This is a genomic window from Bacillus sp. C1 (genome assembly GCF_054570475.1).
Window position 1 is genome coordinate 1 of record NZ_JBTMZT010000006.1, and the last position, 57,671, is coordinate 57,671.

39 protein-coding genes, 2 pseudogenes and 1 other annotated feature (1 of these 42 running past the window's edge) are annotated in these 57,671 nt (G+C 37.7%); of the genes and pseudogenes, 29 read left to right on the forward strand and 12 right to left on the reverse strand.

Translation table 11 applies throughout. From position 1 onward, the window contains the following. Positions 1–1,390, reverse strand: a 1,390-nt coding sequence (locus ACX5JI_RS17130; protein ID WP_459502241.1) for an IS4 family transposase, incomplete at its 3' end; no start/stop codon positions are given. Positions 1,391–1,696: 306 nt separating this feature from the next. Here ACX5JI_RS17130 and ACX5JI_RS17135 point away from each other — a divergent pair. Together ACX5JI_RS17135 and ACX5JI_RS17140 are read left to right on the forward strand one after the other, a co-directional pair. Further along, entirely contained in the window at positions 1,697–2,206 is a 510-nt protein-coding gene (locus ACX5JI_RS17135; protein ID WP_459502242.1) for an RNA polymerase sigma factor, read from the forward strand. Continuing rightward, positions 2,187–3,203, forward strand: coding sequence for an anti-sigma factor (locus ACX5JI_RS17140; protein ID WP_459502243.1), 1,017 nt, complete (start codon positions 2,187–2,189; stop codon positions 3,201–3,203). Before ACX5JI_RS17135 ends, ACX5JI_RS17140 begins: the two co-directional genes overlap by 20 nt. A gap of 699 nt (positions 3,204–3,902) precedes the next feature. Here ACX5JI_RS17140 and ACX5JI_RS17145 read toward each other — a convergent pair. Together ACX5JI_RS17145 and ACX5JI_RS17150 are read right to left on the reverse strand one after the other, a co-directional pair. Next, positions 3,903–4,181: pseudogene (locus tag ACX5JI_RS17145) on the reverse strand (tyrosine-type recombinase/integrase); the annotation flags it as partial. 263 nt (positions 4,182–4,444) lie between these two features. Next, positions 4,445–5,410 (reverse strand): quinone oxidoreductase family protein, encoded by a 966-nt coding sequence (locus ACX5JI_RS17150; protein WP_459502244.1) that lies wholly within the window; start codon positions 5,408–5,410, stop codon positions 4,445–4,447. A 265-nt stretch (positions 5,411–5,675) separates the two neighbouring features. Between ACX5JI_RS17150 and ACX5JI_RS17155 the strand changes: the two genes are divergently transcribed. Beyond that, complete coding sequence (locus ACX5JI_RS17155) at positions 5,676–6,224, forward strand: GNAT family N-acetyltransferase (RefSeq protein WP_459502245.1); 549 nt, start codon at positions 5,676–5,678, stop codon at positions 6,222–6,224. 269 nt (positions 6,225–6,493) lie between these two features. Beyond that, positions 6,494–6,724: a hypothetical protein gene (locus ACX5JI_RS17160; RefSeq protein ID WP_459502246.1), complete on the forward strand. Its 231-nt coding sequence runs from the start codon at positions 6,494–6,496 to the stop codon at positions 6,722–6,724. A gap of 33 nt (positions 6,725–6,757) precedes the next feature. On the opposite strand, the gene ACX5JI_RS17165 is transcribed toward ACX5JI_RS17160, so the two are convergent. Beyond that, a complete protein-coding gene (locus ACX5JI_RS17165; protein WP_459502247.1) occupies positions 6,758–8,083 on the reverse strand; it encodes an ArsB/NhaD family transporter in 1,326 nt (441 codons plus the stop codon). A 236-nt stretch (positions 8,084–8,319) separates the two neighbouring features. Between ACX5JI_RS17165 and ACX5JI_RS17170 the strand changes: the two genes are divergently transcribed. The 3 genes from ACX5JI_RS17170 to ACX5JI_RS17180 all read left to right on the forward strand — a co-directional run bounded on the left by ACX5JI_RS17170 (position 8,320) and on the right by ACX5JI_RS17180 (position 9,741). Continuing rightward, positions 8,320–8,670, forward strand: a complete 351-nt coding sequence (locus ACX5JI_RS17170) for a YojF family protein (RefSeq protein WP_459502248.1) — start codon at positions 8,320–8,322, stop codon at positions 8,668–8,670. Between the two features lie 15 nt (positions 8,671–8,685). After that, positions 8,686–9,348 (forward strand): bacillithiol biosynthesis deacetylase BshB2, encoded by a 663-nt coding sequence (bshB2, locus tag ACX5JI_RS17175; RefSeq protein ID WP_459502249.1) that lies wholly within the window; start codon positions 8,686–8,688, stop codon positions 9,346–9,348. Between the two features lie 135 nt (positions 9,349–9,483). After that, positions 9,484–9,741, forward strand: a complete 258-nt coding sequence (locus ACX5JI_RS17180) for a YuzF family protein (RefSeq protein ID WP_459502250.1) — start codon at positions 9,484–9,486, stop codon at positions 9,739–9,741. A gap of 258 nt (positions 9,742–9,999) precedes the next feature. On the opposite strand, the gene ACX5JI_RS17185 is transcribed toward ACX5JI_RS17180, so the two are convergent. Then, positions 10,000–10,794, reverse strand: coding sequence for a MerR family transcriptional regulator (locus ACX5JI_RS17185; RefSeq protein WP_459502251.1), 795 nt, complete (start codon positions 10,792–10,794; stop codon positions 10,000–10,002). Positions 10,795–11,247: 453 nt separating this feature from the next. Here ACX5JI_RS17185 and ACX5JI_RS17190 point away from each other — a divergent pair, with 453 nt between their 5' ends. From ACX5JI_RS17190 to arsC, 5 genes are all read left to right on the forward strand, one after another. Beyond that, complete coding sequence (locus ACX5JI_RS17190; protein ID WP_459502252.1) at positions 11,248–12,447, forward strand: multidrug effflux MFS transporter; 1,200 nt, start codon at positions 11,248–11,250, stop codon at positions 12,445–12,447. A 166-nt stretch (positions 12,448–12,613) separates the two neighbouring features. After that, positions 12,614–12,919 carry an arsenical resistance operon transcriptional regulator ArsR gene (arsR, locus tag ACX5JI_RS17195; RefSeq protein ID WP_000662011.1) on the forward strand — a complete coding sequence of 102 codons (306 nt, stop codon included), beginning with the start codon at positions 12,614–12,616 and terminating at the stop codon, positions 12,917–12,919. Positions 12,920–12,980: 61 nt separating this feature from the next. Beyond that, complete coding sequence (locus tag ACX5JI_RS17200; RefSeq protein WP_459502253.1) at positions 12,981–13,403, forward strand: ArsI/CadI family heavy metal resistance metalloenzyme; 423 nt, start codon at positions 12,981–12,983, stop codon at positions 13,401–13,403. 17 nt (positions 13,404–13,420) lie between these two features. Next, positions 13,421–14,458, forward strand: coding sequence for an ACR3 family arsenite efflux transporter (gene arsB, locus ACX5JI_RS17205; RefSeq protein ID WP_459502254.1), 1,038 nt, complete (start codon positions 13,421–13,423; stop codon positions 14,456–14,458). Between the two features lie 17 nt (positions 14,459–14,475). Further along, positions 14,476–14,880 (forward strand): arsenate reductase (thioredoxin), encoded by a 405-nt coding sequence (gene arsC / locus ACX5JI_RS17210; protein ID WP_459502255.1) that lies wholly within the window; start codon positions 14,476–14,478, stop codon positions 14,878–14,880. A gap of 88 nt (positions 14,881–14,968) precedes the next feature. Here arsC and ACX5JI_RS17215 read toward each other — a convergent pair whose 3' ends face one another. From ACX5JI_RS17215 to ACX5JI_RS17225, 3 genes are all read right to left on the reverse strand, one after another. Next, positions 14,969–15,367: a DUF2871 family protein gene (locus ACX5JI_RS17215; RefSeq protein WP_459502256.1), complete on the reverse strand. Its 399-nt coding sequence runs from the start codon at positions 15,365–15,367 to the stop codon at positions 14,969–14,971. Between the two features lie 496 nt (positions 15,368–15,863). Beyond that, on the reverse strand, positions 15,864–17,096 hold the full coding sequence (locus ACX5JI_RS17220) for a cytochrome P450 family protein (RefSeq protein WP_459502257.1): 1,233 nt from the start codon (positions 17,094–17,096) through the stop codon (positions 15,864–15,866). Positions 17,097–17,306: 210 nt separating this feature from the next. Beyond that, complete coding sequence (locus ACX5JI_RS17225) at positions 17,307–17,519, reverse strand: hypothetical protein (protein WP_459502258.1); 213 nt, start codon at positions 17,517–17,519, stop codon at positions 17,307–17,309. 441 nt (positions 17,520–17,960) lie between these two features. Here ACX5JI_RS17225 and ACX5JI_RS17230 point away from each other — a divergent pair, with 441 nt between their 5' ends. The 10 genes from ACX5JI_RS17230 to ACX5JI_RS17275 all read left to right on the forward strand — a co-directional run bounded on the left by ACX5JI_RS17230 (position 17,961) and on the right by ACX5JI_RS17275 (position 27,987). Next, entirely contained in the window at positions 17,961–18,890 is a 930-nt protein-coding gene (locus tag ACX5JI_RS17230) for an AAA family ATPase (protein WP_459502259.1), read from the forward strand. Further along, positions 18,887–19,984, forward strand: coding sequence for a DUF58 domain-containing protein (locus ACX5JI_RS17235; protein WP_459502260.1), 1,098 nt, complete (start codon positions 18,887–18,889; stop codon positions 19,982–19,984). The genes ACX5JI_RS17230 and ACX5JI_RS17235 overlap by 4 nt, the downstream gene beginning before the upstream one ends. Before the next feature lie 10 nt (positions 19,985–19,994). Beyond that, a complete protein-coding gene (locus tag ACX5JI_RS17240; RefSeq protein WP_459502261.1) occupies positions 19,995–20,750 on the forward strand; it encodes a hypothetical protein in 756 nt (251 codons plus the stop codon). Positions 20,751–20,842: 92 nt separating this feature from the next. Further along, the gene (gene aiiA, locus ACX5JI_RS17245) at positions 20,843–21,595 is read left to right on the forward strand and encodes a quorum-quenching N-acyl homoserine lactonase AiiA (RefSeq protein ID WP_459502262.1); all 753 of its coding nucleotides are present in this window, start codon (positions 20,843–20,845) and stop codon (positions 21,593–21,595) included. A gap of 117 nt (positions 21,596–21,712) precedes the next feature. Further along, positions 21,713–22,435 carry an SDR family NAD(P)-dependent oxidoreductase gene (locus tag ACX5JI_RS17250; RefSeq protein ID WP_459502263.1) on the forward strand — a complete coding sequence of 241 codons (723 nt, stop codon included), beginning with the start codon at positions 21,713–21,715 and terminating at the stop codon, positions 22,433–22,435. Positions 22,436–22,570: 135 nt separating this feature from the next. Beyond that, positions 22,571–22,801, forward strand: a binding site (T-box leader). A gap of 107 nt (positions 22,802–22,908) precedes the next feature. Then, positions 22,909–24,183, forward strand: coding sequence for a serine--tRNA ligase (gene serS / locus ACX5JI_RS17255; RefSeq protein ID WP_459502264.1), 1,275 nt, complete (start codon positions 22,909–22,911; stop codon positions 24,181–24,183). A 28-nt stretch (positions 24,184–24,211) separates the two neighbouring features. Then, positions 24,212–24,841 carry a DUF1349 domain-containing protein gene (locus tag ACX5JI_RS17260; RefSeq protein ID WP_459502419.1) on the forward strand — a complete coding sequence of 210 codons (630 nt, stop codon included), beginning with the start codon at positions 24,212–24,214 and terminating at the stop codon, positions 24,839–24,841. A 180-nt stretch (positions 24,842–25,021) separates the two neighbouring features. Beyond that, a complete protein-coding gene (locus tag ACX5JI_RS17265; RefSeq protein WP_459502265.1) occupies positions 25,022–25,750 on the forward strand; it encodes a helix-turn-helix domain-containing protein in 729 nt (242 codons plus the stop codon). Between the two features lie 55 nt (positions 25,751–25,805). Next, positions 25,806–26,891, forward strand: coding sequence for a DUF418 domain-containing protein (locus ACX5JI_RS17270; protein ID WP_459502266.1), 1,086 nt, complete (start codon positions 25,806–25,808; stop codon positions 26,889–26,891). A 40-nt stretch (positions 26,892–26,931) separates the two neighbouring features. After that, positions 26,932–27,987: a serine hydrolase domain-containing protein gene (locus ACX5JI_RS17275; RefSeq protein WP_459502267.1), complete on the forward strand. Its 1,056-nt coding sequence runs from the start codon at positions 26,932–26,934 to the stop codon at positions 27,985–27,987. 374 nt (positions 27,988–28,361) lie between these two features. On the opposite strand, the gene ACX5JI_RS17280 is transcribed toward ACX5JI_RS17275, so the two are convergent. Beyond that, positions 28,362–29,222 carry an alpha/beta fold hydrolase gene (locus ACX5JI_RS17280; RefSeq protein ID WP_459502269.1) on the reverse strand — a complete coding sequence of 287 codons (861 nt, stop codon included), beginning with the start codon at positions 29,220–29,222 and terminating at the stop codon, positions 28,362–28,364. 280 nt (positions 29,223–29,502) lie between these two features. Further along, on the reverse strand, positions 29,503–29,697 hold the full coding sequence (locus ACX5JI_RS17285) for a methyltransferase domain-containing protein (RefSeq protein ID WP_459502420.1): 195 nt from the start codon (positions 29,695–29,697) through the stop codon (positions 29,503–29,505). Between ACX5JI_RS17285 and ACX5JI_RS17290 the strand changes: the two genes are divergently transcribed. Next, positions 29,652–30,884, forward strand: coding sequence for an MFS transporter (locus ACX5JI_RS17290; RefSeq protein WP_459502270.1), 1,233 nt, complete (start codon positions 29,652–29,654; stop codon positions 30,882–30,884). The two genes, ACX5JI_RS17285 and ACX5JI_RS17290, sit on opposite strands and share 46 nt — an antisense overlap. Positions 30,885–30,960: 76 nt before the next feature. Here the strand turns inward: ACX5JI_RS17290 and ACX5JI_RS17295 are convergent, their stop codons facing one another. Continuing rightward, the gene (locus tag ACX5JI_RS17295; protein WP_459502271.1) at positions 30,961–31,425 is read right to left on the reverse strand and encodes a DMT family transporter; all 465 of its coding nucleotides are present in this window, start codon (positions 31,423–31,425) and stop codon (positions 30,961–30,963) included. 14 nt (positions 31,426–31,439) lie between these two features. Further along, positions 31,440–31,862 carry a DMT family transporter gene (locus tag ACX5JI_RS17300; protein WP_459502272.1) on the reverse strand — a complete coding sequence of 141 codons (423 nt, stop codon included), beginning with the start codon at positions 31,860–31,862 and terminating at the stop codon, positions 31,440–31,442. Positions 31,863–31,991: 129 nt separating this feature from the next. Here ACX5JI_RS17300 and yeiL point away from each other — a divergent pair, with 129 nt between their 5' ends. From yeiL to ACX5JI_RS17330, 6 genes and pseudogenes are all read left to right on the forward strand, one after another. Continuing rightward, positions 31,992–32,684 carry a transcriptional regulator YeiL gene (yeiL, locus tag ACX5JI_RS17305; RefSeq protein ID WP_459502273.1) on the forward strand — a complete coding sequence of 231 codons (693 nt, stop codon included), beginning with the start codon at positions 31,992–31,994 and terminating at the stop codon, positions 32,682–32,684. Between the two features lie 565 nt (positions 32,685–33,249). After that, positions 33,250–33,696 (forward strand): annotated as a pseudogene (locus ACX5JI_RS17310) (serine hydrolase); the annotation flags it as partial. Between the two features lie 473 nt (positions 33,697–34,169). Next, positions 34,170–35,426, forward strand: coding sequence for an MFS transporter (locus ACX5JI_RS17315; RefSeq protein ID WP_459502274.1), 1,257 nt, complete (start codon positions 34,170–34,172; stop codon positions 35,424–35,426). Between the two features lie 14 nt (positions 35,427–35,440). Continuing rightward, positions 35,441–40,000, forward strand: coding sequence for a non-ribosomal peptide synthetase (locus ACX5JI_RS17320; RefSeq protein ID WP_459502276.1), 4,560 nt, complete (start codon positions 35,441–35,443; stop codon positions 39,998–40,000). Between the two features lie 2 nt (positions 40,001–40,002). Next, positions 40,003–46,473 (forward strand): non-ribosomal peptide synthetase, encoded by a 6,471-nt coding sequence (locus ACX5JI_RS17325; RefSeq protein WP_459502277.1) that lies wholly within the window; start codon positions 40,003–40,005, stop codon positions 46,471–46,473. Next, positions 46,470–57,671 carry the 5' portion of a non-ribosomal peptide synthetase gene (locus ACX5JI_RS17330; RefSeq protein ID WP_459502279.1) on the forward strand. It continues 3,684 nt past the right edge of the window, so the window shows 11,202 of its 14,886 coding nt (coding positions 1–11,202); it begins with the start codon at positions 46,470–46,472; the stop codon falls past the right edge of the window. The genes ACX5JI_RS17325 and ACX5JI_RS17330 overlap by 4 nt, the downstream gene beginning before the upstream one ends.

Consider the following 57,671-nt stretch of genomic DNA (forward strand, 5'->3'; position numbering starts at 1 on the left):
TGTATACGGATTCAGAATCCCAAGACACCCACGACCTTCTCTTCACTTCTACTATATAAAAAATAGTAGTGCGAACCAATGCCTTGGTCTGCACTACTAATCTTAGTATGTTTTGTAAAGCTTGATAAAGAAGTGGAAAATAATCTTTGATGATATAAATTGCTTTATATTCACTCAACTCTCGTTTCTTCTTGGTGAGGAGTAATTGGCGCGTTTGAAACATGGTGGAGGAACAAAGAAGGATACTAATTAACTGTCCGTATAAATGACACTCTAATCGTTCTAATTTTACAGAATTACAGTGATGAATATAAAAAAATGATTTCCATGTTTTAAATAAAAGTTCAATTTGCCACCGTAAAGAGTAAAAATCGTATACTTGTTCTTTTGGTAAGTATTCCGAAGGGATATTTGTAATGTAAAAGTTAATCGCACTAAGCCGTTTACTACGCTCTTTATAGGTAATTTGCTTCTTATGTTCTTTAGATGCTAAATCCTTTTGTCTACGTTTCATTTGCGTTTCAGTTAATTTATACAGAATTAGTCTTGCAGGAAGCTTTTGATACATTCCGATATAAATCTCAGGAATTTCATATGTTTCACCGGACTGTAATTGGTCAATGAATTGCTCCATATCTAATTGGATGTACTCAGAGTGCTTTTTTATTGTTCCATTTTGAAAGTATTCAGACTCTTCATTCTTTTGATATATACGTGTATTGAGCTTTAATCTTGAAATAAAATAAGCATTACACTCTTCTATGGTATGTAAGTCTTTTAAGTCGAAGTATCCTAAGTCACGTATACATACATCATTCGGTTGAAGAGACGTTAAACAAGTAGAGCCATAAGTTTTATCATTGTTCTTTCCTGATCTTACATGAACATGTAGAAACTGACCACTTAGTAAATCATACTCTAGTTGAATTTTTACGCCAGCGTTTTGACCGCTACCACCTGAACCTTGATATGTAGAAGTGAATTTATCCGGAATCTGAAAGTGTGTAGAATCCAATATACGGATACGTCGAAAATAGTTTGTATACAAAGTTGGAATCTTGCTAGAAGACCAAAATTGTTGGTGAAGTAAATGTGCTAAGAGTTGTTGTAAAAGCTGTACAGCTCGAGAATTAAAACGTTGGTTGAGTCCTTCTGGACTCATGGAAATGCCTGTGTTAGCTTCTAATCGACTACATAATTGTGCCAATGAAGTATGAGCTATATTTTGACTTAACCAAATACATAGAGCCACTAAATCTTGTGCGCGGTATTTACTTTTTCGTTTCACAAATCCTACATTTCTAGCTAATTGCTCCAAAGCATGTGGTGACATATATCGTTGCAACTCTTTAGAAAACAATTCTAGTTCATCAGAAATTGATAAATTCATAGCAAAAACGTCATCCTTTCTATATATTTTTACAAAAAGAATAACGTTTTTTTCGTTTTATGGATACAATTTCTCTTTAGCTCGATGGTGATATAGTGCGCTCCCTTTCTTTATTTGATATCAATAATGATAAAAAGCTAGCATAGAGATAACTTTTTCACTTCGACTAAGTGGTGTTATATTAACTGTAATTATATAGAAAATACGCATTGTACATTATACATAGATGTACTTTTTTATTTTTTTTTACAAAGTTTGTATACATTTTACGTTTTCAAACGTTAATTATATAGAAGGGAGAGTTAGATGAATCATGATACATTTGAATCGTTATTAGTAGAAAAATCCCAAGTTATTTATAAGTATTTATTAAAGCTTGGTGTAGGGGTAAAAGAAGCTGAAGATATTGTACAAGATACATTATACAAAGCAATGTTTTTAATGGATGATATTTCGTTAGAAAAACTGACTCCGTGGTTATTACGGGTAGCAATTAATCAATATCGGGACTTATATAGAAAATCAAAACGTTTTAATCCGGTACCTATTGAGTCAGTTATACTTATTGGTCAAAAATCGTTAGATGAAATTATTCTAACGAAAGAATTCCAAGTGGAAATACAAGAAGTGCTGGAAACAATGAATCCAGATTATAAGAATATTTTATTATTGAAATATGATTATGAATTATCTTATAAGGAAATTTCTTCTTTATTAGACATGAAAGAAGAAACCGTTAAAACAAATTTATACAGGGCACGTAATCAATTTAAAGCATTGTATAGGGGGAAGCAACATGAGTCGGAAAGATTTTGAACTAGATATGGATGATAAACAGATGAAGGGGTTACTAAAGAAAGCAAAGAGGAAGCATCTTCTGCGAAATTGGATTATCTCTATGTGTGCATCGATTGTCGTGATTATTGGAATTTATATTTCATCTATTTATTTTTCTCAAAAGACCTTTATTAAAATGGAAATACAAAGGAATGTATTGCATACTGTAAAAGGCCCTAATATTTTATTTAATGGACATACCAAATTAAGTATGGGTGTAACTGGTGGTACAATTACATATAGTTCTTATAAAAATATTGCTGGACAACCAGTTAAATGGATTGATGAAATATATGAGTATTCATCAATTTTGGGATATAGTCAATTGAATTTTAATGGAAATACAATATTAGACGAAGAATCTGGTAATAAGAAGGATGAATTTGAGACATTACCAGATTATAATAGTCAAACGATGCAGAGAGAAATGCGATTTTATTTACCATTTGTTACATATAGAAATTATGTAAATGACCTTAAAAATATTGGAGAGCTTCAAAATAAAGTTGGAGAAATAGCTATATCTTTTGATAAAGCATATACAGTTGAGCAAATTGAAAAAATGTTACCAAAAGATGTACAACCAGTTTGGTATTGGGTAGACACATACAATGAAAATAGCCCAGATACTTATGTAGGTTTAAAAGATCCTAAAACTGGTGCTGTTTTGAATGCTGAGATGTCTACGCATGTATATGGATTTCAAGGAAGTTACACAAAAAAAGAAGAATATTTAAAAGAAGATTTAAAGAGAAATTCAAAAGACTTTATGGATGCAATGAAAAAATTAAATGAGAATAATCAACTTAATAATGATGATGTTCAAAATCATTATAAAAATATTAAAGGTATTTCTCCAAAAGATTTACCTATATATGGTGTAGTAATTACAGGCACAACAGAGTCTTTGCAACAGTTACAAGACGCTCCTTATATAAAGGCAGCGGTCAGAGGAGTAATTGTTGATAAACAGTAATAATTAGTCATTCAATTCATGATAAATATAGGGTCCGTAGTACTTATGAATAAAAATTCCCTTTAAAAAATTTAAAGGGAATTTTTATTTACATAATCAGTGTTATCCGTAGTCAACCATGTGTGGAATTTTTGTTTTGGAGTTAATCTGATTTTTTAAATTAATGGGCACGGGGTAGTACCCATGCTCATCAAGTGAATATTTCGAAGTATCTCCAAACGGAAATTTTACCTTTTCATGGTTGTCCATAGGAATTTAATTTTTTTTCGTTATGGGGAGAAATATATTTCTTAGCTTGATGGGTATGGGGCGGAACCCCATCACCATCAACTTAAGGTTTTGAAATATCCCCAAAGCAAAAAATTTATCCTTCCACAGCTGTCTATAAGAGTTTAGCTCATTTTTTCGTTTTGCGGAACAACAGATTTTTTAACTTGATAACAATGTGGTGGTACCCCTTCATGCATTAGTGAAAAAACAACCCTTTAATAAGAAACAGGTACTTTTCTTTCATTCTTTTCACTAACCATAGAGTCTAGCGTTTTTGTTATTATATAGTACAAAAATGTACCAGTTAATCCTAGAATAAGAAGCAATCCCCACATATATAGGGGACGAATCCACTCTCCAACGATGATCAACAACGAAGATACAATCATTGCTCCATAGAAAGTCAGGCTATTAAAAGCCTTTTAATAGCTTCATTAACTTTTCCATCATGTCATTTTTTACTTTTTTATTTCGGTAGAGGTAGTCATAGAAGTTTGCTATAACGGTAATTGTAAGGTTAATTGTTTCTTCTAAGTAGATATAAAAATGTTTTAAGGAATAACAATATGTTTTTTGAGTATTAGGTCTTTTTCCTGTCTTATCTAAATAATTTATATATTTCATAACTGGTATTACAGGGAATCCTTCTTGATCCAGTAATATGTATCTTTTGTTGTTATTCTCTATGAGAACCTTTTGTACTCTCATAGCACTTCACCCCTAAAAAATATTAACGCTCGGTCTAAAGACCTCACTACGCCTCCTGCTATGGGCTACGCCCTCCACCTGGAGTATGTGTACTTTTTTGAATGTTGTATGCATATTTAACTATATTTTCAATATCTGTATAACTAATCTAATATGTATAAGAAAAGAGGATATATGCTCATATATTGAACATAATATCCTCTTCTTAGTTTAGTCTATTTAAGAAATCTTCTAGCTACCTTTTTGTTTTTGAGTTGAAATGATTAAGGTATCAATAAAATTTTCCCTGTACTTTTTCGACTTTCCAATAACCGATGTGCTTCAGCGCCATTTTCTAAAGCAAAAGTAGTTGGATTTTCGATGTTTAATTTTCCAGTGGTAATCCAATCAAATAGTTGCTGTGAACGTTTTTTACGTTCTTCATACGTTGTGAGTACATTCCAAAGATCTCCGCCAGTCAATGTTTTCGAAGTATCCATCAGCATTCGCGGATCAACAGGGGCAGGATCACCACCGGCCATTCCGTAAAATACGACAGTACCACCGATTTTTGTAGCTTTAAAACTTTCTTCTAATGTAGAACCTACCGATTCATATACAACATCTACACCATGACCTTGTGTAGTTTGTAATACTTTCTTACGCCATGGTTCTGAATATAAAAATACATGGTCTGCCCCAGCGGAATAAGCAGATTCTGCTTTTTCTTTAGATGAAGTAAGGCCAATGACTTGTGCGCCTTCCATGTTAATCATCTGAATGAGAAGTTGACCAACTCCTCCGGCAGCTGCATGAATTAAAATGACATCACCAGTTTTTACGTCATAGCTATCTTTTGTCAAATAATGAGCCGTTAAGCCTTGTAATAAAACAGAAGAAGCTGTCTCGAAGGAAATCGAGTCTGGGAGTGGAATTGCTTTTTCTATTGGAACAGCTACTAACTCCGCATTTGCGAATGGTACATCAGCAAATGCAATACGATCTCCAATCGTAGCATCGGTAACTTCAGCGCCAATTTTCTCTACTACCCCTGAGCCTTCATAACCTAATATGTAAGGTGGTTTACCAACAAGATGATAGTTACCTTTCCGTCTATATATATCAGCAAAATTTAAGCCAATTGCCTTTGTACGAACAAGAATCTCATTTGGTTTTATAGTTGGATCTGAAACTTCTCGATATTGTAATACATCAGCATTTCCGAATTCATCGAAACAAAGTGCTTTCATTTGAAGTACCTCCAATTTGTAACATGCGTCAATATTGTTTGTTATTGGTTTCTATCATACAGTACATATATTAATCGGCAAAGGAGATTAGTTGAATGAATAATCTGAAATATGTATAATGAAGGTAATGATATGAAAAGGAGATGTGCCAATGTTATCGCTTATTGTAAGTATCCCATCATCACTGAAGGTTATGGAGCAAGGGGATAGGTAGGCCTAATACATCACAGAACTATCCCCACAATTGCAAAGGGGGATTTTTGAAATGAATCATCTTTTTTTAGGTGAAAATATTAAATTATCAGCAATTAGAGCTGAAGATGTTGAACAAATGGCTATTTGGCAAGAGGATAGTGAGTATTTACGGAATGTGGATACAGATATAGCAGTTCCGCTATCTTTACATGAAATAAAGGAATATGAGTTATTAAAAGGAAGAAAGTCAAATAGCGTTTCTTTTATGTTAAGAACCATTCAAGATGATCGTTTAATTGGTTTTGTAGCACTTCATAGCATAGAATGGAATAATAGAGCTGGCTTACTGGCGATTGGTATAGGTGATAAAAAGTATCGAGGTAAGGGGTATGGTACGGAAGGGCTACGCCTGATTTTGAAATATGCTTTCCACGAATTAAATTTACATCGTGTAGGACTCGATGTTATTTCTTATAATAAATCTGCTATTGAAGTATATAAAAAGGTTGGATTTATGGTGGAGGGAAGTATGAGAGAAGCGGTTTGCCGGGACGGGAAGAGTTTTGATCGCATTATAATGGGGATATTGCGAAGGGAATGGGTCACACTGCAAAAATAATTTAAATAGGATAATAAAGTGAACAGTTCATTCAAAAGAAAATAAAAAGGGGATCTAGTGGTTTTATAGCTTGTTAGGTCCTTCTTTTGCTTTGTAATTACTTTAGTTATCGTCATAAGGTTGTTTATAAAATTAACATATAGAGGTTGGTTAGAAGTACAAACTTTTCCTGCAAAATACATTCACTAATATGAATGTATTTTGCAGGAAAAAGAATGATGGTTGGCGAATTTTTACAACATATGGATTGAGATAAGGAGTCATGTCATATGAATTTAGAAAAAACACAGCCAGTAAATGAAGAATTAGTAGAGTTAAAAGAACTTGTCAAAGAATTGCATGGTAGTGTACACCAACTACAAAGTGAAGTGCAGCAGCTTAGGCATGAAAAGCCGGTTGTTGAAGTTAGAAAAGGGATACAATTCTCACCGGGAATTGTTGGACAAATTGGTGGTATTCTTCTAGGAGCACTAGTGATTATTGGGATATTTTTTCAGTAAAAAAGGATTGCAGCACATTGCTGCAATCCTTTTTTACATTAAATAACGTAAATATATATAAGCATGTGATAATAATAATGCAATGACTGTTAACGGGAAGCCAATTTTTAAAAAATCAAGGTAAGAAAATCCATGCCCCTCGCGGCTAGCAATGCCGGCAACAACTACGTTTGCTGATGCACCAATTAATGTTCCGTTTCCTCCTAAGCAAGCGCCAAGTGATAAGGCCCACCATAGCACTTCAATTTGCGGAGAATCAACAGAAAGTCCAAGTCCTGATGCTAAATCTTGAATAAGTGGAATCATCGTTGCGACAAATGGAATATTATCAATCGTAGCTGATGCCACGCCTGATACCCATAAAATAAGAATCGCTGCAAAACCGATATCACCATTCGTTACATCAATCACTTCTTTTGCTAAAGATGAAATAAGTCCGATATCAATTAACCCGCCAACAAGAATGAAAAGGCCGGCGAAGAAGAAAATCGTTACCCATTCTACATGAGCAAATACATCTTCTAATTCATGTTGTTTTACGCCAATTAGCATAAGAAGTGTTGCACCAGTCATTGCGATAACTGCTGCATCTACATGAATAATTGAGTGAAGAACAAACCCGAGAATTGTTAAACCTAAAATGGAAAGAGATTTTAGGAGTAAGCTCCGGTCACGAATATAGTCTTTTTCATTTAGTGCCATAAGCTTGGCGATTTGTTCAGGTGTTGTTTTTAGCTTCTTACGATACATAAGATAAATAATGCCTAATGTAACAATGGAAATAATAAGTACAATTGGTGTTAAATTAAGTAAAAAGGCATTAAAATCTAAATGTTTATTAGCGGATCCAATCATTATGTTTGGAGGATCACCAATTAGTGTCGCGGTACCACCAATATTTGAAAATAATACTTCAGAAATTAAATAAGGAACAGGTTGTACTTTTAAAATACGTGTAATCGATAGTGTAACAGGAACGATTAATAATACCGTTGTTACATTATCTAAAAATGCAGAGCCGATTGCGGTTAATAGGGATAAAAATAATAAAATCCGAATGGGTTTCCCGCCGGCTGCTTTTGCTGCTTTAATGGCTACATACTCAAATACACCAGATTGACTTGTAATATGTACGAGAATCATCATTCCAATTAAAAGGGTAATGGTTTCCCATTGGATATGAGATGTAAAGGCAGTATGTAAGTCTACTATGCCGAAAATAACCATTATGGCAGCGCCAAACAGTGCAATGACAGCGCGATTTATTTTTTCAGAAATAATAAATCCGTACGTCACTAAAAATACGGCGATTGCAAAGTAATATTGCCAATTTGCTACTTCGTGTGCTGAATGTTCCAATATGTCACCTTCTTTAAAATATGTATTTAATTGTCGAAATATATCCCATTGCATAACCTCTATTGTAGCAAATTCAAAAAAGAAAGAAAACTATTTACGGATAGTGAAATTTCATATACCATATAAAAAAATAAAAACAAAATGCAAATCATTAGGCAAAGTACGCATTGTCCTCTATTATAAAGATAGCAATTTACATTGTTTTTGCGTAAAATGGTTTAAAGAGGTGAAATCCGATGGAAATAGTAAAAAATAGTGCTGTTATTCAACATGAAATCGAGCGTTTTGTAAATAAAGATGTATATATTCATTTAGAAACGACAAACGGAGCATATGCTTCACACTTTAATGAAAAGATGATGACAGTTGGAGCATTTATTCGTAATGCAATTATTCGTTTTGAACGCGGAAAAATTACTGGAACAAATCCATACCGAGTTGGTCTTAAGATGGATCATGGATGGGTGTATGCAGAAGGTATTACACATTGGGAAGTAGATGGGCAAGAACGCTTATTATTAGCGGGCCATGATAATAAAGGTCGTTTAGCTGTAGCACTTGAGTTAAGCTTAACACCATTTAAGTAAGAAGGAGGGGAAAGTATGGAAAGACACGTGCTTGTTGTATTTCCGCATCCAGATGATGAGTCATTTGCAGCGGGAGGAACAATTAGTTTATTAAGAAAGCAAGGAGTACCTGTAACATATGCGTGCGGAACGCTTGGACAAATGGGACGCAATATGGGTAAAGGTGTATTTGCAAATCGTGAAACGATTCCAAGTATCCGTGAAAAAGAATTAAAAGATGCATGTGAAGCAATGGGAATTGAAGATTTAAGAATGCTCGGTTTCCATGATAAAACGTTAGAGTTTGAAGATATAGACTTTGTAGCAGATAAAATTGAAGCGGTAATTCGCGATGTGCAGCCATCACGTATTATTACATTCTATCCAGAACATGGTGTTCATCCAGACCACGATGCATTCGGCCGTGCTACTGTTCATGCCGTATCACGTATGCCAAAAGAAACGCGTCCAGTCATTCATGCAGTTGCGATTACAAAAAATCGCGAAGAAGTATTAGGAGAACCAGATGTTGTCAACAACATTAGTGAAGCGTTTGAACAAAAATTAGCGGCTTTACGTGCGCATCGTTCACAAACAGAAGCGATGCTCGAAGAAACAGAAGTAAAACTGCAAAATAAAGATGCCGCAACGTTAAAATGGTTACAAATTGAACAATTTTGGACTTATAAATGGGAGTAGGTTAGAAGAGTTTCTTCTAGTCTCCCTTACATACAAAAGCGATGTCACATTGTGGCGTCGCTTTTTCTGTTAGATAGGCACTTCCGGATTGCACGCCACATACACTACAGCAAATCTTGAAAAGAGGTGGCCTATATGTACTATTCCTATGAAGATGTGTTCGGTTATTTTCGAGATGGTTATGAGATAAGTGGTGAAGTGGTTGCACTTGTTGATCCATATGTTGTACAAACATTGCAGTCTATTGTAGGGAGAAGAGTTGTGGTGGAAACAATTCGAGGGAGTGTAAGTGGAACTTTGCGAAGTGTGAAGCCAGATCATATTGTATTAGAGGAAAAAGAAGTGCCTACGTTTGTTCGTTTGCAGCAAATTGTGTGGTTTAAGCTAGAATAATAATTAAATATGTAATTATAGCTTTAAAATACAGTTTGATTAACTGTTTACTAATACATTTAGCTTAAACCTAGGGGTTACTCACAGGTCAATACATGTTTGCATTATTTTATCCCGCTATTTGCGGGCAGTAAGACTCCCACCTCAAAATTCAGTGAAAACAAAGAAGTTAGGTGGGAGTCGGGCTGCCCGTAAAGGCCCGAGTCGTGAGGGCTAATAATCAGTGGGGGAGGAAGAAAACCCCCACTGATTAAACTTTCACTTTATAGGTGCATAAATTTCTAAAAATATACGTTCGATGCCATCTTCATAAGTGGTAAGTAATAAATTTATATAAACTAGCCCCAAAAGTTCATATCCTTTCTCTATTGCTACTTTTCTTAAACTAGCTTCTACGTTATGATCAATATTTTTTCCGCCAGTTGTCCATCTTCCATCTTCAATAACTGTATACATACATTTTGGATGAGATAGAATGTCACCTTTTATTTCTTTATCAAAGTCTTCTACTTTTCTTACAATGATAAACTTATCTTCTATAATACCTTCTTCATTGAAATGTATGACTCTTCTTAAAGAGGTTAGAGTAACTGCTTTTTTTAAGCTGTCTGTGTTCTTTTTTAAAGTTTCATACTCATCATACGCAGTAAAGTGTTCTATTTCTCCTTTTATTTCTAAAGGCTCCATTTCTTTTACTGTGTATTTTCCTAAGAATTGCTTGATTTTTTTGCAATCTTCTTTTACTAGCTGAAGTTTTTTTAAAAGAAGCTTTTTATATTCTATTTCCTCTAAAACAGCTTGTTCTTTCTTTTCTAATAATGATTGTATTCCCTCTATATTTTTACTTTTTCTTAATTCCTGGATTTTTTTTATTTCAATATCCATTTCTCTATAGAAATTTACTGTTGTTATATCATGTATATCAAAATGATTATATTTTCGATACCCATTCTCGATACTTTGTTTCGGTTTTACTAATTCCTTTTCTTCATAAAATTTTAAGGTATCTCTAGATACACCTAAAAAGTTAGCTACTTGTCCAATTGTGTACATGATACTCCCCTTTATCATTGCTACATATTCTTTATGGTATTTCATGTGAAAGAAAGTTTAAAAACTATTCTTTCATGATGAGATGTAATCAAGTATTTCTATATCTATTCTTGTTTCTTGGAGTATCAGAGGAAATCCTTTATTTTACTTCGTCTATTATTTGGTTAAAGTGTGGAAATTGATAATTGCTCAATCTATGTACTTAGGCTGAATACACTGTTCTATAACCTTGTAATATAAGAGAAAGAAATATATAATATATGTTAATCTTTGTAAAATAATGCAATGAAAAATGAATGTTAATATATACCCTCCTATAGGTATTAACATGAAACAATCGAGGTGTTTATATTGTTGTTTTATGATCGTATTTCTATCATGGCCCCTCCTGTTCCGTAGCAAAGGAAAGCTCTAAACGTCTGAGATTTTCTAAGTTATAGGAGGGTATTAGAAATGAAAAAAGTCTCAGTACCATCGTTATGGTTAATGATTATTCTTGTGGCATTCCCGCAAATTAGTGAAACAATTTACACACCATCTTTACCGGATATTTCGAAAGCGTTACATGTCAGTAATAACGCTATGCAGTTAACGCTTAGCGTCTACTTTGCTGGATTTGCGTTAGGAGTATTTTGCTGGGGATGGTTGTCTGATATAATTGGGCGTCGTCCTGCAATGCTGTGGGGAATTGTAACTTACGGTATCGGTAGTTTATTATGCTACTTGGCTCATTCAATTGAATTATTGCTGTTCAGTCGTTTTATACAAGCATTTGGAGCAAGTACAGGATCAGTTGTTACACAAACGATTCTTCGTGAAAGTGTAGATGGACATAAACGACATGTCATGTTTGCGCAAATTTCAGCAGTCATTGCATTCACGCCAGCTATAGGTCCTTTCATTGGTGGCTTTATGGATCAAATATTTGGATTTAGAAGTGTGTTTCTTACTTTAGTTGTTATGAGCATTGGGATATTAGTATGTACATTTATAATGCTATCAGAAACTCGAACAAATGTAACAACAAATAAAATCAACATTTGTTCTGTAATCAAACGAATGATTCGAGATCCTAAAGTATTAACATTTGGCGTGCTGATTGGGGGAACGAACGGTATATTATTTAGCTATTATGCTGAAGCGCCGTTTATTTTCATTGAATATTTTAAACTATCACCTGGTATATTCGGTTTCCTAGGTATAGTGGTGGCTTTCGCTTCTGTTATTGGAGCGCAAATTTCAAAGCGGTTACTTTTAGTTTATAAACCAGAAAAAATTATTTATATAGGTTGCATAGTAATGACAGGGGGAGCAATCATGTTATCCAGCGTTGCTTTTACTGGTACAAGTGCGAATATAATATATATGATTCTCCTTCTTGTAGCTGTATTTGTATTGCTATTAGGGATAGGGATTGCTTTACCGAATTGTTTAAGCCTAGCGTTAGTCGAGTTCCAGGACGTGATTGGAACGGCGGGTGCTATATTTAGTTTAGGGTATTATATGATCGTCACACTTATGATCTGGGGAATGAGTCAGTTGCATACAGGTTCGCTTATTGTTATGCCTCTATATTTTCTAGTACTTGCAATAGTGATGACGGTGCTGTGTCGAATGTTTATTTACAGCTCTAAGGTTATTAAATCTATTTGATTTGTAAAGAAGAGTTTCATACATATTATGAGACTCTTTTTTTTCTAGATTAATAAATTACAATGCAACCAATACATCAATTTTTTTTGATTTATTGGTTGCATATATAAGAAAGCGGTGTATATAATATGAATATCAAAAAAAATTGATGAAGAGAGTGAAGGGTATGAAAGAAAACTTCGGACAGTTTGAAAAGAAGTTTAAAGCTCTTGCAGATAAAAAAAGATTAGAGATTATGTACGAGTTATGTCAACGTGGACAGACATGTGTGTGTGATTTAACTGAAGTTTTTGGAATTTCCCAATCTAAACTGTCATATCATTTAAAAATATTGCTTGATGCAAATTTAATTGTGAAAGAAACAAAGGGAACATGGAGCTATTACGATTTAAATGATGAAGAAGTAAATAATTTGTTGTCGGAAGAGCTTTGTTGTGTGTTCCGAAAAACTGGCAGAGGGAGTTGCTGCTAAGTTTTTTTGTGTTATATAAATCAAAAAAAATTGATTAATGAAATTGAAAGGGGAATAAGATATGCAATATGTACATATTGGGATCAATGTGACGAGTTTGGAGAAATCAATCGAGTTTTACAGTAAGGTATTTGGAGTACAACCAGTGAAAGTAAAAGAAGATTATGCGAAGTTTTTATTGGAGAATCCGGGATTAAACTTTACTTTAAATGTAAGGGATGAAGTAAAGGGAAATCAGGTAAATCATTTCGGTTTCCAAGTGGAAAATCAAGAAGAAATCACCTTGCATAAAGAGCGTTTAGAAAAAGAAGGGTTCTTTGCTCGTGAAGAAATGGATACGACTTGTTGCTATGCTGTGCAAGATAAGTTTTGGGTGACGGACCCTGACGGAAATGAATGGGAGTTCTTCTATACGAAGGCTCATAGTGAAATTAATAAAGTAGAAATGTCTAGTTGCAGTATAAATTCAACTTCATGTTGTTAAAACAAAAAGGAGAAAAAATGAAACGATTATCGTTTTTAGACCGATATTTAACCCTTTGGATTTTTCTGGCGATGGCAGTGGGGATCGGAATTGGGTATCTATCACCTAGATTTGTTGATGGAATGAATCGTTTACAGGTAGGAACAACTTCTATTCCGCTTGCAATTGGGTTAATTTTAATGATGTATCCGCCGCTTGCAAAAGTTCGTTATGAAGAGATGGGGCGCGTTTTTACAGATGTAAAAGTGTTAATTGTATCACTCGTACAAAATTGGATTATTGGACCTGTTCTCATGTTTGCTTTAGCTATTATATTTTTACAAGATAAGCCAGAATATATGGTAGGACTCATCATGATCGGTTTGGCACGTTGTATTGCAATGGTTATCGTCTGGAATGACTTAGCAAAAGGTGATACAGAGTATGCGGCAGGATTAGTTGCTTTTAATTCTGTATTCCAAATGTTATTTTTCTCAGTGTATGCGTACGTGTTTGTAACAGTCATTCCTGAATGGCTAGGGATTGAAGGTGCTGTTATTGATATTACAATAGGAGAAGTTGCGAAATCAGTCTTTATTTATTTAGGAATTCCGTTTATTGCTGGGATGTTAACACGTTTCATGTTTGTAAAAGCAAAAGGGCGTGAATGGTATGAAAAAGTGTTTATACCAAAGATTAGTCCTATTACATTAATAGCATTACTATTCACAATTATTATGATGTTTTCATTAAAGGGAGAAATGATTGTTAGCGTACCACTTGATGTTGTACGTATCGCGATTCCGTTACTCATTTATTTTGTGCTGATGTTTTTTGTTTCTTTTTTCATGGGCAAAAAAATTGGCGCAAGTTATGGAGTCACAACAACATTAGCTTTTACAGCGGGAAGTAATAATTTTGAGCTAGCAATCGCTGTAGCGGTAGGGGTATTTGGCATTCAATCTGGAGTAGCATTCGCGGCAGTTATTGGACCTTTAGTTGAGGTACCCGTTATGATAGCACTTGTAAATGTAGCGTTATGGTTTCAGAAAAAATACTTTCAAAAACAATCATAATAAAGGTGGTATTTCACATGGGAAATAAAAAAACGATTTACTTCTTATGCACGGGAAACTCTTGTCGTAGCCAAATTGCAGAAGGGTTTGGTAAGAAATATTTAGGCGGCAAATGGAATGTATATTCTGCTGGAATTGAAGCACATGGTGTAAATCCAAATGCGATTAAAGCGATGGAAGAAGTAGAACTTGATATTACGAATCAAACATCTGATATGATTAATTTTGATATTTTAAACAATGCGGATCTTGTTGTTACACTTTGTGGCCATGCGAATGATGTGTGTCCGGTTACACCTCCGCACGTAAAACGTGTTCACTGGGGATTCGATGACCCAGCAGGTCAAGAGTGGTCAGTATTCCAACGTGTTCGTGATGAGATTGGTGAGCGTATTAAGAAGTTCGCTGAAATAGGGGAATAATCCATACAGAAAACGAGGCTTTCCTAAAAGGTTGTTAAAAACAATTTTTTAGAGACAGCCTCGTTTCTATTTTTTGTTGTGTTACATACTACATTTTGAATGATTTTTTTAATAAAATCATAAACCAAACTAGGGTAAGACCAATGAGAGAATGAGAGAATCCGATTATATAGGTTAATTCTTTAAAATTAGCACCATTTAGCTGAAGGAGTCCCCGAGTTGCCATTGAAGAAAGTGTTAAAATTAATCCAATATTATGGACGATGAACCACATATTAAAACTTTTCGCCTTATGAAACGCAAATGCTTTTGCTAATGCTAAGGCAATTAAAAAGAACAAAAATCCAAGTACTAGCGTATGTGTATGTAATAGATTCAGCAGCGTAGATCCTAGAATGCCTTTTGATTTGGCATATTCTCTAGCGAATACACCTGATAATAAACCGATTACTAAGTATACGAATGATGCATAATATAATTTTTTCATTATATGCCTCCTGAAGTAGAATTTGTCATGTTAGTTTTGAGTCGCAGATTCTTATTGTATTTTCACACCATGATCGTTATATAGCAAAAACTCCTAGTTGCCCAGGAGTCATATTATATCAGATTAAAAATTATTTTATCATAATTATAGGGTATTTGATTATATGAAATAATTGAACTTTTTGTGAACAAAGAGGTTGTGCAAGAATCGGACTGATAGAATATGACTATTCATCAGCTTATATATGGTGTGTTCGAAGTTTAGAATTATATTTGGGGGTAAATTAGAAGATTTTTTATTGAAGATGAGGAGTGTATCCTTTTAAATACATGATTAGTTTTATGAATATTCTCGTTTTAATACATTTAACGTTTCCTTGGAATTCATCACCCAATTTTAAACGTGAAGGTGCAATAACATCAATGAAAGTGGGTGATGAATTCTTGTTAGGCGGAGCTTATTTTTTAATGATTTTGGTTATCGCGGGCAGCAAGGATTAGAAAACTACTGGTAGAGTTGCGAGAGAACGGAATTTGCTATAATTATAAACGAGTTGATCAGGTTTAGTTGCTAGACGGAGATTAGGTAGACGTTGCAGCAATGTGCCAAATGCAATTTGTCCTTCTAGACGTGCCAGCGGAGCACCCAAACAGTGATGGATACCATTACCGAAAGCTAGATGCTCGTTTTCCTCGCGTGTAATATTTAACGCTTCAGGATGAGAGAATTTCTTCGGATCAATGTTGGCAGCTGCAAGTGAAAACAGTACCATTTCACCTTTTTGAATCGTTTTACCATGCATTGTGATGTCTTCACCCGCAAAACGGTTACCAATCATAATTGGACCAGCATAGCGCAACAGCTCATCGACGGCGGAGGGAAGCATCGAAGAATTGTCTCGTAACAACGCCATTTGTTCGGGATGTTGCAGTAAAGCTAGTACACCATTACCAATTAGATTCACTGTTGTCTCATGTCCAGCGATAATGAGAAGCCATATCGTCGAAAGAAGCTCATTCTTACTCAGTTTGTCGTCTTTTTCTTGTGCTTGGACTAGAGCGCTCATCAGATCAGCGCTAGGGTTGACACGCTTTTCGGCCAGTAATGTTTCGATATAATGAATAAACTTTTCGAGTGTTGCAGTAACTGTAGCCCCCTGACGAGGATCCATAGCAGCGTTCATGAGCTCATGTGTCCAGGCACGAAATTGGTTTCGATCAGTAGTGGGAATCCCAAGCATCTCTGAAATAACAATAATGGGAAGAGGATAGGCAAAGTCCGCAATAATATCCATTTTTCCTTTTTTCTCCACAGCACTCAACAACTCGTCGGCAATCTCTTGAATACGCGGAAGAAGGTTCTCAATCATACGCGGGGTAAAGGCTTTAGAGACCAACCGGCGCAAGCGGCTATGGTCAGGTGGATCGACCGTAAGCATATTCGGCATATTCATCATCCATTCAAACAGCTTACTCACAGATGTATCTTCTTCAATAAATTTCTCTTTATCTTTCGGGGGAGCGAATTTTCGCAAATCCTTGAGAAAACGAGGATCTTTCAGTATGGCAACAACATCGTCATAGCGCAATGCGATCCACGCTCCGCCCATACCATAAAAGTCATCAAGACGAAAGATGGGTTCTTGTTGTTCGAAGAGAGGCTTATAGAACATAATAGGGTCACGCATAGTTTCCGGTGAGTTTAAATCACTAAGAGTAATTTTGTTCATTTGTTTACTCCTTTCAGGATAACTGGTGTTTCCTTACTAAAAAAGGAGAAGAATTATAAAATTCTCTCCCTTTTTATGTGTGCATAAATATAACGAATCTCATGTAAGAAGATACATGTATACAAGCATTTTGAAAAAATAGTATTAAAAATGAATGAAAGGCTAGTAAAAGATCAGCCTTCCTTATACGTATTTAAACAGTTTTGTGAATTAACAACATTTCTCTTTCATTGCTTTCATCATAGACATAGTAGAATTCATCATTTCGTCACATTCTTGCATTTTGTTCGACATCGCTGTATCCATTTCTCCATCCATTTGCATCATATTGTTCATCATCATTTTCATACATTTCATTTCACACATCATTTTTTCCATAGACATCATCATGTTTGTTGTTCCTACCATCATTGTTTTTTCCATTTTAACATCCTCCTAAATTTTTTATATCTTGCAAATAGAAGAATTCGTTTTTGTTTTACAAATTCCTCCAAATGTTTTGCTGTTAAATATTTAGAAAGAATTTTCTTAATAAGAAGAAAATTCTTTCGGGACACATCTTTATATATTTCGTTTAGATGGGATATATAGTAGTTTACCTATTAATATTGGTATTCAGCATTAACTCATAGTATTGAAAAAGTAAATCTAGGTAAGTTTGTTCACTAAATCAATTCAGACGAATTTTGTCCAGTCTAAATTTAAAGTGTCTTGTAAATCTATGTTTAATCTTTGTGCAACCGCAGAAAAATGGGCATGTGCTAGATTTTAAGTTTGGAAGAAAAAATAATTTCCAGTTTATAGGTAATGGCGTCTATGATAAAATGACAGAAAAATCAAACTTATAAGAGGGGGAATGGGAGTATGCCTATATTAGAAAAAATTAAAGACAATGTTTCGAAAGTCATTGTAGGTAAGGAAGAAGTAATCGATTTAGCGATGATTGCGTTAGTTGCGAATGGGCATGCCTTATTAGAAGATGTACCAGGAACGGGGAAAACAACATTAGCTAAAACACTTGCGAAGAGTATTGACGGCGCTTTTCAACGTATTCAGTTTACGTCTGATACATTGCCTGGTGATGTAGTAGGTTTAGAGTATTTTGATATGAAAGAGAGTGATTTTAAAACGAGAAAGGGGCCTATTTTTGCAAATCTTGTGTTAGTAGATGAAATTAACAGAGCTGTTCCGCGGACGCAATCAGCGTTGTTAGAAGTAATGGAAGAACGCACGGTAACAATTGCAGGTGTAACGCATGTATTACCAAATCCGTTTATTGTGTTAGCGACGCAAAATCCGTTAGAGTCGGCAGGAACTTTTACACTTCCAGATGCACAGCTAGATCGTTTTTTATTAACGATTCGGCAAGGGTACCCAAATCGTAAATATGAAAAAGAAATGTTAAAACGATTTAAAGAAAATAATCCGTTTAATGACTTGCAAAGCGTTGTAACTCTCTCTGATATATTGGAGTTGCAAGAGCAATCTAAAAGAATTCATATACACGATGAGGTGGAAGAATACTTGCTTGATATTGTAGAAGCAACGCGGAACCATGACTTGGTAGAAATTGGGGTGAGTCCGCGTGGGTCTTTAGCTTTTATGAGAGCAGCGCAAGCAAGGGCGTTATTAAAGGGACGAGAATATGTAACTCCTGATGATTTAAAAACTTTGGCAGCTCCGGTTTGTGCCCATCGGTTAACATTAACAATTGAGGGGGATATGAAAACAACAAAAGTAGATGTACTGCAAAGGATTTTAGAAAAACTTGCAGTGCCTGTGGAAAGCGTATGAATGAGATTATAAAAAGGAAACATCCGTTATTGGAACCTCTCTTTATAGGGGGAAGCGGTGTTGTTTGTCTTATTCTCGTCGTTTTTACCAATCAATTTTTCATGGTGGCTATCTTTTTGTTTTATTTGTTGCTAGTTGGGGTTATATACATGTATATGAAAGCAATCATGAAAGTGAGATGGGAGATTTCTCAAAATCAACAAAGATTATTCATGAATGAAAGGGCGGAGTGTACGGTGCGAATTATAAATAAGACACGTTTCCCGATTTTCAAAGCAGCTTTTCAGTTTCGCTCTGATGAACAAGTGGAATGGGAAACGGATCAGAAGATGCAGCGTTTACATCACTCTTATCAAATGCCACTCCAAATAGAAGAAAGAGATATGATTACAATTACGATAGAAGGAAATGCAAATGAAAGAGGAAGACAAGGTTGGCAAGCAGCGGAACTTATAATATCGGATCCATTCGGCCTTTTAACGTATTACTTGCCTATTGACCAAAAGAAACTCCCGGAATTTCATATTCTTCCGCAAATGTCTAAAGTGACAATACCAGAAATGACAACATGGAAGCATGGATTTCGAAGAGCGGCTGTGTCTCCATTATACGATGAAACGAAAATAGTAGGTGTGAAAGGGTACGAAGGAGAATCTTTTCGTTCGATTCATTGGGGAGCGACTGCAAAAACTGGGGTGATTAGTGCGAAAAAGTATGAATATACACAAGGCGATCGGTATGCGCTGTATGTAAATCTATTAGGTAAAACAGGGTATACGCTTCGTACCGATATGGAATATTTAATTCAAGTCGCTGCTGGTGTGTGCCGGGAATTAATTTCACAAGATTGCTCGTTCGAATTATGGATAAATGGAGTACGGGAACAAGGCGTTATTCATTTAAAAGGGGGAAAACACCGAAAACAACTTTATAAAGCAATGGATCTTTTGTCTTCGTTAACAGAAAAAGATACACCGCTTAACACGCATTTCTTCTATCAAGTAGGGTTTCGCAGACAAGAAGCAGGATGTATTCCATTAATTATTGGATATCCACCCGAAAAACAAAAAGGATGGGTACAAATTGTGAAGTAAAGGGAGGGCGGTGAATCAATTGAACTGGGGATCACGTGTTATTTTTTGTCTCTTAGCTATTAGCGCTTGCTTCATATTAGCGATTGGAATAACGAAAGGTGCATTTTTTGCAAAGGAAAAGGTAATAGATTCTTCTCATTCAAAGATAGGAGAGGGTGAACCACCGACAACGAAAAGCGGGGAATTTATAGGAGAAAGCACGGTAATTCCACCAGAAGGAGATTCGGATTCAGGAGTATTATATGAAAATGAATATTTACCAGATTTTGATAAATATGGATATTATCAGAGAGGGAAATTCAGAGGAATCCCCGGAGATAAAAAGGTGCCGACTGGTGGAAAAGAGTTTTTAGGAGTTAGCACTGAAAATATATTTATAAAAATTGGCATCCTTTTTTTCGTGATGTTAATCGTGTTTTTTATCTTTCGCCGTATGCGGAATAAGAAGCAGGCGAGTCATCCTATCGATTTGAAACGAAAAGAAATGCGAAAAGTTGAGGGAAATGCAGAACAAGAAGAGCAAGAGAGTTTCATACTTCCAGTAGAAGAAGTACGCGCAATGTTAATTAGATGGGAAATGACATTACCGAAGTTTGAAAAGAGAAGATTACAAGAGACAGTTCAACAATGGTTTTCCCGTATTCATAAGAGCAGCGATATTATTCCAATTTATGAGAAAGTGAGATATGGGGAAGGAACTGCTTCAAATGAGGAGTTACAGGTGATGCGGGGATGGATAAATGAGAATGTAAAGAAAAGTTTATAATCAAAAAAGAGATAGCAGGAGAAAGGTTGTTATTAGCGGAAGTATTACCGGTATTTGTTTCATCCAAAATGATATGTGAAGGTGGATATAGAATGACAGTTAAAAAACTTTATTTTTTACCAGCTGGTCGTTGTATGTTGGATCATTCTGCTGTTAATAGTGCGCTTACTCCTGGTAAACTTTTAAATTTACCGGTATGGTGCTATCTTTTAGAAACGACAGAAGGGCCCATTTTAATAGATACAGGAATGCCAGAAAGCGCAGTAGATAATGAAGATCTTTTTAAGGGGACGTTTGTGGAAGGACAGATTCTTCCGAAAATGAAATCAGATGATAGAATTGTAAATATTTTAAAACGAGTAGGTTATGCGCCAGAAGATCTTCTCTATGTGATTAGCTCTCATTTGCATTTTGACCATGCTGGGGGGAATGGGAGCTTCAGCCATACCCCTATTATTGTGCAACGAACTGAATATGATGCAGCTTTACAGCGAGAAGAATATTTGAAGGAATGCATATTACCAAATTTGAACTATCAAATAATTGAGGGAGATTATGAGGTAATGCCAGGTGTTCAATTGCTTTATACACCAGGGCATTCACCGGGTCATCAGTCAGTATTCGTTAAAACGGAAAAGTCGGGTTCTGTTTTATTAACAATTGATGCATCTTATACAAAGGAAAACTTTGAGCAAGGAGTTCCATTTGCAGGATTTGATTCAGAAATGGCTTCACAATCTATTAAACGGTTAAAAGAAATTGTTTCAGATGAAAAACCTATCGTTTTCTTTGGACATGATATGGAACAAGAAAAAAGTTGCAAGACATTTCCTGAGTATGTATAGTGTGCTCATGTTGGAGGAAGAAGCGTTTCGGATGGAAAGGGACGTTTGAAATGAAATTTAAGTAGTTGAGTGCACCTATATAGGAGTACTTTAGTTGTTAAGAGGGGGTGTAATTGGATGAGTAAGAACTTTATGATATTTGGGGCAAGCCAAGGGTTAGGTGATGCATTTGTAAAAGGCTTACCAACTAAGGGAGATACAGTATGGGTGGTATCACGCACACGACCAAGTAGTTTAGATATAAATGATGGTGTAAATCGTCAATGGCTCGCAATTGATTTATCTAGTCAACAACAAATTCCTTTTTTAAAAGAAACTTTAAAAGATATTGCTATTGATGTACTAATCTACAATGTCGGCGTATGGGAGAAGCGTGGTTTCGAAGATGACTATACGTTTGATAAAGATGAAGTTGGAGATATTGCGAACTTAATCAATATTAATTTAACGTCCACTATTACTTACATACAGGCGCTTTTATCTAATGTAAGACAGGCGGAAAATGGAAAAATTATTTTAATTGGTTCCACCGCAGGTTTAGATCATACGAATAGTGCGCAAGTGTCCTTTGTTACGTCTAAATTTGGCTTGCGTGGTATTACAAATGCTTTACGTGAGCATGTGAGAAAAGATAAGATCTCTGTAACATGTATTAATCCAGGAGAGCTTGCTGCTGAAGTACCGTATGAAGAAGGTGCAGAAAAGGCGATTATGCTGTATGAAGGGACACGTATTCCTGTGCAAGACATTGTAGCTATTGTTCAGTGCGTTATTCATTTATCGCCTGTTTCATGTGTAAAGGAAATTAATATTCCTGCCATAACGGACTTAAATGCATAAATTTGAAAACTTTTTATCTATAATTGATGTACCTTTATTTAGCCTTCAAACTTGGAAATGGAAAATTTTTTTGTACAATTCCTTGATAATTATGCAGAATTATTGTAAAGTAATGATAATTTAATTATATATTGTTTGAAAGTGTTGAAAGGAATTAGTAACAGGTGTTTTTCTTTAAGAGAGTCGGTGGATGGTGTAAACCGATAGAAAAAGCTTGTGAATCCGTCCTTGAGCGAAATGTGGAACGCTTCAAATGTGAAGTTAGTAATCATTTCCGGCTAAAAGCCGTTAATAGTTTAAGTGGAAAGCGTATATTTTTGGTGCTTTCAACTAGGGTGGCAACGCGGGTTAACTCCCGTCCCTTTTATAGGGACGGGAGTTTTTTGTATTTTGTTTAGTAAAAATCCCTTACTTTAAATTGTAATGCGAACGAAGATGATGGTATTAGACACTTATTAAAGGAGAGATAAGATATGTTAGATGTAAAAGTATTACGTGCTAATTTTGACGAAGTAAAGAACAAATTGATGAATCGTGGTGGAGAGTTTCTTGAATTAAATAAATTTGAAGAATTAGATCAAAAGCGCCGTGAACTGTTAGTAGAAGTAGAAGAATTAAAAAGCAAACGTAATGAAGTGTCTGAGCTGATTTCGAAGTTAAAGCGTGAAAAGCAAGATGCTAATGAATTTATTACCGAAATGCGTGAAGTAGGCGACAAGATTAGAACGTTAGATGATGAGTTACGTAATGTAGAAGAAGAGTTGAACGCTATATTATTGGCATTACCAAATATCCCGAATGAAACAGTGCCTATTGGAGCATCAGAAGATGATAATGTTGAAGTACATAAGTGGGGAGAAATAAAAGAATTTTCATTTGAAGCAAAACCACATTGGGAAGTTGCTGATACATTAGGATTACTAGATTTTGAGCGCGCAGCAAAAGTAACCGGAAGTCGCTTCGTATATTACAATGGATTAGGAGCACGTTTAGAGCGAGCGGTAGCTAACTTTATGTTAGATTTACATGTTGAAGAACATGGATATACGGAAGTGATTCCGCCGTTTATTGTAAATAGCGATAGTTTATTAGGAACTGGACAATTTCCAAAATTTAAGGAAGATGTATTTACGTTAGAAGGCACAGATTATTCTTTAATTCCAACGGCGGAGGTGCCATTAGCGAACTATTATCGCGATGAAATTTTAAATTGTGAAGAATTACCGATTAACTTTACCGCTCATACGCCATGTTTCCGTTCAGAGGCCGGTAGTGCAGGGCGTGATACGAGAGGGCTGATTCGCCAGCATCAATTTAGCAAAGTTGAAATGGTCAAATATACAAAACCAGAAGAATCATATGATGAGTTAGAAAAATTAACAGCAAATGCTGAAAAAGTACTACAATTGTTACAATTACCTTATCGAGTAATTACTTTATGTACAGCTGATATAGCATTCCCAGCTGCAAAAACATATGACATTGAAGTGTGGTTACCAAGCTCTGGGATATATCGTGAAATTTCTTCTTGTTCAAACTGTGAAGATTTCCAAGCTCGTCGTGCCGGTATACGTTTCCGTCGTACACAAGGTGCAAAACCAGAATTTGTACATACATTAAATGGTTCTGGGTTAGCTATAGGGCGTACAGTAGCAGCTATTTTAGAGAACTACCAACAAGAAGATGGTTCCGTTGTGATCCCGGAAGTATTGCGTTCATACATGGGCGGAAAAGAAGTTATTAAATAAATAGAATAGATTAAAGGAGACAGTAATGATGAATGAACGTTATATAATAATAGAAGAATTTAATAATGCGAAATTTGATGAAAACTTTAAATGGTTCTCCCCGCCTGAAACATGGGAGATTAATAGCGATAAAGCGAACTTACTAATAAAAACTGATAAAGAGACAGATTTCTGGCAAAAAACACATTATGAATTTCAAGTTGATAATGGGCATTTTTTATATTATGAACTAAATGGAGACTTTAGATTGATTACGAAAGTAACATCTAAACCAAAGAATAGATATGATCAGGCAGGTTTAATGGTTCGATTTTCAAAAGATACTTGGTTAAAGACATCAGTTGAATATATACCAGATGGTAATAGTAAACTAGGGGTTGTTGTAACAAATAACGGTTATTCTGATTGGTCTAGTCAGGAATTTTTAGAAGATCTGGATTCGCTTTTCTATCGAATAACGAAAAGAGGAAGTAATTACTATGTCGATTATTCATTAGACGGCACTTTGTGGAACCAAATAAGAATGGCCCACCTCTTTGAAGAGAAGGGGTGTATTCAAGCTGGTATTTATGCTTGCAGTCCACAAGGAGAGGGCTACGAAGCGGAGTTTGATTTTATTCAGATTGAAAATATAGATGATGATACAAAAGTCTATTAAATGATAATGAATAGAACTAAAGATCTTTAAAATTTAATGAAATTATTTGGAAATGAAAGTCGATATTCTCAAAAATGAGGGTATCGACTTTTTCCATAATCATTGTAAACAGAGAAGTTTTTTTATTTTGACATTAGGGTAACCCTATAGTTTATATTTGGAATAGAAAAGAGGGATAGCATGAAAGGAACAATTACAATCAATCAATTGGCGAGAATTTTTAATATTAGTCATCATCAAATCAGATATTACGAAGAAAAGGGGTTATTGTTTCCGGACTATGTTGATACAAATAAATACAGAAAGTATGCTCTTAAAGAAATGTATCAACTTGCTCAAATATTAATGTTACGAAATTTAAATCTTTCAGTAGCGCAAATTAAGGATATACTTACAACTTATCAACAAGGCGAATACTTGAACTTACTAAAGGAAAAATCGAAGGAAATTAGCGATGAAATCAAAAGGTTAACTGAAATTCAAAACTCTATAGAATACCATATGTATAACTTGGCAAAAGAAAAGGAAGATTCTACAAAGCGTATGGAAAATATTCATTTAAAAAAAATGATTACATTAAGGGCAGATGAGAATGTAACTGCAAAAGATGTTTTTGAGATGAAATTGCCAATGCTATTGTTTGATAATGATAGCTTTTATATTTTTGAAGAAGACACGTATCACTTATGTATAAAGACAGATGATCAGGCAGACTTTGTTATGAAAGCGGGGATGTATAAGTCATCATATATATATGGAAGAACGGATGAGGAATTTGAGGAACAGTTACTTGCTATTATCGCTAAAGAGAATTTGCCGATCTATGCAGTGGAAAGCTCAAATGAAATTTTTATTAGTGGTGACCTTCTTGAGTTAGAAATTTTCATACCGTTAAAGAGGGAAGAATAAAAGCGAAAGGAATGTCGAAAGAAGGTATGTAGCGTGTGCTGGAGGAGGGGGAATAATGGTTACACCATCAAAACGGATTGAAGGATTAGATTTTGCTAGAGCTCTAGCTATGTTTGGAATGCTTATTGTTAATTATAAAATATTAACGGGGGCAGCAGGAAATGGTCCAGGTTGGCTTATATGGTTTGCTGAACTTTTCGAAGGAAGAGCTTCAGCTACTTTTGTTATGTTAGCAGGCATTGGAGTCGCTTTAATGACAAAAAAAGCTCGAAGTGGAACGCCTTTTGATATTAAGCAAAATCGAATGAATTTATGGAAACGATCGATTTTTTTATTCATCTTAGGTTTACTATTGTATGCAGTAGGTTGGACTGGTGATATATTGCATTATTATGGAGTGTATATGTTAGTTGCTTCCTTATTTATCATAGCTTCAGATAGATGTATTTTTATAGGAGTCGCAATATTTTTATTTGTAGCTCAAATTTTACAAATCACCATTAATTATATGAAAGGATGGCATCTAGAGAAACCATTTATAGAATATATCGACTTTTGGACAGTAGAAGGATTTGTAAGGAATCTGCTGTTTAATGGATATCATCCTGTATTTCCATGGATATGCTTTCTTCTAATAGGTATGGTAATCGGAAAATTAGATTTAACAAAAGAAGTAATAAGAAGAAAGTTAATGGTTATTTCTGTAATTTTGTTAGTTGTTATTGAAGTTTGTTCTCAAATTTTATTACGTGTATCGCTTTCTTTGTTAGATAAAGAGAGTTTACATTTCTTATTTCAAACAGGTCCAATCCCCCCTACTATTTTCTATATAGTATCTAATTCAGCTTCAGCTATTATTGTTATCCTTCTTTCAATCTATATTACGGAGAAACTTTCTGGACATTGGTTTACAAATGCTATTGTGAAAACTGGACAGCTTACTTTAACTCATTATGTAAGCCATGTATTTATCGGAATTGGGATATTAATACCATTGAATAGAGTAGAAAACCAAACGCTTACTTTTGCACTTACATTCTCACTACTATTTTTTATAGGTAGTATTATTTTTTCTGTTATTTGGAGGAGAAAATACAAAAGGGGTCCAATTGAGTTCATTATGAGAAAGATAACAGGTTAATATCTTTTTTATCATTTAAACGGAGAGGAATGTGAGTGAAATGAATCATATTTACAATGAAAAGACAGACACATCGATTAAACAATTATTTAACAAATGTTTACCAACAAGTCCTGGTTGTGCATATATTGCTAGTTTTGATAGCGGCATAACTTATAAAGGTGCAGTTGGCTTGGCTTCTATAGAGGAAAGTCTACCCATAACGACAAAAACAATTTTTAATATTGCTTCAGTCTCTAAACAATTCACGGCGTTTTCTCTGTTACTCTTAGAGCAAGATGGGAAATTGAGTTTAGATGATTCAATTGTAAAATTTGTACCTTCCATAGGGACATATGCTGAGCCTGTAACATTGAGACATCTCATTCATCACACTGGTGGACTAGTGGATTATATGGAATTAGCTGAAGCAGTAAATATTAAATATACGGATAAATTAACTGCGGAAGAATCGCTAGAACACCTTAATAATCATCAAACTGCAAGTTTCCCAGTTGGAACAAAATTTGAGTATAGCAATACAGGATATTTTTTATTATCGCAAGTAATAGAGAAAGTAAGTGGCCAGAGTCAACGTGAGTTTACAAAGGAGCGTATTTTTGAACCTTTAAATATGAGAGACACAACAATTGTGGATTGCTATCCAGCTACTATATCAATTGCTAGTGGGTATTTGAAGAATGAACAAGGTGTATATGAAATTTATGAAAGTCCTTGGGAACATACAGGGGATGGGGCAGTTCATACAACAGTTGAAGACTTGGTAAAATGGGGAGAAAACTTAACTACAGGTATCGTTGGGGGAAAAGACCTTGTTAAAAGAATGAGCGAAATAAGTCCGAAAGTTTCTCCAGCTGGAGAGATGATTATTGACAATGAAGATTATGCTTTTGGGCTTAGGGTTACAGAAGGTTTTAGTTGCCGATATTTGGAACATTCCGGAGGCTGGGCAGGTTATAGTTCGCACTTCATACGGTTCCCAGAAAAGCGTTTGTCTGTTGTGGTATTAAGTAACTATGACGAATTTGACTCTAAACAATACGCTAATGAAATAGCGGGAATTGTTTTAGAAGAAGCAAAAAATAATAGAGCGTAGATTGAAATTTTGTATAAGAGAATTGGATGACATCCTTACATGAGAATGGCCTTGAAGATTGATTACTTCTAGCGAGTATAAGGAAATGAACATAATGGCAGATGAATCAAAACGTGTAAGAAGTATGCCTTTGGACAAGGTTATGAACCTCAGTACCGATGGCCAGCTCGATAACTAAACATCTGTGTCACTGGCTAAAGTGTCGGGTCTGACGCTATTTGGGAAGTGGGAGGTAACTTCTCCTGACTTCACTGACTGGGGGTTCGTCTTGAAATTAAATTCTTTATTTACGCTTTCGTATCACCGGACAACAAAGTATTAAGAAAATAGTTGTAGGCTCAAAGTGCTTTCTATATATGAGAAAGCACTTTTTACTAACTTTCAGTTGTTACAATCGGGATATTCAGTACAAAATCGCGAATTACATTCTTAAACTCTTCTTGATTTTCTAAGTAGGGATGGTGTTTATCTTCTAAGATAGCAATGGACATATTAGGGAACTTAAATTTTTTATAATGATCTGGTCCGACAGCATCATCATATTTACCACTAGTTACAAGGGTTGGTACTGAAATTTCACTTGTGATTTGAGTATAATCTTTAAAGAATTCAGAAGAGGAGTGTACATAGTTACGAAAATCAGGGCGATGTTTAAGTTCTTTGTCTAAGCCTTCAAAGATGGTATGTTTTTTTCTATCCATGAACTGTAAATCATAATATTTCCCCATTTTTAGCAACTTTTCAGCAATCGCAAAGAAATCTTGATAGAAAGACTCGACAGACTCATAAGTATCCAAAATAGTTTCTTCTCCTAACCACTTTCGTCCTATGTTTATTTGGTGCAGGTTGGATTCTCGTTTGTTTAATGTACAGTTAAGCAAGATTAAACTTAAGATACTGTTAGGGTATTTCTTAGCGTAGTTACTAGCTAAAATACCACCAAATGAGTGTCCCATTACAATCCATTGATCTATATTTAATTCTTGCCTTATCTCCTGAAGATCTAAAAGTAACCTTTGTAGTGAGTAGTCTCCCTCTGGAGCAAGTGAAGAGCGACCACAACCTCGTTGATCAAGATAATACATTTCCATAAAGTTTTCTAAAAGAGGACCGCCTGTTTGTTCAAAAGGGTAACTCCAATAACCAGGTCCTCCATGTAAGAAAATACATGGTATTCCTTGTCCACTTTTACTAATATGTAAAGTAACACCATCACTTGTCATTACATTTTTCATTTATAAATTCTCCTTAAGGTGAATTTTTTCCATTCATAGTACGTGATTACTCATAAAAAAAATTGTATTTACGTGAGATTAACATAACAAATCATTTTATGTAGTAAACAAAGCAGATACCTTGTTATTCATCAAAAGTTACATTTATCCTTTTGAAAGTGTTATGTAAGTATAAATACATATTTGTTTTATTAAGTATGTTTTCTAAGAATTTTCTTTATTTCCTGTATGAAATCGTATATTTCTTTTTATTTTCAAAATATTCTTCGGATAACCTTGTTCATTTCGTTACCCGAATAGGTTCAGATAAGGCTTGCTTAGGATGTTCAATGACTCTTAAAATGAAATTTAAAGATACTACATCAAAAGATTCATCAGAGAATTGTAATTGCGTTGCATTTTGAAAAACAATAGGAAAGAGGGAGTCTATTGTATAAAACGATTTTAAAAAATAAAAATGTAATGTATTACTTATTAGGAGGAGGGGTTTCTAGTTTAGGCGATATATTAACGGGTTTAGCATTTGTGTTTCTGGCCTATGATTTAACAGGATCGGAACTGCATACAACTGGAATGGTTATTGCGACGACAATTCCTTATCTATTGTTTGGACTAGTGGGTGGTGTTATCGCTGATTGGGTGCAGAAAAAGAGATTGCTCATTATGATTGATATAATTCGTATTCCGCTCATTCTTTCGCTTGTCTTCTGTTACTACTTCGATGTTTTAACCTACACGTATATGATCATTATAAGTTTTTTCATTCAGTGTTGCGGTTGTTTTTTTAATCCGGCACATAGAGCGCTATTGCCAATTATAATTCCTATAGAACAACGAAGTATAACGAATAGTATATATGATTCCGTAACGAGGGGAATTACTGTACTTAGCCCATTTTTCTCCATACTATTAATGAAGACAGTCGGTGTTATTCACTTTTTTACGATTGATGCGATTACATATTTTGTAAGTGCTCTTTTTCTTATTCAAATGAATGTAACAGAAGACGAAATGACTACAAACAAAAAACGTGTAAAAGAAGTATTTCTCTCATTAAGTGAATTTTGGATTTGGATGAAATCCAATAAACAAATCACATTTTTATTTCTACTTACATTTACAATGGTTTTCATGAATACATGGGTTTGGAAAGTCGGATTATTATTATCTTTGGGAGAGTGGACAAAAGAGAGTAAAGAAATTTATAGCATCATCCAAGGGTTCTTTGGATGCGTAGTAATCGTTACAAACATGATTATCCCCTTCATATGGAAAAACTTGAATTTAACTATTTATACAATCGCGTCAATCATTTGGGGTATTGGAATTTTCTTGCTTGGATTGACATTTAATATTCCATTTTACTTTGTTGGAGTCTTCATAGTCGGGATTGGCTTGCCACTCGCTGGATTAACAAGAGTATACATATTACAAAAACTTGTTCCTAAAGATATGTTAGGAAGAGGCTTCAGTTTTAACGCGGTTTTGCTTTATTTAGCGGATACAGCATCGCTTTTCATATTTGGGTTTCTTTCTGTGTTTGTATCTATAAATGTTATTTTTATCCTTTGTGGACTTGGAATGATAATTACGTCTATCGTATTGAAACTCCTTATGTTTAGAAAGGAATCTGTGAAAGAAGCAGAAAAGTTGATCTGTTGAACCAAGGGGATATGCATACAAAAAAGGAATACATCCAATATAATCGGATATATTCCTTTTTATGTTTAATAGAGGATTAAAGCTGTACGCTATTATTTTTGATAGGTTCGTATGTCTTATCGAGTATTAAATTATAAGTAAGTCCAAGTAACACTAAAAAACCTCCAATTATTTTACCGATAGATATATCGCCTGAGTTGAAAAAATCAATCAATACGCCCATAAATAATTGTCCTACAAAAATCAATAATGTTAAATAGAAAGATGATATTTTAGGAGTAATATAGTTTGATAATACAATTACAATAACACCAACTAGCCCACCTAAATACACGACAAACGGTATAGATTGCAGTGTGGTAGTTGATACGGAAAGAGATTCACTGCTAAAGATTAAAAATAAAAAAGAAACAACTAGCCCCGTAATATAATTAAAAAATGTCCCTTGGAAAATTCCAATTTTTGTTGCTAAGTTAGCATTAATAATTCTTGCAACTACAATAGAAATCCCAGCTAAAATGGCAATACAAATATATAGCATCGTTTTATCCCCCATTAAAATATAGTCATCACAATGATTCCGGAAGAAATGAGCAGCAATCCAAAGATTTTTTTCTTTTCAAACTTCACGACCTTCATGCCTAATAAACCGAAATGATCGATAATAATAGATGAAACGGATTGCCCAAGTAAACTTAAAGCGATGGTGATTGAGGTGCCAAGTGCTGTGAAACTTAGATTACTAAACAATACAGTAAATACACCGATGGTTCCTGCACTGTAAAGATAAAGTGGTATTCCTTTTTGCATCTGAAGTTTAGATTTGCTAGCGAGTAAAACAATGACAATGGCAACTAATCCAACGATATGAATCATGACACTAGATGTATAGTTACCTGTCATTTCAGATAAGATCCCATTTAAAGGAATCATAATAGCGATGAAAGCACCTATAATAATTGAGAGTACATTATACAATGACGTTTCCCCCCTACAAATTTACATGTAATGTATCATGATTTAATTGTGAGCTACTATGACATATGTCATAGTGAAAGGAATAAAGTTTCTTTATAATTGAAAAAGGGGTATAAAGGTGGGGGATTTATGAAGAAAGTATGTAATTCTTATAAGTTAGATGAATTTGTTAAGCAGAATAATATTGAATCATTTTTCAGTAATGACATGAAAACATATATGAAGTTATTACTCTTTAAAAAGAACGAACATATTTGTAAGGAGAATGAAGAGATTCATTATTTGTATTTCTTTGTCGAGGGAAAAGCGAAAGCGTATAACACATTAAGTAATGGGAAATCCGTATTGTTATGTTTTTATGATAGCTTGCAAGTATTGGGGGATGTAGAATTAATTCACTCGCAAAAAACAGCTTCAAATGTACAAGTGATGGTAGATTCTTATTGCATTGGAATACCTTTAGAAAAAGTGAGAGAACAATTGCTTCAAGATGCAACCTTTTTACGCTATATTTGTGGATCTTTATCTCAGAAATTAAATAGACTTTCTAAAAATAGTACGATTAATTTACTGTATCCTCTTGAAAATAGATTAGCTAGTTACATTCTCGCGACAGGAGAACAGACTACTTATAATGAACAAAGAATTATATTTAATGGAAATTTGACGGAGACGTCGGAATTGTTAGGAACAAGCTATAGGCACTTACTACGAACGTTGAATACTCTTTGTGATAAAGGTGTAATAAGAAAGAGTAACGGATACTTTGAAGTGATTAATATAGATTTTTTAAAAGAGCTTGGTGCGGATGTTTATAAATAAAATGAGTGTAAATGTAGGTGTTTGTTTTTTTAGTTCATGGATATGGAGTATGAAATAAACTTTGATTTAGAAACAAGTGATTTTAACAACGTTAGGATTGTTTCATGCAGCACAATGTCATTTGTGTTGTATCACAAGAAGAAAAATTATATTAGAAGAGAGGCGGAATTCATCCTGTTAAGAGTAAGCCGAATCTTTAATATGTAAAAGAAGAAAAAAGAAACATAGAAGTGAAAAACTTCTATGTTTCTTTTTTTGATTCATATATTTATTGGGGAATGCTTTGAAGTTTCAGACACAGATCCCCCTTCTACCTTATTATAGAAGCTATTTTGAACGTAAGAGATTTGTAAGGAATAGGTAAGGAAAAAGAGATTTTTATTGTATATGATCAAAATATAAAGAAGAGTGAAAGGCGAAACAGATATGACTTATATATGAAGAACAAACTAGTTAACAAGAGTGTTTCAAGGAAAAGAAGTAATTTCTGGGGTTAACATACTTGTGAAAAAAGAGGAATTTACCGTTTGTTAGGCTAGAATAGCGTTTGTAAAAATAGATTACAAATTCAAGTGTTAATCTATGTACTAAGCATGCCCGTGGATATTTTTACCCAAACGGAGCAAGAAAGCTAGAAGACGTTACTTATTATAACCTAAGTATGGGGAGTGCGGCTGGAGAAATAATTTCTACTGCTGACGACTTAAACAAATTTTTCTCTTGTTTACATAGTGGCAAATTACTGGAGGGACAGTAACTAAAACAAATGCTTACTACAGTTTCTACAGGAAGAGCTGAATTAAGCAGATATGGTCTTGGAACCTTTGAAATTAAGCTTCCAAAAGGTGTATCAATATGGGGACATCTTTTGGAAGCATTCCAGGGTTTGTTACTTTTGCTGGAGGTACACTTGGAGGTAGGTTATATGTTGGCTGTCAGTTTGAACAACTCGGACAAAGCGGACGGTCCGGATCCTTATAAAAATATTCTACTTGCTGAATGTAGCAAGTAGGTAAAAAGGAAAACCGGATAAATCTTTTCATAGTTTTTATAGTTAAACATATACCTTTCTGATCCGAAAACCCTCATTTTAATAACGATAGAGTTGCTCTATTGGTGCATCTATTTATCTAAAATTTCTGATTCTATTATTTCAACTTTATGAAGATAGTAGGAGAAAATTTTGTATGATAGTATGTTAAGTAGAAAATATAGATAATTCTGGAAAATGAAAGGTGTGGATTGAATGTTCAAACTATTGTAAATAATAAGGTTATAGGACTATTAAATCATTATTTTCTCAGTATCGAGTTCTTTGATTAGGATTATGTTTTTCCAAAACGACTTTAGGTATTCAGCCCTTTCTCCTCAAGCAGGGGGCAAGGTCTACTTTCGTATGGAATTTCCGCTCTATAGCATCTATCGCTTTTAGACATTAAACGATTTAATAGTTTATTTTTTAGTAAATTTAAGGAGCCCATTTTTATGAAAACTACCGACTCAAAAAGTCTATGGGGAAATGCGATTTATTTACAAGTTTTCTCTGCGTATTCATTGCTTATGCTCGGAGTATTCATTGACATGTTAGCCATTATGACCATTGTTGGTTTTGAATGGGAAGTAGACCCTACCATGATTGGATTGATTCCCGTTGCATATGCACTTCCTGGAATTTTATTTAGTTCGTGGGCAGGTGTGATTGCTGATCGCTTTAGAAAAATTCCAATTATGATGTTTTGCAATCTTATGGTTGGTCTACTAACGATTGTTCTTTTATTTGTCCAAGATATTTATTGGCTTTTGTTAGTATTAATGATTCGCTCCATTTTTACCGTTTTTTATTATCCTGCGCAGCAAACACTGACACGACAGATTGTTTCTGCTGATCTGCTTACCAAAGCGGTAAGTATAAATGGGATAGTTGAACAAGGAAGTAAGATACTGGGTCCACTTATAGGAGGAATGTTACTGAGCTGGTTTCAGCCGGAGTTTTGCCTCGTTATAAGGGCAATCTGCTGTTTACTAGCTGCGTTGGTTCTGTTGCCCACAATAAAGTTAAAGGAATCTCGGGCAAGAGAACATATAGAAAAGAAACAGCAAAGTACTTGGGCCGCTTGGTTACAAGGTTGGGGGTATGTATTATCCAATCGGATGATATTATCAACTATGGTTTTCTTTACAATAGCTATGGCGGTATTGCAATTAGTAGATTCACAGTTCCCCACTTTATTTAAGAGCTTGTTCCCAAATGATAAGAATAAGATGGGATACATCATTTCCATTATTGGTCTTGGGGGAATAATTGGTGCATTCTTAACTCAGAAATTAAAACATTTTCAATATGGTTGGGGAGTATGTGGAGGCATTGCGTTAATGGGAGTTGGCTTCGGTGGGATTAGTCTGATAACTCTGATAAGTCCGGGAGCATCCCTCATTTTTGGCTATGTGATTAGCTTTATAGCTGGTATTGGAAGTGGACTTATGCTTGTATCCAATCAAGTCATTCTACAAATAGAATCTCATCAAGAACAGGTCGGAAGAGTATTTGGGATTCAAAGCAGTTTAACAAATGCAGTCCTCATCATTTCTCCTGCTATGAGCGGTCCACTTGTTCACTTGTTCGGAGTAATTCAACTCTATTTTTATGTGGGTATTGGGCTCATCATCATTGGAGTAATTGGGGTTTCATTACAAAAATATTTTTGGGTTAAACACGAACCTATAAGAGTAAATCATTTTTGAAGGGAGAATTTTTTATGTCCAATGAGGAGTGTTATCCATTAAGTCATCCACAGAGGAGAATATGGTATACAGAAGTTATTTATTCAGGTAAAGGTATATGTAATCTAAAATTCTTGTTCAAGATCCATCAGAAAATAAATTATTCGATATTAAATCGAGCCGTAAATCGTGTCATCAATGAAAACGATGGTCTGTGCATCAGACTGAAAGAAAATGGACATCAAGAACCAGAGCAATATTTTGTTAAACATCAAGAACGAGAGTTTGACTTCTTCGACTTTAGTGCCGAGAGAGACTCGAATTCACTAGAACAATGGATTGAGCAGAAGGCGCAAGAGACGTTTACGTTATTTGATTCTGATTTATACTATTTCGCTTTAATAAAATTAAGCGATAATGAGTGCGCCGTTTTTGGAAATGTTCATCATATTATCATGGATGGTTTATCAATCCAAATTTTTACTAGTCAAATTGCTAAATATTGTCATGAGTTTCATAGTGAGAAAGATGTGAGCGTACCTAGGAACTCATATGTTCAGTTTCTAGTCAATGAACAGACATACTTGAACAGCAGTCGTTTTCAAAAAGATCAAAACTTCTGGTTAGAGGAATTCAAAACACTTCCATCTGTAACGGGATTGAAACCGTATAATGCTTACCAAGTTAGTACGAGGGCATCACGTGAGACTTTTGAATTATCTGGATTTTCGAAAGTTAGAATGGAGGAATTTTCTAATCATTACGGATTTAGCATATATACTCTTTTTGTTGCTGCGCTTTCGTTGACGATGTATCGATGGACCTCGTCGCTTGATATTGCTTTGGGAATGGCTTATGGCAATCGTATGACTAAAATGGAGCGGGAATTAATTGGAATGATGGTAAGTACAGTTCCTCTGAGAATGGATATTGATCCTGAAGAAGAAGTACTCTCATTTATTGGTCGAGTGTCCAGAAAACAACGTAAAGTATTACGACATCAGAAATATCCATTTGATTTGTTATTAAAGCAGGTGAATCAAGAGAATAATAGTAATATTCGACTTTTTGGCACTACGATTGATTATAGAGAGCGTGGCGAAACTGGGGACTCTCTTTGGATTCCGAATCGTGAAGAAGTGCAAGACTTTGCAGTACATATCGAAAATTTGACGGATATAAACTCCTTGCACGTACATATTGATTATCGCGAAGAATTATTTTCCAAAGAAGAGATGATTCGCTTTTTTAAAACCATGCTAGTGTTAATGGAAAACACATTTAAAAATCCGAAGCAGAAGGTTGCTGAGATCGACATCCTTTTAGAAGAAGAGAAAAGAAAAAGTTTAGTAGAGTTCAACGATCCTAAACTTGACTTTCCACCTCAAGCAACCATTCATGAGTTGTTTGAGCGGCAAGCGATGATACATCCCAATGCCATTGCAGTTATGTATGAAAAGGAGAAGCTTACCTATAGTGAGCTTAATGAACGTGCGAATCAATTAGCTCACTATCTGCAGAAAAAAGGAGTAGGGTCTGATTCATTGGTTGGGCTTTGTGTGGAACGTTCTCCTGAAATGATTGTAGGTATTTTGGGGATTTTGAAGGCTGGTGGAGCTTATGTTCCACTTGATCCAACGTATCCAGAGCAGCGACTTCAGTATATTTTAGAGGATGCTAGCATTGAATTAGTCGTAACGCAAGAAAGTTTAAAAGGACTGAAATGGTTACCAGAGAATATCGAATCGATTTGCTTTGATCGTGATCAGGCTGAGATTGAGAAAGAAAGTACTGCTTTACCGATTTCTGATGTAAGTCCTCAACATCTCGCTTACGTAATCTATACTTCGGGATCAACAGGGAATCCGAAGGGAGTTATGGTAGAGCATCATAATGTGATTCGTTTATTTCAATCAACAGAACGCTGGTATCAATTTGATGAAAAAGATACTTGGACGCTTTTTCACTCTTATGCGTTTGATTTCTCAGTATGGGAGATTTGGGGGGCATTGCTTTATGGCGGAAGATTGGTTGTTGTTCCTTACTGGGTTAGTCGATCACCCAAGGATTTCTATCAACTGTTAGTAAAAGAAAAAGTTACGGTGCTTAATCAGACACCATCTGCATTTCGACAATTGATACAGGTGTGTGAACAAGAAGGTGAGAATAAAAACTTACATTTACGTTATGTCATATTTGGTGGAGAAGCACTCGATCCGGCTAGCTTATTACCGTGGTTTCAAATGTATGGAGAGAAGAAGCCGCAGCTAATTAATATGTATGGAATTACAGAAACTACCGTTCATGTTACGTATTATCCAATTACTCAAGATGATGTGCAGTACTCTTCCAGAAGTCATATCGGAACGAGGATTCCGGATTTAGAAGTGTATGTGCTAGATGCTTGTCAACAGCCTGTTCCTATTGGCGTAGCTGGTGAGCTATACATTGGCGGGGCAGGACTCGCACGTGGGTATTTAAACAGACCTGAGTTGACTGCAGAACGTTTCATTCCTCATCCATTCAGTAGTGACACGGGGGCGCGATTATATCGGACAGGAGACTTAGCGAGATATTTGCCGGATGGAAATCTAGATTATCTTGGGCGGATTGATCATCAAGTGAAGATCCGTGGCTTCCGAATTGAACTTGGGGAAATTACATTTGCTTTAAACGCGCATGCATCCATAAAAGAGGCTGTTGTGATCGTTCGGGAAGATCAGCCGGGTGATAAACGATTGGTAGCATATGTTGTGGGTGATGGGAATGTAGATGAGTGGAGAGAGTATCTCAAGGCGGAACTACCAAGCTATATGGTTCCTTCAGGATTTGTGATGATGAAAGCCATTCCTCTAACTGCTAACGGTAAAGTTGATCATAAGGCCTTACCTATACCAGATGAGAGGGGAGTTGAGATGGAATGTGTTGCACCTCGGAATGGTAAAGAAGAAGCGCTGGCTACTATTTGGAAGCAAGTATTAGGAATTCAAAAGGTAGGAATCTATGATAACTTCTTTGAAATTGGTGGAGATTCGATTCTTAGCATTCAGATTATATCACGAGCGAGTCAATTAGGCTTAAAACTTACACCAAAGCAAATGTTTGAACACTCAACGATTGCTGAGTTGGCGCAAGTAGTCAAAGAAGAGCAAGGAGTACAAGCAGAGCAGGGTATTGTGACGGGAGAGGTACCGCTTACTCCAATTCAGTATTGGTTCTTTGAGCAAGAACATCCGCATCCACAACATTGGAATCAGTCGATGCTTTTGAGAGTAAGAGAGAGATTGGATGTAGAATTACTAGAGGGAGCTCTATTAAACTTACTCAAACATCATGACGCCATACGTTTTCGGTATGAACAGTTGCCGGGTGGAATCTGGGAGCAGAGAAATGAAGGAATCGGTGAACAGTCTGTATTTCGGGTGATAAAGCGGAACGATGCTAATCAACAAGCGTGGAATCAAATGATACAAGAAGAAATGGATATCGCTCAAGCCAGTTTCAATTTACTTACAGGTCCATTGATGAGAGTAGTGTACTTTGAGGATGGTTTGAATGGAAAAGACCGATTATTCTGGACGATTCATCATTTAGCAATAGATGGGGTATCATGGCGAATTTTATTAGAAGATTTACAGGTCGTATACAACCAGATGAAACAAGATCAAAAAGTTCAATTACCTGCGAAAAGTACATCTTTTAAAGAATGGTCGGAACGACTGCAAACATACAGTGATTCTGGTATTCCAAAAGAAGTACAAGATTATTGGCATGAACAGGCAGCAAAACAAGTAATGACGATTCCGATGGACTATCCTATACAGGAAACGACAGAAGCATCGAGTGATCAAGTGACGATGACATTGGGAGTAGAAGAGACCCACGCGTTGTTACAAGAAGTTCCGGCGACTCATAAGACACGGATTAACGAGGTGCTATTGACGGCACTAGTACAAGCTATAGCTGATTGTACAAAGCAGAATCAGCTTTCTGTTCACTTGGAAGGACATGGGAGAGAAGAGATGATTGAGGGGGTTGATCTATCACGGACAGTGGGGTGGTTCACGAGTATTTATCCCGTTCATCTTGACCTTCAAGGAACAAAGACATCTATTGAGGGATTAAAAGCTGTGAAAGATCAATTGCGCCGAATTCCGAATCATGGCGTTGATTATGGCATTTTACGTTACTTAAGCAGAGAATCGCTTTCTTTCTATCAACAGCAAAAACCATCGATCAGCTTTAACTATTTGGGACAATTTGATCAAGTGTTTTCCAAAGAATCTTTGTTTATGCAGGAGACAGGGTTTACACATTTAGATCATGCTCCAGAATCGAAACTATCTCACCCAATTGATGTTGTCGGTATGGTAAAAGATGAGAAGCTACATTTTGTTTGGATATATAGTAGAGAACAGTTTTCTAAATTGACAATTCAAGCGATAGCAAATGGTATGTTGAATAAACTTCGTCAACTGATAAATTCACCAACGACAGAGTCCGCTTTTACGGTATCTGACTTTGCTGATGCAGAGGATCTTACGGAAGAAAGTTTGGATAAAGTATTACTTAAATTAACAAAGAAGAAGGTGTAACGATGGGAGATATTATCGATATATACGGATTATCACCTTTGCAAAAAGGGATGCTGTTCCATACTTTATATGATCAAGATGATGATCATTCTTTTGCCTACATTGTACAGGTAGGTTTCTTACTCGGTGGTCAATTGGATGTTGCTACTTTTGAAAAAGCTTGGGAATACGTCATTCACCGACATGAGATTCTACGTTCGGTTTTTGTTTGGGAGGAAGTAGAAAAGCCATTGCAAGCTGTTTATCAACGTCTTCCTTTTACCATTCGTCGAGAAGACTGGAGCGCTCTTCCATGTGGAGAAAGAGAAAAGAAATTACACCAGTTTTTGAATGCTGATCGGAGGCAAGGATTTTCGTTAGACGACGCACCGTTGATGAGAATCACTGCAATTAAAGAAGCAGAAGAAGAAACGAGAATCATTTGGACGCATCATCATATTTTGATGGACGGATGGAGTGTGTCTCTCGTCTTTAGTGAAGTGATGGAAGTGTATCTCAAGATGATAAAGGGAGAAGCATTGGATCTTCCTAAGTCTCTTCCCTACAAAAAATATATCCAGTGGATTAATAAACAAGATCGAAGTGAAGCTGAGAAATTTTGGACAGAAGAATTAAAAGGATTTCATGCACCTACACCATTAGCGATAGAAAGAAGTGAACAAGGACAGGAGAAGGGGTATGGAGAGAGCGTTTATCAGCTATCTGAGGAATTGACTGAAACTTTACAAGAGTGGGTACGAAATAGTCAGCTAACATTAAATACGTTAGTACAAGGAGCCTGGGCCTACTTGATGAGCCGGTATAGCGGCGAAAGCGACATCGTATTTGGTGTGACTAGCTCTGGGCGTCCTACTGAGTTAGTAGGAGCAGAGAAAATGGTTGGTCTATTCATTAACACATTGCCTACCCGAATTCGTGTAACGGATGATACATCAGTAGTAGATTGGCTCCGTAAGATACAGATGAAAGAAATGGAACGGAGACAATACGAGTATAATTCGCTGGTCGATATTCAAGGTTGGAGTGAAGTTCCAAGGAGTAGTGCTTTATTTCATACCTTGTATGTATTCGAAAATTACCCGATCCAAGGAGAGCGCAATGCTGATTTAAGATTACTAGAGATCCAAAGTGCAGAACAAACAAATTATCCTTTGACGCTCATTGCAATGCCAGGCCAGCAGATCACTTTGAAGTTAATGTATGACCGGTATCATTTTGATGAAGAGACCATTCACCGGATTCAGGGGCATTTATCGCAAACATTGCTCCAGATGACGAAACGCTCAGATCAAAAGCTATCTGAAATTACCTATTTAACAATGGAAGAGCAAGCACAATTGCTAGAGAAATGGAATGATACCGAAGTGGAATATTCATGTGAGAGCATGATTCATACGTTATTTGAGGAGCAAGCGGAGAAAACACCAGAAGCGATTGCGGTTATTTATGAAAATGAGAAACTTACCTATAGAGAGCTGAATGAGCGTGCTAATCAGCTGGCCCATTATTTACAGAAGCGTGGTGTGGGTTCAGAGTCTTTAGTCGGTGTATATATGGAACGATCTCTACAAATGATGATAGGGCTGCTAGGGATTCTAAAATCAGGAGGAGCTTACGTACCGCTTGACCCTGCGTATCCCGAGAGTCGGCTACGCTATATAGTAGAAGATGCTAGAATCGAAGTACTAGTAACGCAAGAAAGGTTAGGAAAAATAGGTATATCCGAACAAGTCGAAACAATTTGTATGGATCAAGATCAGATTGCGATTGAACAGGAAGAACCGACTGCATGTATAAGCAGTGTAACAGGAAAAAATTTAGCATACGTCATGTATACTTCAGGGTCGACAGGAAAACCAAAGGGAGTGATGATCGAGCATCATTCCGTGATCAATTACCTTGAATGGATGCAACATCAATATCCAATCTCTGAAAGGGATGTGGTCTTGCAGAAAACACCGATTTCATTTGACGTATCTGTGTGGGAGCTATTTTGGGGGATTAGTGTAGGAGCATGTGTATCTTTCCTTCCTCCGGGTGGAGAGAAAGATCCTTCGATAATAGCGGAAGTGATAGAGAAGCACCAAGTTACCGTTGTTCAATTTGTTCCCTCGATGCTATCTGTTTTTTTAGATCATTTCGATCATATTGAGTTGCAGCTGAAATGTTCATCTGTGCGTCATGTATTTTCCGGTGGAGAAGAACTTAGTCCAGGGTTGGTTAGACGATTTCAACAGTACTGGGATCGGAGCGGACAAGTTAAATTGACCAACTTTTATGGACCAACAGAAGCAACTATTTACGTGAATGCATTTGACTGTCAACCTAATCAAGAATTTGTGTCTATTGGTAATCCAATACAAAATATTCAGCTGTATGTGTTAGATCAGAATCGGCGCTTGCAATCGATAGGGATAGAGGGTGAGTTGTATATTGGTGGTGCAGGCTTAGCACGTGGTTACTTAAACCGACCTGATTTGACTGCTGAACGGTTCGTTCCGCATCCGTTTCAATTAGGAGAACGGCTATATCGAACTGGAGATTTAGTAAGATATCTAGCGGATGGAAATTTAGAATTTATAGGAAGAATAGACCATCAAGTGAAAATGCGTGGTTTTCGGATTGAACTTGGAGAAATTGAAGCAACTTTAGAAAGGCATTCGTCTATTAAAGAGGCTGTTGTGCTAGTAAGAGAAGATCGTCCAGGCGATCAGCGATTGGTAGCGTATGTGATAAGCGATGGAAATATCCAAAAGTGGCGAGAGTATCTGCAGGACCAACTACCGAATCACATGGTCCCAGCGCACCTTATAGCGTTGGAACATTTCCCGCTTACTCCTAATGGGAAAATAGACCGAAAAGCTTTACCAGCACCGGATGTACAATCTATGAGAGATTTTAACGTCCTACCGAGAACGCCGTCGGAAGAGCTCATCGTCTCGATTTGGAGTCAAGTGTTAGGAATAGAAAATATCGGCATTCAGGATTCTTTCTTTGAGCTGGGTGGGCACTCACTACTCGCTACCCAAATCGTTTCTCGATTACAAGAAGCATTTCAAACTAAAATCCCACTACGCGAACTTTTCAAGTACGATACGGTGGAGGCGCTGGCGAAGCGAGTGGAGCAGTTGTGTAAAGGAGATAAAAAGCGAGAGATTCCCCCACTTGTACCTATGACACGGGAAGAAGCGATTCCGCTTTCCTACGCACAGAAACGTCTATGGTTTATTGATCAATTAATGCCAAATAGTGCGCTGTACAATATTCATGCAGCATGTCGACTGACTGGGAAATGGTCGCTTGAAGCACTGGAGACGGGATGGAATCAGTTGATTGAACGTCATGAATCATTGCGGACGGTGATTCATGAGCGAGAGGGTCAACCTGTTCAGCAGATTCAGTCACATGTTTTCAGATCCCTTCCACAAATGGATTTAACAACGTTCTCTCTGGAAGACAGGGAAAGAGAGATGAAACGGATCATTCAAAACGAAGCTGAAGAACCATTTCACTTAGGACAAGGTCCTTTGATTCGGACGCGGATTTTGAAAATGGACAACGAGGAATGGGTACTCCTTTGTACGATGCATCATATTATTGCGGATGGATGGTCAATGGGAATCTTACTCGAAGAGTGGATGGCTTTTTATGAAGGAGCGATAAGTGGAAAGACAATGGAGTTGAAGAAGTTACCGGTCCAATATGCCGACTTTGCCCTGTGGCAAAAAGAATGGCAAAAAGAAGAGGATCTTGATCAGCACCTTCAATATTGGAAGGCAGAATTGGCTGGCGAGTTACCGGTCTTGCAACTACCGATGGATCGTTCCCGACCTGCTGTTCAAACTCACCGTGGTGCAAATCAGTCTCTGATGTTATCGAATTCCCTACAGGAAAAATTAAAGGAGTTAAGCCGGCAGGAAGGATCCACCTTATTCATGACTTTAATGGCGGCGTATCAAAGTTTCCTTTCTCGTTATACGGGACAAGACGACATTTTGGTTGGAAGTCCGATTGCGAACCGAAATATGAGAGAGACCGAAGGATTAATTGGTTTCTTTGCAAATACGTTGGTTTATCGAGCTAATCTCAGTGGAAATCCGACGTTCCAAGAGCTTCTGTCGCAGGTACGAAAAAAAGCATTAAAAGCATATGAGTATCAAGATATTCCGTTTGAGAAAGTGGTAGAAGCCGTAAAACCTGAACGGAATACGAGTCATTCGCCGATTTTCCAAACCATGTTTACCTTACAGAATACGAAACAAGGGTTCCCTCAGCTTTCTGAAAGAAACATGGAGATGATGGAAAGCCAGATGTCGGTTGCCAAATTTGATTTAAGTTTGTTTGCATCGGAGACGGAAGAAGGGTTATTGCTAACTTTTGAATATAATACAGATTTATTTAATGCTGCAACGATTGAACGAATGGCAGGCCATTTTGAACATTGGTTATATGAAATTGTATCCCATTCAAAAGATTCACTATCGGAACTGAATATGCTTTCGAAAGTAGAATATAAGCAGTTACTAGAGGGATGGAATGACACAGGTGTTGTGGACATACATGAAAGCACGATTCATACATTGTTTGAAGAACAAGTGGAGAAAACACCAGAAGCAATTGCGGTAGTGTGCGAAGATGAGGAACTAACGTATCGAGAACTGAACGAACGTTCCAATCAGTTGGCCCATTATCTTCAGAAGCGGGGTGTGGGATGCGAATCATTAGTTGGGATTAGTATTACACGTTCATCTGAGATGATTGTTGGTCTCTTAGGAATCATGAAAGCAGGAGGAGCGTATGTTCCGATTGATCCTGCGTATCCGGAGAGTCGGCTACGCTATATTTTAGCGGATGCTCATATTGAAGTACTAGTGACACAGGAAAAATTGCAGCAAAAAATGACGTTACCTGGATCTGTTGATGTAATTTGTATCGATCGTGATCGAGCGGCGATCAAGCGGGAAGTAACGACGGCATGTATGAGTGAAGTAACAAGCGCTAACTTAGCTTATATCATCTATACCTCAGGGTCCACTGGCAACCCTAAGGGAGTAATGATTGAGCATCGGAGTACAGTAACGATGATCCATTGGGCACATCAAACGTATTCCAGACAGGAATTAGCGGGAGTGCTGGCGTCAACTTCACTATCCTTTGATCTATCGGTTTTTGAAGTATTTGTTCCTTTGACGATAGGTGGCAAAGTGATTGTCGCTGAAAATGCCCTTCATCTAGACAAGTTGTCTACGAAAGATGTGACATTGATCAATACTGTACCATCAGCAGCGAAGGAATTAATTCGAGCAAAGATAATTCCTTCTTCGGTAAAGGTGGTGAATTTGGCTGGAGAACCGTTAGCGCAGTCGCTTGTCCAGCACTTATATGAGAGAAGTCTAATTGAAAAGGTATACAACCTATACGGCCCATCCGAAGATACTACTTACTCCACGTATATGAAGCTAGAAAAGAGTGTCATACACAAGGTACCACCGATTGGTAGACCCATCTCCAACACAGAAGTGTATGTACTCAGCGCAAACCAACAAATGGTACCGATTGGTGTAGTGGGTGAGCTCTATATTGGGGGATCAGGATTGGCGCGTGGCTACTTAAATCGTCCTGACTTAACAAACGAGCGTTTTATCCCGCATCCATTTAAAGATGGGGAGCGAGTATATCGGACGGGAGACCTTGTGAGGTATTTACCGGACGGGAATTTGGATTATCTCGGTCGGGTCGATCATCAAGTGAAAATCCGTGGGTTCCGGATTGAGCTAGGGGAGGTTGAAGCGACGTTACAAAGTCATTCATCGGTTAACGAAGTCGTTGTGATGGTACGCGAAGACCATCCGGGTGATCAGCGTTTAGTTGCCTATGTAGTGGGAGAAGGAAATGCTTATGTGTGGCGTGATTATCTCAAGACCAAATTACCAAATTACATGGTTCCGGCACACTTTGTTGGATTGACAGCGTTCCCACTCACTCCAAATGGGAAAATCGATCGGAAAGCTTTACCAGCACCAGAGCGCAAGGAAGCAGAGGGTGGTTATGTTGCCCCTCGTACACCTACGGAAGAAGTGATTGTTTCAATATGGCATCAAGTTTTGGGTATGGAAAATATCGGGATTCATGATTCGTTTTTTGAACTCGGTGGCCATTCATTACTCGCAACACAAGCTGTTTCTAATCTGAAAGAAGCCTTTGGAATTGAGTTACCACTGTATGACTTCTTTACGCATCATACGGTGCAGGAATTAGCGGAATGGATTGATCAGTTGCGCCGTAGTGGAAATGAGCAAGCACAGAATGATAGTAAGGAGAATGTAAGTTTTCAAGACTATATTCAAAAAGAAGCTGCAGCGAATGATGATGAAGAGTTACTTGAACTTCTTAAGCAATTGGAAGAGCTATCAGAGGAAGAAGCGCAAAGTATATTCGAAAGCAATTTGGTTGAGGAAGGGGTAAAAAAATGAGAAGTGATTTACTTGCAAAGCTGAATTCGCTTTCTCCTGAGAAGAGAGCATGGCTTCAGAAGCAGATGCAGAAAAAGGAGAATAAAGAAGAGCTTCCGTTGTCCTATGCACAACAACGTTTATGGTTTATGGATCGATTTAACCCAAACAGTTCGTTATATAATATTCCAACAGTATGGCGTTTAAAAGGAAATTGGATACCTGAAGCATTGGAAAAGGGATTAAATCGACTCATTGAGCGTCATGAATCATTACGCACCGTTTTTAAGGAAATAAGGGATCAACCTGTACAACATATTGTCGAATTCCTTCCTAGAAAACTACCTGTAGAGGATTATTCTCATCTTCCTTTAGAAGTAAAAGAAAAAGAGATAGAGAGTTTAATTGCTAAAGAAGCACAGGATCCGTTTGATTTAATGAATGGTCCTTTGATTCGGAATCAGCTGGTTCAATTAGGGAATGAGGAATGGTTATTGCTATGTACCATGCATCATATTATTTCTGATGCGTGGTCTATCGGCATATTAATCAATGAATTGCTTGCTTTTTATGAGGAAGAAATGAGTGGGAAGCCTGCTGAACTTAGTTCATTATCAATTCAATATGCAGACTTTGCGAAATGGCAAAAGCAGTGGTTGCAGGGTGAAGTGTTGGATCGACAACTCACGTATTGGCAGGAAGAATTGTCTGGTGAGCTTCCTATACTACAACTGCCAGTGGATCGCCCGCGACCGGTTACGCAAACGTACGCTGGGGACACGTATGGCGTGACTCTTCCTCACAAACTGCTCAGTGAATTAAAGGATTTAAGTCGACGAGAAGGATCCACCTTATTTATGACATTAATGGCTGCATATCAGAGCTTTCTTGCTCGTTATACAGGACAAAAAGATATTCTCGTTGGAAGTCCGATTGCAAATCGGAATCATAAAGGAGTAGAGGGATTAATCGGTTTCTTTGTTAATACGTTGGTCTATCGGGCGGATTTAAGTGGAACTCCTACGTTCCAGGAGATTTTGTCGCAAGTAAAGAAAAAGGCGTTGAAAGCGTATGAATATCAAGATATCCCGTTTGAAAAAGTGGTAGAAGCTGTACAACCTGAACGGAGTACGAGTCATTCGCCTATCTTCCAGACCATGTTTACACTACAGAATATAAAACAAGAACGAGTAGAACTGTCTGGTAGAAGTTTGGAAATGATAGAAAGTAATATCGCCATTGCGAAATTCGATTTGAGTCTAACTACTTTTGAAGTGGAAGCAGGTCTATTTGTCTCTTTTGAATACAATACAGATTTATTTGATAGTAGTACCATTTCGCGTATGGCAGGGCATTTTGAAAACTGGTTGAACGAAATTGTACATCATCCAGATGAATCATTTACAGAGTTATCGATGCTATCGGACACAGAACAGAAGCTGCTCTTGGAAGAATGGAATGACACTGACGTAGTTTATGCACATGAGAGTATGATTCACGAACTGTTTGAGCAGCAGGTTGCGCGTACACCAGAAGCAGTGGCGGTAGTGTACGAAGGTGGGCAGCTGACATATCAAGAACTCAACGAGAGAGCGAATCAATTGGCACATTATTTACAGAAACGAGGGATAGGACCTGAGTCATTGGTCGGTATATGTGTCGAGCGTTCACCTGATATGATCATTGGTCTCTTTGGGATTCTTAAAGCGGGTGGGGCTTATGTCCCACTGGATCCGAGCTATCCCGAAAAGCGCCTAAGGTACATTTTAAAGAACTCACAGATTCAAGTACTTTTAACAAAGGAAGCACTACAGGACTGGTTGCCCGAAGGTATCCAAGCGATTTGTTTGGATCGGGATCAAGCAGCGATTTCTAAAGAGAGTAGCTTGGCGCCAGTGAGTGGAGTGACAGCAAACAACTTGGCGTATATCATTTACACTTCAGGTTCGACAGGGAATCCGAAGGGAGTGATGATTGAACACCACTCGGTTATTAACCGATTACAGTGGATGCAAAAAAATTATCCACTATCTGAACAGGATACAATTCTTCAAAAAACGCCGTTTTCGTTTGATGTCTCTGTGTGGGAATTATTTTGGTGGTCATTTGTAGGGGCGCGTGTTTGTCTACTTCCACCGGGTGGCGAGAAGGATCCTGCAATGATGGAGGAGTGTATTGAGCGATATCGCGTGACCACGATGCACTTTGTTCCGTCGATGTTATCTACTTTCTTGGAGTATATGGAACAATCCAAAGTGAAAAAGGACGTATCGTCTTTGTGTCAGGTTTTCACAAGTGGAGAAGCGTTAAATACTGAACAAGTTCGCCGGTTTAAGGGTGTGTTTTATGATTTTCAGCAAACGAAGTTATGCAACTTGTATGGTCCTACCGAAGCGACTGTAGATGTCACTTACTATGATTGTGATTTAGAGAAAGAACCGGTGCTTATTCCAATTGGTCGTCCGATTGATAATACGAAGTTGTATGTCTTAGATCAAAACCAACAGGTAGTACCAATTGGTGTGGCCGGGGAACTTTACCTTGGTGGTGTAGGTTTGGCACGTGGTTATTTCAATCGTCCAGAGTTAACTGCTGAACGTTTTATTCCGCATCCATTTAAGGAAGGGGAACAGCTCTATCGGACGGGGGACCTGGTGAGGTATCTGAATGATCGCAACTTGGAGTACATTGGAAGAATAGATAACCAAGTGAAAATCAGGGGCTTCCGGATTGAGTTGGGAGAGGTTGAAGCGGTCTTACACGATCATTCATCTGTGAAAGAGGCTGTCGTGTTAGTAAGGGAAGATCATCCCGGAGATAAGCGGTTAGTAGCTTATGTGGTGGGTGAAGGGAACACTAGAGAATGGCGTGAGCACATCAAGGTGCAATTACCGAATTACATGGTTCCGGCACACTTTGTCGAGATAGAAGCGATGCCACTCACTCCGAATGGAAAAATCGATCGCAAAGCCTTACTGGCATTGGATATACAGTCTATGAGCGTAAATAGTGCCACAGTTTCACCACGAACACCAGTCGAAGAGCTCGTTGCATCGGTATGGAGTCAAGTGCTAGGGATAGAAAATATTGGTGTTCAGAATTCTTTCTTCGAACTCGGTGGACACTCGCTACTTGCTACCCAAGTTGTCTCACGGTTAAAAGAAGTTTTTCAAGTCGAATTACCAGTACGTGAACTGTTTGAGTATCCAACGGTGGAGGCACTGGCGAAACGATTGGATCAATTGCGTAAAGGAGACAAGAAAAGAGAGATTCCACCGCTTATACCGATGGAACGGGGAGAAGTCATCCCGCTCTCTTATGCGCAACAGCGCCTATGGTTTATCGATCAATTCACGCCGAATAGTGCACTTTATAATATGCCAATGGTATGCCGTCTTACAGGGAATTGGGTACTCGAAGCATTGGAGAAGGGATGGAATCAGCTGATAGAGCGCCATGAATCTTTGCGGACGGTGTTCTATGAAGTAGATGGTCATCCTGTGCAGCGGATTCAGCCATATGTTTTCAGGTCTCTTTCCCAAATGGATTTAACTATGCTTTCTCCGGAAGAGCGAGAAGCAGAAGTTAAGCGTTTGATTCAGCAAGAAACAGAAGTGCCATTTGATTTAGAAGAGGGACCGTTGATTCGGACAAACATCTTGCGAGTAGGAGAAGAGGAATGGGTTCTTCTTGGCACCATGCATCATATCATTTCGGATGGATGGTCGATGGGGGTCCTACTTGAAGAATGGATAGCTTTCTATGAGGAAGCAACGGATGGGAAAGTGGCGGAACTTAAACCATTATCAATCCAATATGCGGACTTTGCACAGTGGCAAAAGGGATGGTTGAAGGAAGAGGTGCTTGAACAGCAGCTTCACTATTGGCAAGAAGAATTGTCTGGTGAGCTTCCTGTACTACAACTGCCAATGGATCGTCCTCGTCCTGCGGTACAAACTCATCGCGGATCGACACACACTGTGCTGCTGTCACGTTCGTTACGTGACAAACTGAATGAGCTCAGTCATCAAGAAGGATCGACGCTCTTCATGACCCTGTTGGCTGCGTACCAAAGCTTCCTTTCCCGTTATACAGGACAAGAAGATATTCTCGTTGGAAGTCCGATTGCGAATCGTAATTATAGAGAGATTGAAGGATTAATTGGTTTCTTCGTGAACACGTTGGTTTATCGTGCTGATCTGAGTGGTACACCGACCTTCCAAGATATTTTGTCTCAGGTGCGTCAAAAGGCACTGAAAGCATATGAATATCAAGATATTCCATTTGAAAAAATTGTGGAAGTTGTGCAACCCGAACGGAGTACGAGTCATTCGCCGATTTTCCAGACGATGTTCATTTTACAAAATATGAAACAAGAGCTTCCATTATTGTCTGGTAAAAAGATCGAAATGATAGAAAGTCATAGTCCAATCGCGAAATTTGATTTAAGTGTCATGGCAACTGAGACGGAAGAAGGATTAATCTTCTCTTTTGAATACAATCAGGATTTGTTTGATGTTACAACTATCGAACGAATGGCAGGACATTTTGAAACATGGTTACATGAAGTTTCTCATTATCCACAAAAACCGTTGAATCGTCTAGAGGTGTTATCCGAATTCGAGCGTGATTTGTTATTAGAGACATGGAATGACACCGCAATGGAAATGTCCCAAGAAGGTCTTATTTGCGACAGATTTGAGGATCGAGTAGTGAGGGAGCCTGATGCGATTGCAGTGGTCGATCAAATGAGAGAGTGGACCTACGGTGAACTGGATGCGCAAGCAAATCAGTTGGCACATGTTTTGCAGAGAAAAGGGGTTGTTCCTGAATCGGTTGTGGGTGTCTATCTCCCAAGATCGGCTGAGCTCATGGTAAGTTTACTTGGTATATTAAAAGCTGGCGGGGCCTATGTCGTCCTAGATCCGTTGTATCCGAAATCAAGGTTAGAGTACATGATTGAAGATGCGGGGATCAAAATCGTGGTAACGACAGCAGGGCAAGAAAGCCTTTCCGAACAGGTTGAAACGGTGAGATTAGAAGAGATAACAGATGAAAGCACAATTGCACCGAAGCGGCAGGTGAAACCAGAGCACTTAGCCTATATCGTCTACACCTCCGGCTCTACAGGAAAGCCAAAGGGGGTCATGGTCGAATACCGGTCATTGATGAATATGGTCTCTTGGCATCAAGCGGTATACCAAATTACAGCGCAGGATCGTGCGACTCAAATTGCGGGGATTGCCTTCGACTCAGCGGTGCAGGAGATTTGGCCTTATCTCACTGCTGGTGCAGCACTATACCTATCAACAGAAGAGTTGCGGATCAATCCAGAGGCCTTACGAGATTGGCTCATTGATTCACGAATCACGGCTAGCTTTGCGCCTACACCTATTTTAGAAAGACTCTTGAAATTATCTTGGCCAGAGAAGACGGATCTCCGTTTTATCATTACGGGAGGAGATCAGTTAACACAGTATCCATCTAAATATATCCCTTTTGCAGTGATAAATCAGTATGGACCATCGGAAAATACTGTCGTTACGACTGATTGTTACGTGTCTGTAGGGATGACAACAGGTACTCCGTCGATTGGTCGACCGATTGCAAATACAGAAGTATATGTGTTAGATTCTCACCTTCAGCTAGTGCCGGTGGGGGTAATTGGAGATCTCTATATCGGAGGAAAGAGCCTTGCTCGTGGCTATATCAATCGTCCGGAACTTACGGAGGAAAAATTTATTCCGCATCCGTTCAAGTCAGGGGAACGTCTCTATTACACTGGGGATAGAGCAAGTTACCTTCCTGATGGCAATCTCCAGTTCCATGGTCGTATGGATGACCAAGTAAAGATTCGTGGTTTTCGGATTGAACTGGGAGAAGTTGAAGCAACTTTGCAAGCACATTTATCTGTGAAAGAAGCGGTTGTACTAGTAAGAGAGGATCATTCAGGAGACAAGCGTTTGGTAGCTTATGTAGTTGGTGAGGGAAGTGTTCATGAATGGCGGGAGCATCTGCAAATCCATTTACCAAATTACATGGTTCCAGCACACTTTGTCGAGATGGCATTTTTACCACTTACACCGAATGGAAAACTCGATTTGAAAGCATTGCCTGTACCTGATGAATCACTTACTGAAAATAAAGTATACCCACGAACTCCGATGGAAGAGCTCATCGCATCGGTATGGGGGCAAGTGCTAGGCATAGAAAATATTGGTGTTCAGGATTCCTTCTTCGACCGAGGTGGACACTCGCTACTTGCTACCCAAGTTGTCTCACGGTTAAAAGAAGCATTACAAATCGAACTGCTGGTGCGTGAACTGTTTGAGCATTCAACAGTAGAAGCGTTGGCTAAGCGATTGGATCAATTGCTTAAAGGAGGCAGAAAACGAGAGATTCCACCGCTTATGCCAATGGAACTGGGAGAACTTATTCCGCTCTCTTATGCGCAACAGCGCCTATGGTTCATCGACCAATTTATGCCAAATAGTGCACTTTATAATATACCGATAGTATGCCGTCTTACAGGGAACTGGGTACATGAAGCATTGGAAACGGGATGGAATCAGTTGATAGAGCGTCATGAATCTTTGCGGACGGTGTTCCATGAAGTGGACGGCCATCCTGTGCAGCAGATTCAACCGTATGCTTTTCGATCTCTTCCCCAAATAGATCTAACTACGCTTTCTCGGGAAGAACAAGAAAGAGAAATGAAACAATGGATCCAAAACGAAGTAGAAGCGCCATTTGATTTAGAACAAGGTCCATTGTTCCGTGGGAAAATTGTGCAAATCGCAGAAGAAGAATGGATTCTGCTTTGTACCATGCATCATATTATCTCGGATGGCTGGTCGATGGAAGTCTTACTCCAAGAATGGATGGCATTTTATGAAGAGGCGGTTGGTGGAAAGGCAGCAGAACTCGCACCATTACCGGTTCAATATGCCGATTTTGCCCAATGGCAAAGAGATTGGTTGAAAGAAGAAATACTTGATCACCAGCTTGCATACTGGAAGGAAGAGCTGTCTGGCGAGTTACCAGTTTTAATGTTGCCAATGGATCGTCCTCGTCCCGCTGTGCAAACCCATCGTGGATCGACATACACTATGTTGTTGTCACGCTCGTTACGCGACAAACTGAACGAACTTAGTCGACAAGAAGGATCGACGCTCTTCATGACCCTAATGGCATCGTATCAAAGCTTCCTTGCCCGTTATACAGGACAATCGGATATTCTTGTCGGAAGCCCGATTGCAAATCGGAATTATCGCGAGATTGAAGGGTTGATTGGTTTCTTTGTCAATACGCTGGTTTATCGTGCTGATTTGAGTGGTACACCGACCTTCCAAGATATCTTGTCTCAGGTGCGTCAAAAGGCACTGAAAGCATATGAATATCAAGATATTCCATTTGAAAAAATTGTGGAAGTTGTGCAACCAGAGAGAAGTACAAGCCATTCGCCGATTTTCCAAACGATGTTTACCTTGCAAAACACGAAACAAGAGCTACCAGAGCTTCATGGAAGAAGTGTAGAAGCGATGGAAAGTCATGTTTCGATTGCGAAGTTTGATTTGAGTTTAAGCGCTGCAGAGGTGGAAGAGGGTTTATTCCTTTCCTTTACTTATAAGACTGATTTATTTGATGTTGTAACTATCAGACGGATGGCTGGGCATTTTGAAAACTGGTTGAATGAAATTGTAGAACATCCTGATCAATCACTGATGCAGTTGCCGATGCTATCGGGATTGGATCAGCAGTTGCTGGAAGAGTGGAATGATACGGAAGTAGTGTATTCGCATGAATATATGTTCCATGAGTTATTTGAGAAGCAAGCCGAGCGTTCGCCAGATGCGATAGCAGTCGTGTATGAAGAACAAAAACTAACTTATCAAGAGTTGAATGAGAAGGCGAACCAATTGGCTCGTTACCTCCAGAAAAAGGGAGTTGGGCAGGAGTCTCTTGTTGGTCTTTGTATCGAGCGCTCTGCTCAGATGGTCGTAGGATTAATGGGGATCTTGAAAGCAGGGGGAGCGTATGTACCACTTGACCCAGAATATCCAAAAGAACGATTGCAGTTCATTTTGAAAGATACGAAGATGAAAACACTTGTAACAACCGAAGGATCACAGGTTGAGTTATGGAGAGAAGTCGAGGCAATTTGTCTGGATCGCGATCAAATGCTGATTGCACAAGAGAGCGTGCTGTCACCGCCGAGTAAAGTCGTAGGAGAAAATGCGGCGTACGTCATCTATACCTCGGGTTCGACAGGAAATCCAAAGGGAGTTGTGATTCAGCATGACGCGCTATTAAATCTATCTCACGCATTACAGAGCGAAATTTTTTCATACGATGCATGTAACGTTCGGGTTGGTTTAAATGCTTCAATCGCTTTCGATTCCTCTATAAAGCAATTGCAAATGCTTTTGTATGGTGGGTGCTTATATGTTATTCCCACAGAAGTTCGTTCTGATCCAAGCCGGTTTGTTTCCTATATTCAAGAAAACCTGCTGGATGTGATGGATGTAACACCGTCCATGCTTCGGTTGCTGATCGATGGAGGGCTATTGGAGGCGTGTGATGGTGCTCATGTACCTAGTAAGGTACTGGTAGGTGGTGAAGCGATTGAACCATCATTATGGGAGCAATTAGTAGCGGCGGATAATGTCGCATTTTATAATGTGTATGGCCCGACAGAATGTACGGTCGATACGACTTATTCTTATCTTAGAAAAGATCAACGATTATCGATAGGTCGTCCATTGCCAAATGTCCAAGTGTATGTTTTGAACGAGCATTTGCAAACTGTTCCCATCGGTACAACGGGAGAGCTATATATAGGCGGATCAGGTCTAGCGAGAGGATACTTGAATCGTCCAGAGTTAACGTCCGAACGATTTATTTCTCATCCGTTCAAAGAAGGAGAGAGGCTATATCGAACAGGAGATCTCGTGAGGTACCTTCCTGATGGGAACTTGGATTATGTAGGAAGAGTCGATAATCAAGTGAAAATTCGAGGTTTCCGAATTGAGCTTGGGGAAATTGAGGCAACCTTGCAGGAGCAGCCCGCAGTAAAAGAGGCAGTTGTGATGGTGAGGGAAGATCAGCCTGGAAGTAAGCGATTGGTAGCCTATGTAGTGGGGGAAGGAAGTAAAGAAGAATGGCGCGAGTATCTCAAAGCAAAATTGCCAAGCCATATGGTTCCCTCCTACTTTGTCGAGATGGACGAGTTACCACTGAACATAAATGGAAAGATCGACCGGAAATCTTTGCCTGTTCCAGATCGTCAAGGGATAGAAGAAGGTTACGTGGCGCCAAGAAATGAGCGTGAACAAATACTTGCTACAATTTGGGAACATGTACTAGGTACAAAACCGATTGGCATTCATGACAACTTTTTTGAAAGCGGTGGAGACTCGATCCTTAGCATTCAGATTGTCTCTCGTGCGAAGCAAGCAAGTTTGCAATTGACACCAAAGCAAATGTTTGAACACCAAACGATTGCCGAGTTGGCGCAAGTAGTCAAAGAGGAACAAGGAGTACAAGCGGAGCAAGGGGTTGTAACTGGAGAACTGATTCTTACACCTATCCAGCAAAGGTTTTTTGCACAAAATCATCCAAACCCACATCATTGGAATCAATCCATGTTCTTTAAAACAAAAGAGCGACTGGATACAGTATTATTGGAGAAAGCTGTGCGTACTCTTTTAATCCATCATGATGCCTTACGTTTACGATATGAATGTTTATCGGTTGGAACTTGGAAACAGCGGAACGAAGGGATTGAAGATCAAGCGACGCTGACTGTGATTTTATTGGACGAAGTACCACAAGCAGAATGGCATCAAGTGATTCAAACGGAGATTGACACTGCACAAGAAAGCATACACTTACACGCAGGACCGCTAATGAGGATGGTGTACTTTGATGAAGGTGAGAAAAGAGGCGGCCGATTATTCTGGGTGATTCATCACTTAGCAGTGGATGGTGTTTCTTGGCGGATTTTATTGGAGGATCTGCAAACGGCGTATAATCAAGCGCACCAGGCTCAGAAGATCCAATTATCGGCGAAGAGTACATCCTTTAAAGTGTGGTCGGAGAAATTGCACCATTATGCTGAAGCGGGGATTGCGCAAGAAGTACGTGATTATTGGGAGCAGCAGTCCGAACAAGAAGTAGCTATGCTACCAGTGGATGTCACCTTCGAAGATTCAGTAAACACAGGAATCGAGGAGATTACCGTGGTGCTGGATGAGAAAGAGACCCGTGCGTTATTGCAAGAGATTTCAAGCACCCATCGTGTCCAAATCAATGAAGTACTATTGACAGCATTGGTGCAGGCTACGGCAGCATGGACAGGTCATCTAGCGCTGACCGTGGATTTGGAGGGACATGGTCGGGAAGAGATTATCGAAGGCGTTGATCTGTCGAGAACCGTGGGATGGTTTACAAGTATCTACCCTGTTCACTTGAATATTACAGGTGCCCATACGCCTGTCGCAGCATTAAAAGCAGTCAAAGAACAAGTGCGTCAAATTCCTAATAAGGGTGTTGACTACGGGATTTTGCGGTACTTGAATCCAGCGATGCATGAGCGATTCGAGTCTCAACCTACGCCGTCCATTAGTTTTAACTATCTTGGACAATTTGACCAAATGTTTTCTGAAGATGCGATGTTTGCTCCAGAGACCGGATTTACGCGTTTAGACCATGCTCCTGGTTCCAAGCGATCACATTTAATTGATGTGATTGGAATTGTAACTGATGGAAAACTTCATTTTACTTGGGTCTACAATGTTGGACAATTTGCGAGGTCGACCATTCAAAGTGTTGCGGAGAATATGCTCTATCAACTAAGTGGATTGATTCATTCTTCTGATGGAGAATCTGCACTGACTGTTTCGGATTTTGCCATTGCAAATCTTACCTCAGCAGAGTTGAACAAAGTACTAGCTAAGATGAATCGTGGAAAGGATCAGTCGATTACCGACTTGTATCCGCTATCACCTTTGCAGGAGGGCATGATCTTTCATACGCTGCATGATCAAGGGGATGAACATGTAGCACCGTATATGGTGCAATTAAGTTTCCTGCTTAAAGGGAAATTAGATATCCTTACTTTCGAACAGGCATGGAAATCAGTGATTCAGCAGCATGAGATTTTTCGCTCGGCATTTGTGTGGAATGAGATTGAAGAGCCCTTACAAGTCGTGTATGAT

What these genes read in the sequence shown, in the direction of transcription:
- ACX5JI_RS17135 (WP_459502242.1), top strand. Translation starts at nt 1,697, where the DNA reads ATGAATCATGATACATTTGAATCGTTATTAGTAGAAAAATCCCAAGTT.
- ACX5JI_RS17140 (WP_459502243.1), top strand. Translation starts at nt 2,187, where the DNA reads ATGAGTCGGAAAGATTTTGAACTAGATATGGATGATAAACAGATGAAG.
- ACX5JI_RS17150 (WP_459502244.1), bottom strand. Translation starts at nt 5,410, where the DNA reads ATGAAAGCACTTTGTTTCGATGAATTCGGAAATGCTGATGTATTACAA.
- ACX5JI_RS17155 (WP_459502245.1), top strand. Translation starts at nt 5,676, where the DNA reads ATGAATCATCTTTTTTTAGGTGAAAATATTAAATTATCAGCAATTAGA.
- ACX5JI_RS17160 (WP_459502246.1), top strand. Translation starts at nt 6,494, where the DNA reads ATGAATTTAGAAAAAACACAGCCAGTAAATGAAGAATTAGTAGAGTTA.
- ACX5JI_RS17170 (WP_459502248.1), top strand. Translation starts at nt 8,320, where the DNA reads ATGGAAATAGTAAAAAATAGTGCTGTTATTCAACATGAAATCGAGCGT.
- bshB2 (WP_459502249.1), top strand. Translation starts at nt 8,686, where the DNA reads ATGGAAAGACACGTGCTTGTTGTATTTCCGCATCCAGATGATGAGTCA.
- ACX5JI_RS17180 (WP_459502250.1), top strand. Translation starts at nt 9,484, where the DNA reads ATGTACTATTCCTATGAAGATGTGTTCGGTTATTTTCGAGATGGTTAT.
- ACX5JI_RS17185 (WP_459502251.1), bottom strand. Translation starts at nt 10,794, where the DNA reads ATGTACACAATTGGACAAGTAGCTAACTTTTTAGGTGTATCTAGAGAT.
- ACX5JI_RS17190 (WP_459502252.1), top strand. Translation starts at nt 11,248, where the DNA reads ATGAAAAAAGTCTCAGTACCATCGTTATGGTTAATGATTATTCTTGTG.
- arsR (WP_000662011.1), top strand. Translation starts at nt 12,614, where the DNA reads ATGAAAGAAAACTTCGGACAGTTTGAAAAGAAGTTTAAAGCTCTTGCA.
- ACX5JI_RS17200 (WP_459502253.1), top strand. Translation starts at nt 12,981, where the DNA reads ATGCAATATGTACATATTGGGATCAATGTGACGAGTTTGGAGAAATCA.
- arsB (WP_459502254.1), top strand. Translation starts at nt 13,421, where the DNA reads ATGAAACGATTATCGTTTTTAGACCGATATTTAACCCTTTGGATTTTT.
- arsC (WP_459502255.1), top strand. Translation starts at nt 14,476, where the DNA reads ATGGGAAATAAAAAAACGATTTACTTCTTATGCACGGGAAACTCTTGT.
- ACX5JI_RS17215 (WP_459502256.1), bottom strand. Translation starts at nt 15,367, where the DNA reads ATGAAAAAATTATATTATGCATCATTCGTATACTTAGTAATCGGTTTA.
- ACX5JI_RS17220 (WP_459502257.1), bottom strand. Translation starts at nt 17,096, where the DNA reads ATGAACAAAATTACTCTTAGTGATTTAAACTCACCGGAAACTATGCGT.
- ACX5JI_RS17225 (WP_459502258.1), bottom strand. Translation starts at nt 17,519, where the DNA reads ATGGAAAAAACAATGATGGTAGGAACAACAAACATGATGATGTCTATG.
- ACX5JI_RS17230 (WP_459502259.1), top strand. Translation starts at nt 17,961, where the DNA reads ATGCCTATATTAGAAAAAATTAAAGACAATGTTTCGAAAGTCATTGTA.
- ACX5JI_RS17235 (WP_459502260.1), top strand. Translation starts at nt 18,887, where the DNA reads ATGAATGAGATTATAAAAAGGAAACATCCGTTATTGGAACCTCTCTTT.
- aiiA (WP_459502262.1), top strand. Translation starts at nt 20,843, where the DNA reads ATGACAGTTAAAAAACTTTATTTTTTACCAGCTGGTCGTTGTATGTTG.
- ACX5JI_RS17250 (WP_459502263.1), top strand. Translation starts at nt 21,713, where the DNA reads ATGAGTAAGAACTTTATGATATTTGGGGCAAGCCAAGGGTTAGGTGAT.
- serS (WP_459502264.1), top strand. Translation starts at nt 22,909, where the DNA reads ATGTTAGATGTAAAAGTATTACGTGCTAATTTTGACGAAGTAAAGAAC.
- ACX5JI_RS17260 (WP_459502419.1), top strand. Translation starts at nt 24,212, where the DNA reads ATGAATGAACGTTATATAATAATAGAAGAATTTAATAATGCGAAATTT.
- ACX5JI_RS17265 (WP_459502265.1), top strand. Translation starts at nt 25,022, where the DNA reads ATGAAAGGAACAATTACAATCAATCAATTGGCGAGAATTTTTAATATT.
- ACX5JI_RS17270 (WP_459502266.1), top strand. Translation starts at nt 25,806, where the DNA reads ATGGTTACACCATCAAAACGGATTGAAGGATTAGATTTTGCTAGAGCT.
- ACX5JI_RS17275 (WP_459502267.1), top strand. Translation starts at nt 26,932, where the DNA reads ATGAATCATATTTACAATGAAAAGACAGACACATCGATTAAACAATTA.
- ACX5JI_RS17280 (WP_459502269.1), bottom strand. Translation starts at nt 29,222, where the DNA reads ATGAAAAATGTAATGACAAGTGATGGTGTTACTTTACATATTAGTAAA.
- ACX5JI_RS17295 (WP_459502271.1), bottom strand. Translation starts at nt 31,425, where the DNA reads ATGCTATATATTTGTATTGCCATTTTAGCTGGGATTTCTATTGTAGTT.
- yeiL (WP_459502273.1), top strand. Translation starts at nt 31,992, where the DNA reads ATGAAGAAAGTATGTAATTCTTATAAGTTAGATGAATTTGTTAAGCAG.
- ACX5JI_RS17315 (WP_459502274.1), top strand. Translation starts at nt 34,170, where the DNA reads ATGAAAACTACCGACTCAAAAAGTCTATGGGGAAATGCGATTTATTTA.
- ACX5JI_RS17320 (WP_459502276.1), top strand. Translation starts at nt 35,441, where the DNA reads ATGTCCAATGAGGAGTGTTATCCATTAAGTCATCCACAGAGGAGAATA.
- ACX5JI_RS17325 (WP_459502277.1), top strand. Translation starts at nt 40,003, where the DNA reads ATGGGAGATATTATCGATATATACGGATTATCACCTTTGCAAAAAGGG.